68 protein-coding genes and 2 pseudogenes are annotated in these 56,561 nt (G+C 36.5%); 26 read left to right on the forward strand and 44 right to left on the reverse strand.

From position 1 onward, the window contains the following. Positions 1-78 precede the first annotated feature (78 nt). Positions 79-726, reverse strand: a pseudogene (locus tag AC1Q59_RS20610) (SpoVR family protein); the annotation flags it as partial. A gap of 105 nt (positions 727-831) precedes the next feature. Here AC1Q59_RS20610 and AC1Q59_RS20615 point away from each other — a divergent pair. Then, positions 832-1,647, forward strand: a complete 816-nt coding sequence (locus AC1Q59_RS20615; RefSeq protein ID WP_492367742.1) for a DUF3888 domain-containing protein — start codon at positions 832-834, stop codon at positions 1,645-1,647. 354 nt (positions 1,648-2,001) lie between these two features. On the opposite strand, the gene spoIIP is transcribed toward AC1Q59_RS20615, so the two are convergent. Then, positions 2,002-2,904 carry a stage II sporulation protein P gene (gene spoIIP, locus AC1Q59_RS20620; protein WP_492367743.1) on the reverse strand — a complete coding sequence of 301 codons (903 nt, stop codon included), beginning with the start codon at positions 2,902-2,904 and terminating at the stop codon, positions 2,002-2,004. Further along, complete coding sequence (locus AC1Q59_RS20625) at positions 2,894-3,430, reverse strand: RNA polymerase sigma factor (RefSeq protein WP_492367744.1); 537 nt, start codon at positions 3,428-3,430, stop codon at positions 2,894-2,896. The genes spoIIP and AC1Q59_RS20625 overlap by 11 nt, the downstream gene beginning before the upstream one ends. 1,150 nt (positions 3,431-4,580) lie before the next feature. Here AC1Q59_RS20625 and AC1Q59_RS20630 point away from each other — a divergent pair. Together AC1Q59_RS20630 and AC1Q59_RS20635 are read left to right on the forward strand one after the other, a co-directional pair. Continuing rightward, positions 4,581-5,129, forward strand: a complete 549-nt coding sequence (locus tag AC1Q59_RS20630) for a hypothetical protein (protein ID WP_492367745.1) — start codon at positions 4,581-4,583, stop codon at positions 5,127-5,129. A gap of 64 nt (positions 5,130-5,193) precedes the next feature. Continuing rightward, positions 5,194-5,466 carry a cold shock domain-containing protein gene (locus tag AC1Q59_RS20635; protein ID WP_492367746.1) on the forward strand — a complete coding sequence of 91 codons (273 nt, stop codon included), beginning with the start codon at positions 5,194-5,196 and terminating at the stop codon, positions 5,464-5,466. Positions 5,467-5,632: 166 nt separating this feature from the next. Here AC1Q59_RS20635 and AC1Q59_RS20640 read toward each other — a convergent pair whose 3' ends face one another. The 4 genes from AC1Q59_RS20640 to AC1Q59_RS20655 all read right to left on the reverse strand — a co-directional run bounded on the left by AC1Q59_RS20640 (position 5,633) and on the right by AC1Q59_RS20655 (position 8,316). After that, positions 5,633-5,890, reverse strand: coding sequence for a hypothetical protein (locus tag AC1Q59_RS20640; protein ID WP_492367747.1), 258 nt, complete (start codon positions 5,888-5,890; stop codon positions 5,633-5,635). A 138-nt stretch (positions 5,891-6,028) separates the two neighbouring features. After that, entirely contained in the window at positions 6,029-6,295 is a 267-nt protein-coding gene (locus tag AC1Q59_RS20645) for a hypothetical protein (protein ID WP_492367748.1), read from the reverse strand. A gap of 306 nt (positions 6,296-6,601) precedes the next feature. Beyond that, positions 6,602-7,753 carry a DUF4179 domain-containing protein gene (locus AC1Q59_RS20650; protein WP_492367749.1) on the reverse strand — a complete coding sequence of 384 codons (1,152 nt, stop codon included), beginning with the start codon at positions 7,751-7,753 and terminating at the stop codon, positions 6,602-6,604. Continuing rightward, entirely contained in the window at positions 7,750-8,316 is a 567-nt protein-coding gene (locus tag AC1Q59_RS20655) for a sigma-70 family RNA polymerase sigma factor (RefSeq protein ID WP_492367750.1), read from the reverse strand. Before AC1Q59_RS20655 ends, AC1Q59_RS20650 begins: the two co-directional genes overlap by 4 nt. A 344-nt stretch (positions 8,317-8,660) precedes the next feature. On the opposite strand from AC1Q59_RS20655, the gene AC1Q59_RS20660 reads away from it, so the two are divergent. Beyond that, positions 8,661-9,224, forward strand: a complete 564-nt coding sequence (locus tag AC1Q59_RS20660) for a hypothetical protein (protein WP_492367751.1) — start codon at positions 8,661-8,663, stop codon at positions 9,222-9,224. Between the two features lie 64 nt (positions 9,225-9,288). Here AC1Q59_RS20660 and AC1Q59_RS20665 read toward each other — a convergent pair whose 3' ends face one another. The 5 genes from AC1Q59_RS20665 to AC1Q59_RS20685 form a co-directional block, all read right to left on the reverse strand. After that, complete coding sequence (locus AC1Q59_RS20665) at positions 9,289-9,732, reverse strand: NUDIX hydrolase (RefSeq protein ID WP_492367752.1); 444 nt, start codon at positions 9,730-9,732, stop codon at positions 9,289-9,291. A gap of 105 nt (positions 9,733-9,837) precedes the next feature. Further along, positions 9,838-10,353 (reverse strand): hypothetical protein, encoded by a 516-nt coding sequence (locus AC1Q59_RS20670; protein WP_492367753.1) that lies wholly within the window; start codon positions 10,351-10,353, stop codon positions 9,838-9,840. A 106-nt stretch (positions 10,354-10,459) separates the two neighbouring features. Then, positions 10,460-10,783, reverse strand: a complete 324-nt coding sequence (locus AC1Q59_RS20675; RefSeq protein ID WP_492367754.1) for a hypothetical protein — start codon at positions 10,781-10,783, stop codon at positions 10,460-10,462. Positions 10,784-10,810: 27 nt separating this feature from the next. Further along, positions 10,811-11,008, reverse strand: coding sequence for a hypothetical protein (locus AC1Q59_RS20680; RefSeq protein ID WP_492367755.1), 198 nt, complete (start codon positions 11,006-11,008; stop codon positions 10,811-10,813). 87 nt (positions 11,009-11,095) lie between these two features. Beyond that, a complete protein-coding gene (locus AC1Q59_RS20685; protein WP_492367756.1) occupies positions 11,096-11,464 on the reverse strand; it encodes a hypothetical protein in 369 nt (122 codons plus the stop codon). A gap of 150 nt (positions 11,465-11,614) precedes the next feature. Here AC1Q59_RS20685 and AC1Q59_RS20690 point away from each other — a divergent pair, with 150 nt between their 5' ends. The 3 genes from AC1Q59_RS20690 to AC1Q59_RS20700 all read left to right on the forward strand — a co-directional run bounded on the left by AC1Q59_RS20690 (position 11,615) and on the right by AC1Q59_RS20700 (position 12,645). Beyond that, the gene (locus tag AC1Q59_RS20690; protein ID WP_492367757.1) at positions 11,615-11,869 is read left to right on the forward strand and encodes a hypothetical protein; all 255 of its coding nucleotides are present in this window, start codon (positions 11,615-11,617) and stop codon (positions 11,867-11,869) included. A 206-nt stretch (positions 11,870-12,075) separates the two neighbouring features. Then, on the forward strand, positions 12,076-12,393 hold the full coding sequence (locus AC1Q59_RS20695; protein ID WP_492367758.1) for a hypothetical protein: 318 nt from the start codon (positions 12,076-12,078) through the stop codon (positions 12,391-12,393). Positions 12,394-12,450: 57 nt separating this feature from the next. Further along, positions 12,451-12,645, forward strand: a complete 195-nt coding sequence (locus AC1Q59_RS20700; RefSeq protein WP_492367759.1) for a DUF4367 domain-containing protein — start codon at positions 12,451-12,453, stop codon at positions 12,643-12,645. Between the two features lie 359 nt (positions 12,646-13,004). Here the strand turns inward: AC1Q59_RS20700 and AC1Q59_RS20705 are convergent, their stop codons facing one another. Genes AC1Q59_RS20705 through AC1Q59_RS20720 form a run of 4 tightly spaced genes read right to left on the reverse strand, consistent with a single transcriptional unit; the run spans position 13,005 to position 16,568 of the window. Next, positions 13,005-13,280 carry a hypothetical protein gene (locus tag AC1Q59_RS20705; protein ID WP_492367760.1) on the reverse strand — a complete coding sequence of 92 codons (276 nt, stop codon included), beginning with the start codon at positions 13,278-13,280 and terminating at the stop codon, positions 13,005-13,007. Positions 13,281-13,325: 45 nt separating this feature from the next. Then, positions 13,326-14,942, reverse strand: coding sequence for a recombinase family protein (locus AC1Q59_RS20710; protein WP_492367761.1), 1,617 nt, complete (start codon positions 14,940-14,942; stop codon positions 13,326-13,328). Then, a complete protein-coding gene (locus AC1Q59_RS20715) occupies positions 14,939-16,390 on the reverse strand; it encodes a recombinase family protein (protein WP_492367762.1) in 1,452 nt (483 codons plus the stop codon). Before AC1Q59_RS20715 ends, AC1Q59_RS20710 begins: the two co-directional genes overlap by 4 nt. 31 nt (positions 16,391-16,421) lie before the next feature. Further along, the gene (locus AC1Q59_RS20720; RefSeq protein WP_492367763.1) at positions 16,422-16,568 is read right to left on the reverse strand and encodes a hypothetical protein; all 147 of its coding nucleotides are present in this window, start codon (positions 16,566-16,568) and stop codon (positions 16,422-16,424) included. A 104-nt stretch (positions 16,569-16,672) separates the two neighbouring features. Between AC1Q59_RS20720 and AC1Q59_RS20725 the strand changes: the two genes are divergently transcribed. Continuing rightward, the gene (locus AC1Q59_RS20725) at positions 16,673-17,002 is read left to right on the forward strand and encodes a helix-turn-helix domain-containing protein (RefSeq protein WP_492367764.1); all 330 of its coding nucleotides are present in this window, start codon (positions 16,673-16,675) and stop codon (positions 17,000-17,002) included. Between the two features lie 94 nt (positions 17,003-17,096). On the opposite strand, the gene AC1Q59_RS20730 is transcribed toward AC1Q59_RS20725, so the two are convergent. Further along, positions 17,097-17,324, reverse strand: a complete 228-nt coding sequence (locus AC1Q59_RS20730; RefSeq protein ID WP_492367765.1) for a hypothetical protein — start codon at positions 17,322-17,324, stop codon at positions 17,097-17,099. 117 nt (positions 17,325-17,441) lie between these two features. On the opposite strand from AC1Q59_RS20730, the gene AC1Q59_RS20735 reads away from it, so the two are divergent. Beyond that, a complete protein-coding gene (locus tag AC1Q59_RS20735; RefSeq protein ID WP_492367766.1) occupies positions 17,442-18,911 on the forward strand; it encodes a recombinase family protein in 1,470 nt (489 codons plus the stop codon). Between the two features lie 145 nt (positions 18,912-19,056). Here the strand turns inward: AC1Q59_RS20735 and AC1Q59_RS20740 are convergent, their stop codons facing one another. The 12 genes from AC1Q59_RS20740 to AC1Q59_RS20795 all read right to left on the reverse strand — a co-directional run bounded on the left by AC1Q59_RS20740 (position 19,057) and on the right by AC1Q59_RS20795 (position 27,467). Further along, positions 19,057-19,449, reverse strand: coding sequence for a hypothetical protein (locus AC1Q59_RS20740; protein WP_492367767.1), 393 nt, complete (start codon positions 19,447-19,449; stop codon positions 19,057-19,059). A gap of 43 nt (positions 19,450-19,492) precedes the next feature. Next, positions 19,493-20,365: a helix-turn-helix domain-containing protein gene (locus AC1Q59_RS20745; RefSeq protein WP_492367768.1), complete on the reverse strand. Its 873-nt coding sequence runs from the start codon at positions 20,363-20,365 to the stop codon at positions 19,493-19,495. 100 nt (positions 20,366-20,465) lie between these two features. Beyond that, the gene (locus AC1Q59_RS20750; RefSeq protein WP_492367769.1) at positions 20,466-20,798 is read right to left on the reverse strand and encodes a hypothetical protein; all 333 of its coding nucleotides are present in this window, start codon (positions 20,796-20,798) and stop codon (positions 20,466-20,468) included. A 125-nt stretch (positions 20,799-20,923) separates the two neighbouring features. After that, positions 20,924-21,247 carry a TIGR04104 family putative zinc finger protein gene (locus AC1Q59_RS20755; protein ID WP_492367770.1) on the reverse strand — a complete coding sequence of 108 codons (324 nt, stop codon included), beginning with the start codon at positions 21,245-21,247 and terminating at the stop codon, positions 20,924-20,926. A 7-nt stretch (positions 21,248-21,254) separates the two neighbouring features. Continuing rightward, positions 21,255-21,749 carry a hypothetical protein gene (locus tag AC1Q59_RS20760; protein ID WP_492367771.1) on the reverse strand — a complete coding sequence of 165 codons (495 nt, stop codon included), beginning with the start codon at positions 21,747-21,749 and terminating at the stop codon, positions 21,255-21,257. A gap of 130 nt (positions 21,750-21,879) precedes the next feature. Next, positions 21,880-22,197: a hypothetical protein gene (locus AC1Q59_RS20765; RefSeq protein WP_492367772.1), complete on the reverse strand. Its 318-nt coding sequence runs from the start codon at positions 22,195-22,197 to the stop codon at positions 21,880-21,882. Between the two features lie 448 nt (positions 22,198-22,645). Further along, positions 22,646-23,743, reverse strand: coding sequence for a 3'-5' exonuclease (locus AC1Q59_RS20770; protein WP_492367773.1), 1,098 nt, complete (start codon positions 23,741-23,743; stop codon positions 22,646-22,648). An 11-nt stretch (positions 23,744-23,754) separates the two neighbouring features. Next, positions 23,755-24,186, reverse strand: a complete 432-nt coding sequence (locus tag AC1Q59_RS20775; protein WP_492367774.1) for a hypothetical protein — start codon at positions 24,184-24,186, stop codon at positions 23,755-23,757. Positions 24,187-24,448: 262 nt separating this feature from the next. Continuing rightward, a complete protein-coding gene (locus tag AC1Q59_RS20780; RefSeq protein ID WP_492367775.1) occupies positions 24,449-24,619 on the reverse strand; it encodes a hypothetical protein in 171 nt (56 codons plus the stop codon). Positions 24,620-24,745: 126 nt separating this feature from the next. Beyond that, entirely contained in the window at positions 24,746-25,885 is a 1,140-nt protein-coding gene (locus AC1Q59_RS20785) for an SAVED domain-containing protein (protein WP_492367776.1), read from the reverse strand. Positions 25,886-25,897: 12 nt separating this feature from the next. Further along, positions 25,898-26,350, reverse strand: a complete 453-nt coding sequence (locus tag AC1Q59_RS20790) for a type II CBASS E2 protein (protein WP_492367777.1) — start codon at positions 26,348-26,350, stop codon at positions 25,898-25,900. Next, on the reverse strand, positions 26,340-27,467 hold the full coding sequence (locus AC1Q59_RS20795; RefSeq protein WP_492367778.1) for an SMODS domain-containing nucleotidyltransferase: 1,128 nt from the start codon (positions 27,465-27,467) through the stop codon (positions 26,340-26,342). The genes AC1Q59_RS20790 and AC1Q59_RS20795 overlap by 11 nt, the downstream gene beginning before the upstream one ends. A gap of 315 nt (positions 27,468-27,782) precedes the next feature. Here AC1Q59_RS20795 and AC1Q59_RS20800 point away from each other — a divergent pair, with 315 nt between their 5' ends. From AC1Q59_RS20800 to AC1Q59_RS20810, 3 genes are all read left to right on the forward strand, one after another. Next, the gene (locus AC1Q59_RS20800; protein ID WP_492367779.1) at positions 27,783-28,373 is read left to right on the forward strand and encodes a helix-turn-helix domain-containing protein; all 591 of its coding nucleotides are present in this window, start codon (positions 27,783-27,785) and stop codon (positions 28,371-28,373) included. Beyond that, a complete protein-coding gene (locus AC1Q59_RS20805; protein WP_492367780.1) occupies positions 28,363-28,692 on the forward strand; it encodes a hypothetical protein in 330 nt (109 codons plus the stop codon). Before AC1Q59_RS20800 ends, AC1Q59_RS20805 begins: the two co-directional genes overlap by 11 nt. A 257-nt stretch (positions 28,693-28,949) precedes the next feature. Then, positions 28,950-29,447, forward strand: coding sequence for a hypothetical protein (locus AC1Q59_RS20810; RefSeq protein WP_492367781.1), 498 nt, complete (start codon positions 28,950-28,952; stop codon positions 29,445-29,447). 46 nt (positions 29,448-29,493) lie between these two features. Here the strand turns inward: AC1Q59_RS20810 and AC1Q59_RS20815 are convergent, their stop codons facing one another. Further along, positions 29,494-29,766, reverse strand: a complete 273-nt coding sequence (locus tag AC1Q59_RS20815; protein WP_492367782.1) for a hypothetical protein — start codon at positions 29,764-29,766, stop codon at positions 29,494-29,496. A gap of 340 nt (positions 29,767-30,106) precedes the next feature. On the opposite strand from AC1Q59_RS20815, the gene AC1Q59_RS20820 reads away from it, so the two are divergent. Both AC1Q59_RS20820 and AC1Q59_RS20825 read left to right on the forward strand, forming a co-directional pair. Next, positions 30,107-31,126 carry a site-2 protease family protein gene (locus AC1Q59_RS20820; protein ID WP_492367783.1) on the forward strand — a complete coding sequence of 340 codons (1,020 nt, stop codon included), beginning with the start codon at positions 30,107-30,109 and terminating at the stop codon, positions 31,124-31,126. A gap of 81 nt (positions 31,127-31,207) precedes the next feature. After that, a complete protein-coding gene (locus AC1Q59_RS20825) occupies positions 31,208-31,714 on the forward strand; it encodes a hypothetical protein (protein WP_492367784.1) in 507 nt (168 codons plus the stop codon). A gap of 690 nt (positions 31,715-32,404) precedes the next feature. Here the strand turns inward: AC1Q59_RS20825 and AC1Q59_RS20830 are convergent. Together AC1Q59_RS20830 and AC1Q59_RS20835 are read right to left on the reverse strand one after the other, a co-directional pair. Continuing rightward, on the reverse strand, positions 32,405-32,629 hold the full coding sequence (locus AC1Q59_RS20830; protein WP_492367785.1) for a hypothetical protein: 225 nt from the start codon (positions 32,627-32,629) through the stop codon (positions 32,405-32,407). A 192-nt stretch (positions 32,630-32,821) separates the two neighbouring features. Next, positions 32,822-33,148 carry a hypothetical protein gene (locus AC1Q59_RS20835; RefSeq protein WP_492367786.1) on the reverse strand — a complete coding sequence of 109 codons (327 nt, stop codon included), beginning with the start codon at positions 33,146-33,148 and terminating at the stop codon, positions 32,822-32,824. Between the two features lie 778 nt (positions 33,149-33,926). Between AC1Q59_RS20835 and AC1Q59_RS20840 the strand changes: the two genes are divergently transcribed. Both AC1Q59_RS20840 and AC1Q59_RS20845 read left to right on the forward strand, forming a co-directional pair. After that, the gene (locus AC1Q59_RS20840; RefSeq protein WP_492367787.1) at positions 33,927-34,406 is read left to right on the forward strand and encodes a DUF1643 domain-containing protein; all 480 of its coding nucleotides are present in this window, start codon (positions 33,927-33,929) and stop codon (positions 34,404-34,406) included. Between the two features lie 345 nt (positions 34,407-34,751). Then, positions 34,752-35,045 (forward strand): hypothetical protein, encoded by a 294-nt coding sequence (locus tag AC1Q59_RS20845; RefSeq protein WP_492367788.1) that lies wholly within the window; start codon positions 34,752-34,754, stop codon positions 35,043-35,045. A gap of 195 nt (positions 35,046-35,240) precedes the next feature. Here AC1Q59_RS20845 and AC1Q59_RS20850 read toward each other — a convergent pair whose 3' ends face one another. The 3 genes from AC1Q59_RS20850 to AC1Q59_RS20860 form a co-directional block, all read right to left on the reverse strand. Then, complete coding sequence (locus AC1Q59_RS20850; RefSeq protein ID WP_492367789.1) at positions 35,241-36,647, reverse strand: DUF4179 domain-containing protein; 1,407 nt, start codon at positions 36,645-36,647, stop codon at positions 35,241-35,243. Further along, positions 36,640-37,182: a sigma-70 family RNA polymerase sigma factor gene (locus AC1Q59_RS20855; protein WP_492367790.1), complete on the reverse strand. Its 543-nt coding sequence runs from the start codon at positions 37,180-37,182 to the stop codon at positions 36,640-36,642. The genes AC1Q59_RS20850 and AC1Q59_RS20855 overlap by 8 nt, the downstream gene beginning before the upstream one ends. Before the next feature lie 276 nt (positions 37,183-37,458). Next, positions 37,459-38,046, reverse strand: a complete 588-nt coding sequence (locus AC1Q59_RS20860) for a hypothetical protein (protein WP_492367791.1) — start codon at positions 38,044-38,046, stop codon at positions 37,459-37,461. A 204-nt stretch (positions 38,047-38,250) separates the two neighbouring features. On the opposite strand from AC1Q59_RS20860, the gene AC1Q59_RS20865 reads away from it, so the two are divergent. After that, positions 38,251-38,736 (forward strand): peptide ABC transporter substrate-binding protein, encoded by a 486-nt coding sequence (locus AC1Q59_RS20865; protein ID WP_492367792.1) that lies wholly within the window; start codon positions 38,251-38,253, stop codon positions 38,734-38,736. 25 nt (positions 38,737-38,761) lie between these two features. Here the strand turns inward: AC1Q59_RS20865 and AC1Q59_RS20870 are convergent. Further along, a pseudogene (locus AC1Q59_RS20870) lies at positions 38,762-39,562 on the reverse strand (SpoVR family protein); the annotation flags it as partial. Positions 39,563-39,853: 291 nt separating this feature from the next. Between AC1Q59_RS20870 and AC1Q59_RS20875 the strand changes: the two are divergent. Beyond that, complete coding sequence (locus AC1Q59_RS20875) at positions 39,854-40,102, forward strand: YhdB family protein (RefSeq protein ID WP_492367793.1); 249 nt, start codon at positions 39,854-39,856, stop codon at positions 40,100-40,102. A gap of 39 nt (positions 40,103-40,141) precedes the next feature. Here AC1Q59_RS20875 and AC1Q59_RS20880 read toward each other — a convergent pair whose 3' ends face one another. Beyond that, the gene (locus AC1Q59_RS20880) at positions 40,142-41,884 is read right to left on the reverse strand and encodes a phospho-sugar mutase (RefSeq protein ID WP_492367794.1); all 1,743 of its coding nucleotides are present in this window, start codon (positions 41,882-41,884) and stop codon (positions 40,142-40,144) included. 221 nt (positions 41,885-42,105) lie between these two features. Between AC1Q59_RS20880 and AC1Q59_RS20885 the strand changes: the two genes are divergently transcribed. Both AC1Q59_RS20885 and AC1Q59_RS20890 read left to right on the forward strand, forming a co-directional pair. Next, positions 42,106-42,543 (forward strand): disulfide oxidoreductase, encoded by a 438-nt coding sequence (locus AC1Q59_RS20885; protein WP_492367795.1) that lies wholly within the window; start codon positions 42,106-42,108, stop codon positions 42,541-42,543. Then, the gene (locus AC1Q59_RS20890; protein ID WP_492367796.1) at positions 42,543-43,013 is read left to right on the forward strand and encodes a thioredoxin family protein; all 471 of its coding nucleotides are present in this window, start codon (positions 42,543-42,545) and stop codon (positions 43,011-43,013) included. The genes AC1Q59_RS20885 and AC1Q59_RS20890 overlap by 1 nt, the downstream gene beginning before the upstream one ends. Before the next feature lie 43 nt (positions 43,014-43,056). On the opposite strand, the gene AC1Q59_RS20895 is transcribed toward AC1Q59_RS20890, so the two are convergent. After that, positions 43,057-43,455 (reverse strand): YhcU family protein, encoded by a 399-nt coding sequence (locus AC1Q59_RS20895; protein WP_492367797.1) that lies wholly within the window; start codon positions 43,453-43,455, stop codon positions 43,057-43,059. Positions 43,456-43,588: 133 nt separating this feature from the next. Between AC1Q59_RS20895 and AC1Q59_RS20900 the strand changes: the two genes are divergently transcribed. Then, positions 43,589-44,497 carry an RluA family pseudouridine synthase gene (locus AC1Q59_RS20900; RefSeq protein WP_492367798.1) on the forward strand — a complete coding sequence of 303 codons (909 nt, stop codon included), beginning with the start codon at positions 43,589-43,591 and terminating at the stop codon, positions 44,495-44,497. Between the two features lie 100 nt (positions 44,498-44,597). Here AC1Q59_RS20900 and AC1Q59_RS20905 read toward each other — a convergent pair whose 3' ends face one another. Beyond that, positions 44,598-44,858 (reverse strand): GlsB/YeaQ/YmgE family stress response membrane protein, encoded by a 261-nt coding sequence (locus AC1Q59_RS20905; protein WP_492367799.1) that lies wholly within the window; start codon positions 44,856-44,858, stop codon positions 44,598-44,600. 204 nt (positions 44,859-45,062) lie between these two features. Further along, a complete protein-coding gene (locus AC1Q59_RS20910; RefSeq protein ID WP_492367827.1) occupies positions 45,063-45,872 on the reverse strand; it encodes an aldo/keto reductase in 810 nt (269 codons plus the stop codon). Between the two features lie 411 nt (positions 45,873-46,283). On the opposite strand from AC1Q59_RS20910, the gene AC1Q59_RS20915 reads away from it, so the two are divergent. The 4 genes from AC1Q59_RS20915 to AC1Q59_RS20930 all read left to right on the forward strand — a co-directional run bounded on the left by AC1Q59_RS20915 (position 46,284) and on the right by AC1Q59_RS20930 (position 49,701). Beyond that, positions 46,284-46,901: a DUF47 domain-containing protein gene (locus tag AC1Q59_RS20915; protein ID WP_492367800.1), complete on the forward strand. Its 618-nt coding sequence runs from the start codon at positions 46,284-46,286 to the stop codon at positions 46,899-46,901. Between the two features lie 16 nt (positions 46,902-46,917). Continuing rightward, positions 46,918-47,916, forward strand: coding sequence for an inorganic phosphate transporter (locus tag AC1Q59_RS20920; RefSeq protein WP_492367801.1), 999 nt, complete (start codon positions 46,918-46,920; stop codon positions 47,914-47,916). Between the two features lie 110 nt (positions 47,917-48,026). Next, positions 48,027-49,328 (forward strand): NCS2 family permease, encoded by a 1,302-nt coding sequence (locus AC1Q59_RS20925; protein WP_492367802.1) that lies wholly within the window; start codon positions 48,027-48,029, stop codon positions 49,326-49,328. Positions 49,329-49,512: 184 nt separating this feature from the next. After that, positions 49,513-49,701, forward strand: a complete 189-nt coding sequence (locus AC1Q59_RS20930) for a hypothetical protein (protein WP_492367803.1) — start codon at positions 49,513-49,515, stop codon at positions 49,699-49,701. A 42-nt stretch (positions 49,702-49,743) separates the two neighbouring features. Here AC1Q59_RS20930 and AC1Q59_RS20935 read toward each other — a convergent pair whose 3' ends face one another. Together AC1Q59_RS20935 and AC1Q59_RS20940 are read right to left on the reverse strand one after the other, a co-directional pair. Further along, positions 49,744-50,355: an NUDIX hydrolase gene (locus AC1Q59_RS20935; protein ID WP_492367828.1), complete on the reverse strand. Its 612-nt coding sequence runs from the start codon at positions 50,353-50,355 to the stop codon at positions 49,744-49,746. 110 nt (positions 50,356-50,465) lie between these two features. After that, positions 50,466-51,422, reverse strand: a complete 957-nt coding sequence (locus AC1Q59_RS20940) for an MBL fold metallo-hydrolase (protein ID WP_492367804.1) — start codon at positions 51,420-51,422, stop codon at positions 50,466-50,468. Positions 51,423-51,585: 163 nt separating this feature from the next. Between AC1Q59_RS20940 and AC1Q59_RS20945 the strand changes: the two genes are divergently transcribed. Beyond that, positions 51,586-52,488 (forward strand): nuclease-related domain-containing protein, encoded by a 903-nt coding sequence (locus AC1Q59_RS20945; RefSeq protein ID WP_492367805.1) that lies wholly within the window; start codon positions 51,586-51,588, stop codon positions 52,486-52,488. Between the two features lie 465 nt (positions 52,489-52,953). On the opposite strand, the gene yhbH is transcribed toward AC1Q59_RS20945, so the two are convergent. Both yhbH and AC1Q59_RS20955 read right to left on the reverse strand, forming a co-directional pair. After that, entirely contained in the window at positions 52,954-54,123 is a 1,170-nt protein-coding gene (yhbH, locus tag AC1Q59_RS20950; protein ID WP_492367806.1) for a sporulation protein YhbH, read from the reverse strand. Positions 54,124-54,492: 369 nt separating this feature from the next. Further along, complete coding sequence (locus AC1Q59_RS20955; protein ID WP_492367807.1) at positions 54,493-56,388, reverse strand: PrkA family serine protein kinase; 1,896 nt, start codon at positions 56,386-56,388, stop codon at positions 54,493-54,495. Positions 56,389-56,561 lie beyond the last annotated feature (173 nt).

Below are 56,561 nucleotides of genomic sequence, written 5' to 3' on the forward strand. Positions count from 1 at the left end.
ATAAAATTAAGGGTGGAGAAAATTTGTTGATTTTCTTCCACCCTTATTTAATTTAGGGACTTATCAGACAGCCCCTTGTTAGATATATTTTCTATGAATACTCTTTCCATCGTAAGTAAAGAGCATATTTTTCCCCTCAACAATGGTTTCCATATGGACATTTCGTCCCCAAAGCTGCTGGATATATGGGAGGACTTTTTCAAGATATTTAAGGTCCAGCTCGATGCCTTCAAACCAGTGCTTTAAATACAATTCTCCATTTTTCATATAGTCTCCATCATTTACTGTCAGATATGGAAAACCGCCATTTACACGCATATTGACAAGCTGGTCACGAACATGTTCCCATTGCTTGTCGACAACCTTATAATCCTTGCCCTGCTTCTGGAATAAATACATATCCTCACGCATGACCAAATCTTTTGTCAGGTAATTGCGCAGGAAAGAGATATCTGATTCGATTTCACGCACTTCAAATATTTTCTCACGGCCAGATCCGGGTTTGATCCCATGAGCCTTCATTTCTTCTGTCGGACTGTTATATCTCTCTTCAATATCTTCAAAAATCTTTAATCCGAGGTAATATGGATTAATACTTGTTCTTGACGGCTGGACAACACCTGCATTCAGCTTAGCAAATTCAAGGGCTTCTGCGCTTGTTAAATCCATTTCCCGCAGTATACGCTGATGCCAATATGATGCCCAGCCTTCGTTTCGCATAGGTGTTTAATCGTTTTTTTGCTTAATTACAAAAGAATGGCAATCATTAAGATCTTCATTGGAGGGAAAATAATAAAAAAAATTTGACGCTGCAATGGGGATGAGAAATTAATGAAAAAGTTAGCCATATTAATCATGGTCTTTAATGGAATTTCCCTTCCGGTTCAACAAGTAAAGGCAGATTCTTTAATGAAATGGGAAGATGTTGCATCTATGCAAATTAACCGCACGTCCGGGGGGACACGAACTTTCAATGAAAATGATGGTATTGAAGCATTCGTCATCCAAAAGGTGATTGAATGGATTAACACAGCAAGCCATGTAAAAGAAACATTAGAATTAATTAGTAAAAAAACTCCGATTGCCGTATTAAAAATTAAAATGAAAAACGGTGATATTGCTATAATAGAACCTGCTTATGACTGCCATGTTCAAAATCAAACAAAATTTTGTACGCTGGCAGATGGTGATGTCATACTTACCCAAAAGAATCAAAAGCTTCGATTGAGATCAATTGAGCTTTTTGATTGGCTTCTGACAGGATGGAAACATGAAAGTACAACGCCACCTCAAGATACCAAAGAAATGATGGTCAATGATATATTAATGCTTTTATTAGGTCCAGAAATTGATAAAGCGGTAAGTAATTATTACTCTGACTATTTAACTTATTCGCCATCGGTCTATCCTTACCAAGTTGAAATCGTAAATGTAAAAAGAATTGGTGGGTTCCGTACCTTTCATTTTTTAATAACATTAGAAACTACACCAGTAGTTGGAGCACATAACCCAGTAGGAAAGGACAGGTTAACGTTTGAAATAGCACCAACAATACCTGATCAAATTAAGTTAAAGACTTTTCAGCATCTCGAATCATATGAACTTCCTCCGCACTTGCAAAACTTAATAAAACGGAAAGCTCAGTAAACAAGTTACTGCTTGGAGATATTCAAGCAAAAAACTCACCGTTTCTGGGGAGTATTTTATTTGTTTTTTTATTTCCTTATTTATTTTAACCATTATTATATATATTTGTGATCATTATGGCTAATCCAATTAAATTTGTCCTTTGGAAAAAATAGCGTTCATTTCATTAGCCCCTCCCTTGAGCATGTATACTTTGCCATGAAAATCCACTATTTTTGCTGAAGAAAGAAAAAGATGGGATTACGGATAATTATCTAATCCTAAATTGCTCAGTCCAAAATGGACTGAGCAATTGCTGTTTTATTTCACGCTAATTGAAATAGCATTCATTAGTTGGAAAGGTACGACAGTTTTTTATTTATTTGTCCTTAGAATGTCACTAATAATCTCCGCAAGGATATCTGCGGTTCTGTATTCTTCTTCCAACGTGTTTTCAAAGCCTCCAATTTCTAACAGAACGGAGTTATCTAAAAGGTCTTGATTATAGGTATTTTGATTAGGGTTGTTTTTAACTATGACTCCTTTTGATAAGCCAGGATATTTTAGTTCAAGTTTATTATGGAGGAGCTCTGCATTCTTAAAATTTTCTTCAAAATTGCTGCTTGACCGAGATACGATAAACGCAACTGTTGGGTAATCTTTTCCGTTTAAGTTAATCGTTGTGTCGCTTCTTTTTTCGGCACCCCGGTGTATATCAAATACCATTTTAATACTTTTGTTCTTCTCTAAGGCGGTATTTATTACGTTTCTTGATACCTCATAGGACTTAGTAAAGGATAAACCTCTCTCTTTTAGAATTCCCATGATATTGGTTTTATCGTGGATGGAATTAATATTCTTCTTCTTTAACGATTCGCTTAATCTTTCTCCGACTAAAGATATATTTTTATTTTCATGAAATGCTTCGCTAGGTTCGTTTGTTTTTGATTCAGTTGCAAATGATTCTTTATTGTGAGTCTGATATATATAAACTAAAGGATCTTGGCTATTTATTGAAGATGGTGAATTTACTTCTCCAAGGGAGTATAGATTATTGGATATTGTATCTTTTCCCCCATAAAAGAAAAACCAGGAAATTGCTAAAGCGCATATTATAAAACTGGTTGAAGCAAAAGAAAATTGTATCATTCTTCTTTTTCTTTTTTGTTTCCTGGCAATTTGTCTCAGTTTCTTTGAAGTTTCTGATACAAAGTCTTCTCTGGGGTCGAGCGGAAAAGATTCTTTAATTAGGTCAAACAAATCCTTATCAGTTTGCATTCCCAATAACCTCCTCTGCATTCATCCTTAGTTTCTTTTTAAGTTCTTTTAAGGCTCTGTGATAATCCACTTTAACCTTAGATTCACTGCATTGAAGAATTTCAGCTGTCTCCTTTATTGAAAATTCATTAATGCCTCTGAGGATCACTACTGCCCGATAATTCGGTTTTAATTTTGAAATAGCGGTATGAACAAGCCTTTTAATCTCATTTTGTTCAATTAATTCATTAGGTTCTTTTTCAGTTGAAGCCATTTTTTTAAAAAAACCTTCCTTAAATATTGAATAGAATTTTTTCTTTCTATAATGGTCAATGGCTGCGTGTTTTGCTATTGAAAAAATCCAGGTCTTTAAGCTGCCAGTGGTAAAATTAGATAAATTATTAAGTACGCGAATAAATACTTCTTGTGTTAAGTCTTCTGCATCATTTTGATTTCCAGTAAAACAAATAAGAAACCTGTACACATCTAAATAATGTTGCCGATAGATTTCAATAATTTTATCTTCTAAGTCCTCGAAATTATGCAATACTTCGCCTCCTCATTTATGTTTTCATTTATTAATCGTTCGAGCATTGTGAAAAGTTACAACATTTTAGTTCATTGTTAATGTTGATGACAAAAAGCTTTTGAAATGGAGTTTTTATAAAAGACCCGTATAATTGGTTGTATCCTTTCCTATAATTACCAGATACGTTACTAAATTCTGTGTTGATCACTTGTTTAACCTTCAACAGGTATCCTGGTAAAATTAAAGTGCAATGATTGCTTTATTAAAGTAAAATTTGGTTTAATTAAAAAGACAAAAATAAGTACATATTTTTAACTATGTAAATTTACAGGTGTTACTTTATTTATGTAAAGCGATTAAAGATTTTAAACAACAGTAAATAGAGATTTAAAAACCCCTCTCTTTTCAAAAAGGAAATTTTATTAGAGTTTTATAACAAAGGTAATATTACAATTAATAGATTAGTTGATTAATATTACTTGGGCAATATTACTTCAACCACTCAATGTTTTGGCATTCCATAAGCGGATTTTGTTATTGTTCTTGCACAAGTAATTTTACTAGAGTATATACCCCTATGCCGAACTCTAATTAAACATTACTACCCCTGCGCCGAACCAATTTCATCACCGAACGTTTTCCTTTGATATCAATCGATGGAAAAGCCTTGATACGTATGGGACAAGCCGTTTTTTTATTCAATCTTAGTCCGGCAAAGGGATAGGGCTGGGATCCCAGCCCTATCCCTTTGCCGGGCTAAAAAAAATGCACTAAAGCCTACTCCTACCCCTATGCCGAACTTTTAAGCCTGTCCAAATAAAATTGATTGTAAGCATTTAGTAGCTTAATAAATTTACAGAGTTAATTTTGATCAAATAGTTTTATATCTGCTTGCCCATGAAAGCTCTTTTTTAAATATTAATAATTATTTCCCTGAAATGAAAAATAGTGTACTGTACGCAAAGCCTAATTTAATTGATTTATGGCTCAACGATATTAACACAGAGATACCGGTTCTTTATCTAATGTCCAATTTCTCTATAAAAAATCACATACATATGGAGATTTTTTACAGGGTTATGGAAATGAAATGTTAAAATAAAGATATAGTTGAAACACTCCGACATACAGAATCATTGCAATTACAAAAATCCAAGGAGGGGTAGAGATGAAAAAATTATTATCAGTTTCAGGACTTATTTTACTTTTACTTGTTGGTTGTCAGGGCGCTGAAAGAGGAACCCTTGATACATCCAAATTAAAAGAAATAGAAATGAGCGATGTAACGGAGGAACAAAAGAAAAATATGCCGATAACTTATGAAGCAGCATCATTAGAAGATGGACTCGCTGCACTTCCGTTTGATATGACTCTGCCTGATGAATTACCATTTAATGCGATGCCTTTTCAACCTCCAGTTATAAATGACTTAACACATGATGGCAAGAAGCTAATGGCGGAGTTTAGAACTTTTTCAGAAAACAAAGATGAAAATATTATTTTAATGATAAAAGCAAACTATCCTGTTTCCGACAGTCAAATGCCTAATTCTGAAGAAGTCGAATTAAAAAATAGTGTAGCCGGCGAATATCTTGGAAATGCGTTGTCTTTCCGGCGGGGTGATGTAAGTTATGATGTTGTTTATGTTAATAAGAACATTCCCGTAGAACAACATAAAGAAGAAATCATGCAGATTGCTAATCAGATCATCGATTAAAAAATGCTGGGATAATCAAAAAAGTACTGAATAGGTTAAAACCATAATGTCGGAGGTCGTTAAAATGAGGTATAACATTAAAGGAGTATGTAAAATTTATCATGATGACGAGGGATGGGGATGGCTTTCCGTTGACGGAGAAGATGACGTTTGGGTACACTTCAGTAGTATTCAAGTTGATGGATATAAATCACTAGTCGTAGGTGAAGAAGTAATTTTTGACCTCAAAGAAAAACCAAACTTAAAAGAACAATCGCGTCAAGCTTTAAATGTTAAGAAAATCAAAAATAAAGCCGGCAAGTATCAAATCAAGCTAACTGAATGTCTGTATAAATAGTTTAGTATTGTTACTGCAATAATTTACCTAATACATCGTAATTTTTCGGATAACAGATTGCTCCATCTCACCGGAAAATTGCGCGCGGTCTAAAACCCAAGGGATAACGCACCTTTTTCCGCTGCGTTACAAATAAGCCTCATTAGTAAAAGGAGGCTAAATGCGGTCACGAAGTTAACTTATCGAATACGATACCAACGATAAAACCTAATAGAATGATAAGTATTCCTACACCCAATGCAACTCTTTTTGCAGGAATATTAAATTTTCCTAAAAGCCAGGATATGAAAGAAACGGAAACTCCGATAATAATATACTTCCAAAACCCAAATTTATTAAAAAGAGGGGATGTTCCAACAACGATAACTATAAATAATACGCTGAAATATAATGGAAACCCTAGTCTAATTTTCGTTTTTTGCACATTGATCTCCCCCTATGCTTCTTTACTTTACCGTAAAAATCCACTTTATTGAAGAACGCCATCTATATTACAGAATAAAAAACACAACCCAGTGAAAATGAATCGTGTTTCGTTAGCTCTCTATATTTCCTGATTACGCTAGTCTTCAATATTAGCCTGAACGAACCTAATTGACTTTGCGACAAAGTTTTTTCCGAACCAGCCATAAATAATTTTAAGATGACCGAAATAGCCGCCCTGAACGCTATTGTCACGATACACATATACACCCACAATCCCTACAAAGGACCCATCTTCGATAAGATACTCAGTTCTTTCGATGCTGTAATGCAGTAACCGGGGATTGACAAAATTATACTTAGAAAGGTCAATTTTATATTGCTTCTTGCCAGCATAAATCTTCACAAAGCTGCCATTTTGGCTTATTTTCGTGGGGCGCTTAAAGGTTGCATCAATCTGTTCCGGAAGCTATATATGAATTTGAAAAATACTTTGATCAAAGATTTAAATTGCCGCTAAGATTCCTATGATTAATTCGAACACCGATCACCTAAACCTCGAGTAATTTTAAAGATACTCCCTTTTTCCTTAGATCAACTTCCACTTTTCATCTAGATCTAAGTGACATTTACTTAGTTATTTTGCTCTGACGCTAAAAAAACTAAAAGAACTGTCCCTTTAACAAAAGACAATCCTTTTCAGTGATTTACGTTATTTTTTTAATTCAATAATAATATTTTCTAAAACAAATTCTTCTTTGCCTTTACCAGATTTGTCAGGCAATAGAACTTTCTTTGGTCCATCATTTGTTATTTCAACAGAACCATAATTATCAGAATTGTAATCTCTTAAGGTAATATGAGGAATGACAATAAGTTTCGTTGCATTTTCGTCTAATTTTTCGAATGTTTTGCTCCAACTTATATCATAGGAATCTGCACCTTTTCCTCCATTGCCTTCACCCGAGTAGACGTTTCCTAAGTCATCCTTTATTTCTAATTCAACATCCACTCCATCCCATTTGCTTCTTACCTTTTCAGAAACCATTTGGTCGTAATAGATAATAAAAGACATCGGGGTGATCGAAATTTTACCTATATTTACTTTTACTCCGTTTTGTTCGGAACTACTGTCACTTATTTGCATTGTATTGTCAGTAGCATTTAAACTAAAAGCAAATTTCCAATCTCCTTTTATCCAAGTCTGATTATCTGGGTTCCGAATGCCCGTAATATCCCATTTAATGTTAGCAACATCTAATTTACTTTCTCCCAAATTACTTGCTGTTAGTATGCCTACATATTTGTTTTCATCTACCTTAGATGTTCCGTTTGTACCCGCTGTACCTTCCATCCCTGTTATTTCAGGACCAGGAAAAATACCTGCATGTTCACCTAAATCTTGTTCACTTTCAATAGAATATGTGATCGTTACCGTTTTCCCATCAAAAACTGCATCATTAACAGTAAATTTAACTCCATTACTTTCCTTAGTTATATTTAATTCATTGGAGTATTCCTTATAATCATAATACAATCCAGTTTCTTCCTTAGTAATATCGCTTTCATTGGAATTCGCTTTATTACCTTCGTTTTTGTTGTCGAAAAAACGGAATATATCTTCAATCACAGGGATGTTTCCAGCATAGGCAGGGAATGTTAATCCAAATGTTGCAGCTGATAAACCTACTATAATTGATGCCACCGCAACATTCTTTTTCCAACTCTTCGCTTTGTTCCTTTTACCTATTGATTTCTTCAGAGCTTTTTTTACTTTTGTTTTTTCGAAGTCACTTACTTCAATTTCTTCAAATCCACTTTCGTCAATGTTTATATCATTTAATAATTCATAAATGTCTTTCATATCCCATTCTCCCCTAACTTAAGATTCGTAGCTTTTTTATTAAGTTTCTTTTTGCCTCGATAAATTCGATTATCTATTGAGGCTTTGGTCAAGCCAAGCTTTAATGAAATTTCCGCAGTATTTAATCCTAAAAAGAACTTCATAATAAAAATTTCTCTTTCAATGGGATCTAAATTATTGATTAACTTGATTAGTTCAGTTCTGTCTTCCTGTATAAGCAATTCATCTTCAACAGATTTTTCTGCATTCAAATGTACATCATTTGAGGGAATTTCTGTTTTTTTACTGAGCTTTCTGTAATAATCAATCGATTTAAACTTAGCAATAGCACAAATCCATTTCTTAAAATCATTTGAATCGCCATGAAATTTATCCGAATTATCCCAGATTGATAGAAAAATATCATTAATACATTCTTCCATGACACCATTGTTATTAAGGGGGCTAAGAACTTTATATGTAATCCCCTTAACTAATGGCAAATATTTATCAACTATGAATTCTATCGCGTCTTCTTCTTGTTGTTGCAATCGCTGTATAAAATTTGTTTCATTTGACGTCATTTAACAATTCCCCTTATTTTTGTTGTAAAAGCCTTTACACCCTATACAACGTATTAAAAAAGATTTTTTCTCACATTTACAATAAACTTCTTTATTTTAATCTATCATAGTACCAAAGAGACCCGACCGCCATTTGAGCTTGATACGATTGATTACCTATTTTGCCAGTAAGTGCGTTAGGGACCAAAAATAAAGATAACAAAGCTTGGGAGGATTTTCTGCGATAAGCGGAAGTGCTCTTTATTTTCAACCGTCCGGGGTGCAAGTTGTAAGTGCTTAACTTGCATGGATGGTTTTGATTATTCAGGGCAAACTATCCCTAAATATCATTTAAGGTGATGAAAATGAATAAAGACGCCCTTATTTTATTACTTTTATCCGGCGCATTATTTTTAGGCACAGAAACCGGAGCAGCATATACAGTTCCCAGTGACACACCTCCGCCGCTTGAGGAAGTGTTCACCGAAATTGGATATAATACGGTTCCCGAAGCTGTAAATGAATTAGAAAAGCATTTCGAACAAAGCCTTAAACTTCCTCTGAGAGTTCCTCCAATCGAATTTACACACTGTGTTGGAAGATTTAGCAATTTAGAAGGGGAAGTAAATGATTCATTTGAAATGAAATATATTAGCGATAAACACCCCGAAAATCATTATAAAATCAATGTGCGACCAGTTAAGCATAAGATCCCAATAAAAGATAGGTACGTTCTGGAAACATTTGAATTAAGGAATAAAAATAAAGCCATATATATGACTATTTCCGGTTTTAATGTGTTGGTTTTTGAAAAGGACAATTGGCAATATATGATCAGCATTGATAAAAGAGTATCCGACAAGGTTACGCCCGAAATATTAGTTGAAATTGCTGATTCGATTGGTTATGTGCCTCAAAGAAAAAAATAAAGGAAACCCATCTATTTGGGTTTCCTGTGTTCTTATTGAAACAATGTTCATCAAATAAAATAACCTAAATAAAATATTTTTCAATAATAAGCCTAGCTCTTTCATCAAGTTGAGTAGGTAATTCTTCAGCGGAGAAATATTTTAAATCCAAACTTTCGCCATCATTCATAGCTAGCTTACCACTTATACCTTCTGCTAAATAAACACATATAACGTTATAGACTTCGTCGCCATTAGGATATTTAAAATAAAGATTTTCCCCCGACAAGATATCAATAAACTTTAAACTCTTTGCTTTTAATCCTGTCTCTTCAAACAGTTCGCGCTCAGCAGTTTGCTCTAAGCTTTCACCAAGTTCCATTGAGCCTCCTGGTAAACCCCATTCTAAAGTATCTGATCGATGTTGAAGTAAAATTTCCCTTTTTTTATTTACCACTATAACCGTTGATCCAACACTTATAATTGGTTGGCTACCGATTAACTTCCGTAATCCATTAATATACCCCATTTTTCTCCCCCATCTATTGTCCATTTATAAGAACTAATACATTAATTAAAAGCATTCCTGCTATTGCTGTATAAACAGACCCGTTAACATAATATCAATTAGATGTTAATTTAAGGGGGATTTAATCTTTTCATTTAGCTCCTCCGCTTGGTTCATAAAGGAATCCATATTTTTACTAATAGTAATATTCAATCCTAAGCCTACTTCACGAAGAATTTCTCTTAACTGTTCAAAATCCTTTTTATCCTCTTCGGTCAATTTAGCGAAACTGTATAGCCTATCATTCGAATATTGACTCAATTTAATATATAAATGCTCCAAGGTTTTCTTATCGCTTTTAGAAAGCGTTCCTATTTGTTCACCAGTAGTCATGCTAAGCCAAATTCCGTTTAATACATCCCCCAATTCAGTTGTTACCAAATTTGGCTCTGACCAATCATTATCAACTTGATGCGCAATCAAACCTTCCAATTCCACCAAATTATTCTGCACCTCTGTGACAAGCACTTGCTCCTTAACAAAATTCATCTTTAGAATCACCCAAGCTAAAATTGCGATAAATAATATGTTCAAACCTATTGATATTCTGAACAGCCATTTTCTCTTTTTACTGATTTTCATTCCCCCCCTTACTAAAGAACATGTACAAATAAAAATTCTCCGGTACTAAACGAGGTTTCATTGCCTTTGTCTAATAAAACTTCTCGTGCATTAGAATGATAGAAAACTATTGTTTATTTCCTGAATTAATTTTCGCCATTCCAACCAATAAACAAATAATACTAATAGCCCAGAGAATCCCTGCTGAACCTATCCATAAAGAAGCGATCTCGGAAGCCATTGTTTGATAGGTGTTCGAATTTATTCTCATCGCCTTTAAAAGTGCAATCCCCGCGAAAATAAAGATAATGAAATGTGCAATAAATAAATTATAAGCACTTTTATTGTTTTTATTTCTTATCCTCAAAGCAATAATTGAAATTAATGAAATTAACATAAGAATTGAAAATCCCCAAACTAACATTGGATAAACCTCTTGTTCCATAGGCAAGTAAATCATCCCCTTAGCTGAATTAAGTTATTTATTGTTTATTACGGATTCAATTGGCGGCTTTATTTCCCCATCATCGAACCTATAATCTAAAATATATATTTTGAAGAGGAAATTACCTATCATAAAGATAATGAGTAAAACTACAGCAATAGAACTCCAAAAGACTCCTTTTATAATAGCCCCAAAGACTTTGGATTCGACTAACATATCTCCCCAATTCATAATTTCCTTCCCACCTATTTCACAGTTTTCCTGACTTCATTTTAAGCTCTTCTTTCACTAACTTTTATCGTTTAGTTTAGGCTAATGTCATTCAGTCCTTTCCTTAACATTATTAATATAAAAAGTGCGAGCTTTTTCAAGATCAGAAGTTTCATAAGCAATTCCTTTGTAATCTAGAAATATATAATAAGGCGCTTTTTCGATATTTAATTTTGGGTACACATCATCAATTCCCTCATAATAAACCTGATTTATTTTATATATGTTCTTATCAACATGATCGGATAGAAATTCCGGTTTTTCCATTTTATCGTCATTAGCATGAATGATGATTATTGAAAGCCACCCTTTTTTAGGCAAATCTTCCGGATAGGGATAACTCATATTTGAACAACCTGCGAATGTAAGTAAAAACGAAAATAATATAATAACACCAAATGAATTAATTTTTTTCATGAACTCCCCCCTACACACATTCAATTTAATTATAACTAATTTACAGAAAAATGGGAAAAGACCTCTTGATGCTTTGATTTATTTAAGGTAAGTAGTGAATCCTTGGCATATGCATAATGATAAGAACATTGGTGATTGGGGGATTTATAATTGGTTAACTGGGGGGAAATCAGAAAAAAGGGAAAAAGCCGATTTGTTCTGACATCCGGTTTGGTATTATCCATTCCGTTGGTTCTTGATTACTATACAATCAGGTTTCTTCTAGGTTCATTTAAAATAGAAATTATTGTTATTGAGTTATTAACTGTTTGGATTGCATGTTTATTATTGGGGTTTTCATTCGCTCTATACGGTTGGGGCAGAATGGAAAAAGATTGGCTTAATAAAAATTCTTTATTCAAGTAAGGCTCGGTTTTAAACTGATGTCTTGACAATATGTTACTCTCGTCTGAAATAAGTGACAAGCCCATGCAAAGTCTGACGCGAAAAAGAATAACTCAGGGGGGTTAGGGGTTTTTCAGTTATTACCGCCGGTAATCATCCACGTGCTAAGGCAGCAATTTTGACCATTCTGGGCAAACTATACCTAAATATCATTTAGGGTGATGAAATTGAAGAAAATCGTTCTTTTTCTATTGCTTTTATCCAGCGCCTTAGTTTGCGGGACAAATAATGGAGCAGCATATGCAGGTCCGCTCGAGAAAATGTCTGCGCAAATTGGATATAAAGCTAATTCTTTGTCAGAAGATCTAAAACAAAAGACTGAATTCAAACTTTTTTTACCTAACAAAATTTCATTTGATTCATTTGAAATTAAAAGTCCCTTCCCTCTAGACCTATCCAAAACAGTACCAGAAGTCAGATTACATTATTTTGATGGTGAGAGGTTAAAATTTGCAATTACCGAACATAAAGCAGCTGGTTATTAAATTGAGAAAGAAGAAATAATACTCGACTGGTCAACCAAAAAAAAGCAAGTTAAAAAGGTGATTGAAGAATTCAAGCCCAATTATCATATTGGTGATACCGTGTTAATAAATGGTCATGAGGGCAGGTATATCTCATGGGAAAATTCACCCGGAGGATTATTATGGTGGATACAAGATGATACTTTTATTGAAATAGATTCCGGAACATTAACGAAGAGTGAAATGATCGAATTGGCAAAAACAATGAAATAATTAATGAATAGGCGCAGACTTTTGTAGCCGCCGACCGAAATGGAAGTAAAAAGTGCCTAAAGCATTTTTACTTCCATTTGAATCATTTAAAATTAAATCCAGCCGTTTTGACCGGATCGTTTTCTTTATCGTCTTCCGAACCCATCCCTCGTCTGGATAGAGGTGCAAGCTATTATAATAAATCATTTGTAAATCCTTATCAGAATTTATATGAAATGATTTATCGGTCACAGCAAAGAAAACAAACATGGGCGCATTTAGTATGCGTACCGTTCCACTTATACAATATTCTCCATTATCTCTTTCTATACAATGTTTAAATTCAATTTTGATTGTCATATTTACATATTCCACACCCGTCAAACAAAAAGAAAATGCAACCTGAACTGATTATGGCTAATAATTTTCTCGACAAGTTCCCTTCGTTTTTGTACTGGTAAATGATAATACCCCATGCTTTTTTCATCCTTCATTAAAATATCAAGAAACCCGATACACCACTCATCATCCTTTCCGGATTTTTGCAGCATGACTTGATACCAGCAGTTGTCTTCCATCTTTATTTGAACAACAGCAAAGGCAAAGTTCATTGCTTGAATCGTACATTCACCAAGAGGGTTCTTTGACGGTTCCAATAAAAAATACCCCTCTAAAATATCACCTTTCATATCCTTTCCTTTCTATGAAATTTCGCTTGGATGGGATCCGAATTCAATGATCCCTCTTTCATCAAGATCCACCTTTGCAGTAAGTTCATATTGGTATTCCTCTCCTTGACCTCTGACGGTGACTTTATCCAGCAAAAATAGAATTAATCGTCTAAATTCCGGCTCGCTAAAATTATATTCAAAATTAGTCAGCGTGCTGGTAAAGGTTTTGAAATTCTCAACATCTCCATATGCCAAGTTAAGCTGCTGCATTTCTTTTTCCTTTTGTTCAATTAGTTTTTCGTAATAGTTCATTTTCTTGCGCAGGCTAATTCTCACTTGTACCAAGGCATGCTGAAGTTCATCTGGTTCAGGATTTTTTTGCATCAATGATTTTTGCTTTGTTTCCACATCCCTTAACCGATCCGTTAAAGAAAACAGTTCCTTTTTCAATGACTGTATATGAGCTTTTATTTCATTAATGTCTTTTTGCACTTCCTCCATAACCTCAGCTTGAAGTTCCTTTTTCTTTTTGGAAAAAAACTGATAATGCCAGCCGGTTAAGAACTCCTTGATGAGTTCCTCATTTACCTTTTCCACGCCCCATTTCTGTTTACACGATGAACAAATATAATACTTCCCTCCGTAATGTTCACCATTTTTGTCCTTCTTTCCTGATGTGTAGTTTTTTCCGATTGCCTTTTCATCGCAATCCTTGCAGTAGAGGACATCAATGAAAAGGTAAGGTGTAAGAAGGCTATTTTGTGATACCTGTCCTCCCTTTTTCTTTTCATAAATTTCCATGCAATGATTCCATTCTTCTTCCGTAATAACGGATGGAATTTTTTTGCATTGCCCCACTGTCCATTGGCTTCTATCCTGAATAGAATTTCCCGCCCCAGGTACAACTCTCTCTGCTGTGTTGTACCCTGCATAAAACGGATTGGTTATAATGGATTTAATGCTTGCTGCTACCCACTTCCCATATCCGGTTTCATTTCTTTTTGGAGACTGTTCATTCATTATGTTTGAAATCCGCTTAAACCCGTAGCCCCTTCTGTATAAATTGAAGATTTCTTTCACATGTTCAATCCGATCAGGAATGGATACGATAATGCTGTCACCATTTTCATCTACATCATATTTGTATCCATATGGCAGATTACCACCAAGCCAATCTCCTTTGGCTGTAAAAGATTTGTAATTGTCCCGGGTGCGGATGCGCGTGTTTTCCGATTCAAGTGAACTTAGACCAATTTCAACCATGATTTCAGTTGGGCTGTCCGTTGTATAAAGCTTCTCTGATTCTGTCAATATAATCGGAATGCCTAATTCCCGAAATTCTCCCCAGAGCTGCATGTGCTGGTCTATTCTTCTTGCAAGCCTGTCCGCCTTATAAACCAGTACACAATCAAAATGCCTTTCTCTTGCTTTTTTTCGAAGCAGATCTAGCTGCTGCCTTTTATCAAGGGATTTTTTAAAAGCGGAAACGCCCTCATCCACAAATTCTTCCATAATCGTAATGCCATATTTGCTGGCAAATTCGTAACAGATATGGCGCTGTGTATCTACATTCTGATCATTGGTTGAATGCCTGCCATAAAACACCCCTTTTAACCCTTCCTTATTTAAAAACTCGGATAGTATCACAGAATCACCTCATTTGCCTCCATAAATGGATGCTTAAATACAATACGAATAGAATCATCGTCCACAAAAATGCCCTGGATTAGATCCTTTATTAATTCTTGTTTCCTTTGAAAAGGAAGCAAATCCCATGTATCCTTTTTTAACACCTCATTCTTTATTTCATCCACAGAATCAGGCACTTCTGTATATTTCAGCCGTTTCGTCTCCAGATCAAAAATCTTTTCTTTTATTCTTTTCACATCATTTGAACAGGTTAGAACCTTTTCCCTATTCGATTCGCTTCCCTTTTTGATCCATCTGTTGGTTGCTTGGACTAATTTTTCCTCAGCAGCTTCCAGCTTTTTCTCCAGCACTGTTTGCCGTTTTGTTAATTTGACTAGATTTGTTTTAAGATGGGCAGCGTATAACTGATCGAAGCTCGTCTCGATTAACTCACCGAAAAATTCTTTTGTTCTTATATAAACGATATTCTCAATTTCCGCTTGTTCCAATATAATGCTGTGGTCCTTGCACTCGTATGCTGCGTATACCGTCCCATTTCTGATTCTTTCGCTGGCTATCAGTATCTTTTTCTCTTTACACAAATCACAGCAAATAATTTCTGACAGCAGGTAATGAAATTTTTTTCTTGCCTGAATTGGCTTTTTCCGTTTATCGATCAATTGCTGTGCACGCTCAAATGCTTCTGGCGTAATAATGGATAGCTCCTCAACTGAGCGGGACACTTGCTGGTTACCAAAGGTGGCTACTCGAAGCCCCATATAAATGGGATTAGTCAGCACATCAGAAATATTATTCCTTGTCCAGTATTTGCTGTGCCGTTTAATCCCATCTTCTTTTAATTTCTGAGCCAATTTCTCCATATTTATATATTCATCTGTATTCCATTCCGTAAAGATGGTCTTTACAATCTGCAGCTCATCTTCATTCCGGATAATTTTTGTTTTCTTTTTGTCAGATGAGTAGCCGTAAGGAAGATTACCGATACTGCTTCCCCTTAAAAAATTGTTCAATTTGGTATCGGCAATTCTTAAATTGATTTGTTCTCCTTCTCGCTGATTCATAACGCTAATAAATAACTCCATCATTTCGCCGAAAATATCAAATCTCATTGGCGGCTCATTTTCTGCAATAAAATGAACCTCGACCCCATGGGTTTTAAATAGGTTGTATAGCTCAAGATGCTCCTCCACCTTCCGCGCCAAACGGTCCCTTTTATAGACAAGTAACTTGCCGATTTTTCCGTTACGAATGTCCGTCATTAATTTTTTCATCTGCGGTCTTTCGTTCAGCTTATTTAATCTTGCTGAAACGGACGGCTCTGGATATTCCTTATCAATCAGGATCCCTTTTTTTAAGGCATATTGACTGATATTGTATCGCTGTGATGGTACGGATTCTTCCTGGAGCTTTGTTGAACTTCGATAATAAGCAGCTGTCTGTTTCATCCTTCACCCTCAAAATGAATATTTTTTGCTTCTACTTATCTGTATTCGAAGCATTTTCTAAAAATTTCTTTTTTGTAATTTCCATGAATAATTCCATCCATTCCTTTGCTGCATCCGGATCATGGATATATTGGATCGAAGTAATTCTCCTCTTCGGCTTCTTTGTTTTCGACATCATTCATCCCCCTTTCATAAACGTTGAAGGAATTTTCTGGCTGCTTATCGAATAGGACAAGTATCTTATTTCTTATATTTAATTATCAAGGAACGGAGGTACCCCAAATGCTGCAGGAGATCGGACAACGTATTCGCACTTTACGAACTAGCAAAGGAATCGGTTTAAATGCATTTGCCGAAAAGATTAGCGTTTCACCTGGCTACCTGAGTAACTTAGAGACAGGGAAAACGGACACCATTCAGTTATCCCTTTTAGAGAAACTTCAATCTGAGCTTCACTTGCTGCCGCTTGAATTGGAAAGCGCAAGCGAGCTCGATTCCCGTCTTAATCACGCAAAAATGCGGTTAAAAGAGTTGGAACAAAGTCATCCGGAAGCAGCTGAGTATCTGCTAACCACTTTTGAAAAAGGACTGGAGCTTCTTTTGAAAAAGTAGCTTACATCCTAATTATTTCCACAATTCGATTTTTTATTCATATATACGAACACAGTATTTACTATAATGAATAAACATCTAAAAAAAGGAGAGCCTAACCAGTATTGGTGAGGCTCTCTTCTGTTTCGACCGAAACCTGAATGATTTTGCTGGAGTCTGTTTGCAGTTCTTGATTTAAGGAGTGGAGCGCTGAAAAATGCCTTACCTTCTTCTCCCAAAGCTGAAAGAATTGTTTCGCTTTTTCCTGGTGTGTTTCATTTAAGTCAGAGAATTCATCAAAGCCGATGTTGCCGATTCTGAAATGAACCCTAAGGTCGTCCATTCAATCCCTCCTTATTCATGTCTATGCAGAAGAACGAATGGGACAACCCTTGAAATGATATTTTCATGATTTTCTCTTTTTCTACATATATATGGACAAACAGGCATGGAGGAGTAAATGATGAGCAGCCAAACGATTGAAGCCAGCAGATCTATTGCACTTTACTGTCGCGTATCCACAGATGAACAGGCGAGGGAAGGTGTTTCTCTAGATGAACAGCAGGAGCGGTTAACATCGTATTGCCGAGCCATGGGGTGGAGTGAAAACCCGTTAGTATTTGTCGAGGATGGCTATTCCGCCAAGAATATGGATCGTCCCCATTTAATAAAGCTTATTGAAAAGGTTAAAAAAGGGCTCATTTCGAAAGTATTAGTAACAAAGCTTGACCGGATGAGCCGGCGCCTAAAACATTTGCTCGAAATCATCGATTTATTCGAAGAACATAAAGTTTCATTTATATCCATCAGCGAGTCATTTGACACCAATACACCTTCAGGACGGTTAACTCTTCAAGTTTTAGGTGCCGTAGCAGAATTTGAACGAGAACGTATACGCGAACGCGTATTTGAAAATATGCTTCACGGAGCAAATCACGGGAAGTGGCTGACGCAAAGCCCCTATGGCTATGACCTAATCAACAAGGAATTAATAATAAATGATGAGGAGTCGAAAGTGGTTAAAAGAGTCTTTGATCTTTATTTGAACAATGGTCTTGGTTTTTATTCCATTGCTAAAAAGCTGAATGAGGAAGGCATTCCATCCAAACAAAAAAAGCAATGGTCGATACGTTCCGTCAAACTAATGCTGACAAATCCCGTATACAAAGGAACGCTTGTATGGAACCGGGTAGACAGAACGAAAAAAAAGCAGGTCGAAAAAGATAAAGACGATTGGGTTATTGTCGAAAATGCCCATCCAGCCATTATTGATGAAATCACTTGGGGTGCGGTCCAAAAGATGATGGATAAGAAGCCGGTGCACCCGCGCTCAAAAACCAGTCCTCACTTATTAGGGGGATTTTTAAAATGCGGTCGCTGCGGCGCTGGAATGAGCATAAGCTGGTCTGGTCCGCAAACAAACAGGATACGTGTGTATCGCTGTTCAGCAAATAAGAATAAAGGTACTTGTACGAGCAAGCCGTACAATGCAACCGATGTAGAGACCTGGTTTAAACAAGGACTGTTGCAGCTATCTCAGTCGATGAATCAATCCTATATATATAAAGTAGCTAAACAAATCCAAGATGATGAGGATCATGCATCAATGCAGCAGATTCATTCTGCCAAGAATCGTTATAAGAGAAAAGTGGATGCCTATGCTGCCGGACTGATTGAAATCGAAGATCTCCAGGAGGAAAAGGAAAGGATGGATAGGATCATTCAGGAAGCAACCAACAGAACCGCATCCAAAACCCAGATCGACACATCAGAACTGGAAGATAAATTAAATAAAAAAATGGCTTCCATTATAGACGCCATTGATAACCTGCCGGTTGTTGAAGCAAAATCTCTTGTCAAAACACTGGTGGATAAAGTGATTTTATATGAAGAGAAAAATATTGAGATTGTTTTATCCATACCTTCATGATCCGTCACCAATGGCAGCACTTAATCGTTTGCCATTGGTTTTTCGTCATCTTTTCCGGCTAGGCTTCTTCAGTGAAAAAACAACCTTCTACTACAGGTAGGGTTGTTTTCAAAAAAATTCATTTATCTGGCGGCTGGAGGGCATTTTACTTATCACTGGCATGTAAAAGTATAATTTCTGTATGGTCACCCCATTCGACCGTAAACTTCATTTCGGTGTCCTCTGTAACAAAAGCACAGCCACTGCAAGCGCTAGTTCCTTCGCTTTCTATAGCTCCATTGCTTTTTAGCGGTTGGGCTCCGCTTGAAGAACCGGTATTGTCTTCAATTTTGTATCCTATTTCGCTGCCTTCAACGCTTTTAATATCTTCTCCCTTATACCTGAGCATAAAGCCTTGTTCTTGCTTATCCTCTGTTTGCGTTACTGTTACCGTTGCGGACCAATTTTCACTTTCACCATTAAATATCAATGTTTTTGATTGACAAGCGGAAAGAGTGAATAGAGCAATAATGTATAGAATCAGATAATTTCTTCGCATTCAAGAACACCTTCCTAGAATATTATCAATCTTCTAAACTATGTTATCCGTTTGCCATATTTAATTCTAATTGCTCGTGATCATGTATTTGTTCATCCATATTGTCAAAGTAGTATTCGATTGCATTGTCGATAAAGCGCTTTTTCTGCTTATATTTTTTTTGGGTAAATGGGCATGTAATGTTGTTGTCAGCATCCAACAAATGGGGCTTTATTAAACCATCATTAAAGATTTCCTTATAAATGGAACTGAGGTGGGTTTCGAAAGTAGCTTCGTCAAATTTTTGTTCAAATTTTTTAATTGATTTGTTTCCAATTGACTTAAACCCCTCCATTGTAATCGTCAGGTCATTCTCAGCTGCTTTTTTTCTTTCTTTTTTATTTTCATCCTTTTTCGGCTTAGCAGCTGCTTGTTTGAATTGCCTGTTTTCCTCATCAATTATTTCATACAATTGAGTAAGGAGTTCCACTTCACCTTTCAGATCATTATTTTCTTTAATCAGCTTGCTGTTTTCTTCCATCTTTGTAATGACATTCATTTCAACGATCTGTTTTTCCTGTTCCATGTCATTTAGCTGATCTTCAAGCTCTTGAACCCTGTTGCGCAATTCAAATATTTCATTTTTCTTTTCATCCTCTTTATGATCCTCGATATTATCTTGGGTTTCTCCTTTATCGAGATTAAGGTTCTTAACGTATTCATCGTAAACATTCATTATTGAAGGTAATCCCGGGCGCTGTTCTTCAATAAATTCAAACAGATCTTCTTCGGAAACCCTATAGCCTTCTTTCCGATTTTCACTCCGGACTCCATGGATTTTACCATCGCGAATCCACCTGGATACCATCTGGGGCGAATCAGTTATATAGTACCTTTGTAAAATAGCTAAAACTTCGTGAACGTTGTATTCTCTCATCAAATATCCTCCCCATAATATTACTTACGTAACTATATGAAAGGAAACTTAAATAAGAACTGGATTCAGAAAGAAAAATAATGTTGTTACTAATGCAATATTATAGGCTCTTCTTCAATAAATGTAACTTCACACTTCCATGTAGCACCTTATCAAATAGGATCGTTTTAAACTTTTTTTCGGTCTTTTTATTTAATTTAAGAAGTCCGACATGAAGAGTCTTACTTTCCTCATCCGCCCATATAGAAGATAGTTCTATTCCATTTTGTTTAAATAAATTTTCTTTTTTTACAATTTCCTCATACAGTTTATCGTGGACGGTATTAACATCAATAGTAGTTTTATTTTCTCTTTCTTCCTTGGAACATCCCACGGTAAAAATAAGATTAATAATAATCAAAGCAACCATAAATTTTATTTTATTATTTTTCATTTACACCCTCCAATTTCAACTCACTTCCCTTTGTAAGAATTAAATATTGAGCTATCCTGCTACACCCTCTAATGTGCCTTATAATTACGTATAATGCGTGCCACTGTTGCTTTAGGTGCATTAGTTCACAAGAATTTTTTATAAGTAACAAAAAAAGGTGTAAACAAAGATCCGATCATACCAACAAAAAGAGCAATGCCAATTGTCATAAAAATATTGTAAATATTGTAATAATTGATCAGCAGATGACCGACAAGGAGCATTGGAATAGTGGTTAAAGAAGTAAAAATAATTCTTCCAGGCATTGTTATCTTATGTATAGTGCCACATTCGTTACATTCAATAGGTTTATAAGTCCACCAGAATGATTTGTAAATTTTACTCCAGCTAAATTTTGCGGTGCATTTCCCGCATTTTTGCAAAGCATAATCACCTCCATTAATAAACACACCTTCCCTAAATGGATGTCAAATCAAATTCATATTGTCCAAGAATATCTTCATACCCTTTTACCCTTAGCAAAAGTTTACCCTTATTATCAGTTCCGGTTATTTCCAAAATAACTACTAGCTTACCTGGTCTATAAGCCGGTAAATAAGCAAGGCTTTGAACATATGTCCCAGTCTTGCTAAGGGGATATTGTAAATATAAACTTCGATCACTACCAACGCCATTTATTTGACGACTATATATACTGGTGGTTTCCCCAGGTTCCAATTTGTTAATAGCACCTAAATCCTGATGTATAGCATAATCACTCATAAATGAAAAAAAGAAGTTTAAATCCGTTATTTCTTGTTTACTTGAATTATAGATTTCAATTGTCACACCATTATCGTACTTAAAAAATTCTCCTTGCCAAACCCACATAATATAGTAGTAAACTCCAAACAAAATAAGAAAAAAGGAAGAAATCCCGATTACTGTGTATTTAATTATCTTCTTTTTCACTCTTTTCTCTCCTATCATTGAACTAGCCTGTTCGTTTTAAAACCTTGGCTCATCAATGGGCTCATGAGTCGCGCAAAGTAAAATTATTTGAAAGAGGTAACCGATTTCTTTGCCAAATAGCTGAATAAAATTAATCTATATACTCAATCAACTTCCCCGGAACTGTTTCAAAAATCAAAATTTCCGGATTCTTGTATGGCTTGTGTTTCAAATACTCATCGAGTGTATTCATACTTTCCCAATACTGTTTTATTAAATCTTCTTTTGACGGCAATCCCACAGTAAAGCAGCCTTTGCCACCATCATATTGATCTTCTTTATAGGCAAATAAATCACTGGATATATCCTTATTAAAAACTAAAATTTTATCGCTAAACATAGGAAATCTAAGATGAGATTCAGCAGGTTGCTTTAATTCTGCACCGAATGCAATGTTAAATTGATCCATTTTGGTGAATTTATCGGTTTAAAGTGGTCAGTTAGTTCTTGAAATAATGTACCGCCGTTTGTATACCACCTTGTGACCGTTTTACGATTTAACCCCTCATCCAAAACATTTTGAGGAATACTTGTATATATATCATCATCTTTTTCAGTTACCATATGGTATAAATACAAATAATTTTTAACCATTCAATTTCTCCCCCTAAAAAAACATGCTTAGTTCATTTTAACATAAATTTCCATACACCTTTGAAATATTCTATTTTTTAAGGAGGACTTACTATAGGTTCCAAACACATGGTGCTGATGGATGACATATAAAATAAGGAAATTTTGTTTTGGGATTTAACTCATCTTGTGGAATTTGTTGAGCAAATTGGATGTTAGCTCAACATGGAAACCCTGTAAATGCTAAAAGCGCCTGGAGGCGCTTTTACTTCTTTTCTTAATTATCAATTCAGTATCATTCGATTAAATTCAGATAATGGAATCGCTTTTATTTTCAAATCGTTTGCTTTTTTCACCAGCTCATATTGGTTATTGTCGTTATAAATAATTACATCAACCTTATAGCCGTTCGTGCCCTTATTCAATCCAGCGACCTCCATATGAGATAAAAGAATTTCTTCAATTTTATTTTGTACCCTAAAAGGAAGCAACGCGATATTGACGAGTTTTCCCTTAAGCTCAGGAATTTTCCTGTAGGGATCCTCGGCAGCCGCTGCAGTAACGGAACTGCTCCGTACAACTTTAGCCGTTTCTAAATTTAAATACTTTGAAACAGCATCGATAAACCATTCATCCGGCTGAACTTCTATTTCCAGCTCTTTTGCCTTATCCAGTTTGCTTCCTGGATTTTCTCCACAAACCAGAAGATCCGTTTTGGCTGATACGCTCCCGGTAACTACTGCTCCGCATTTAGTGGCTATTTCTTTCATGAGAACCCTAGGGAAAGGGCTGGCGCCTGTGAAAACAATTCTTTTTCCCTCAAAAATCGTACTTTGCCCTTCTACACTAGCCGTAGCTTCAACAAAGCTTTTAAACTTATTCGGAGCAACTCTGTATAAAGGCACCCATGTATCTGGATTTGCCTTCAAAATCACTTCATAAAGCGCTTTAACATCGTCTATGGCAATATGAGTAGCCGGACGGTCAATCTCGTAAAATCGCATTAAATAATCTAATGAATAAGAAAATAAATGAGGGTTAGCATATTTAATGGCGCGGACCGAATCGTAACACTCGTAATCTTCATCTAACCAGCCATAATGGACAAGAAATTTACGATCAAAAGCAACATTATGTGCGACAACCGGATATTTATATGTATTGATTATCTCTTGAAAACGGCTTCTTCTGATTTCATCATCACAGATATTTTCATAGCCTTCCCCCATACCTAAATGAATTAAGGATTCATCTTCCACCTCAGCAATATGCTCCGTTAAAATGATTTCCCCATTTTCTATAACTAGCAGCGCGACTTCATATATACCAGCATCAACACTGAAATCCATTGTTTCAATGTCCAGTAATATCATATTTTTCATTTAACTACCCCTCAAACAGCCAGTTTAATGCTAAATTTTTCTTGAAGAAAAGCATCCAATTCCTCTTCGCTGTTAAATAACTCAGATGATCTTTCTGATGAAAAATGATATTGATCGCTGTATGTACTTTTTCTGACTGTAAATGTTAGAGAAAAGGTTTTCCCCTCCTCATCCTTGTATTGAATCGTTTCTTTTTGGATTGGCTTATATTGATGTCTGCCGAGCTCTTTTCCATTTTTCATGATAATAATCAGAGCATTGCTCTTAATATTGTGGAATTCTAATTCCTGATAATCATACAGTCCTTTTGAACTAAAGCATTGTGTGCCATGATCAAGGTATCTTTGCAGCATCTCTTCACGCGTAAAGCCGGTAATATAAATCTTGTTATCTTTAATCTCTAAAATAGCACTATTTAATTCATTGACTCTATCCTGTAACATTGTTACCTTAACCCCCTTCTATCCCCTAAATTCAATACATTAACTTCAAATACATCTAATTTAATACTACAGAACTGAGAACAACTTATAAATGAAAATTTTTACATTTCCATGCTAACGGATTTGATATCAGAGTTAAAATTCATAATTTTAGCCACGAAAATAAAAGTGCTGCTTAAAGATGATAAATGATCCGTTCCGTTGACATTATTTAAGGCGCCCTTTTGGACGCCTTAAAATGCTTCGAGTAGGGCTCATATTCCTACTTTTCCTTACGTACACCTTTAAATGGTGTAGAATTACTTGTCTTCTGATCCATAAATCTTCCGGTATTCGCATCCCTTTTTATCCAGTTGCCGTTAGGTCCTTTAAATTGAGATCTATCTTTTACTGCTCCAATGCGACCATTTCCCGGCTTACCATTTTTAGCCACCGTTATTCCTCCTTATTGATAAGATTTTAAATTGTAAAATAAGATTTTTATATTTATGTTTTGCAGACGCACTGCTTATTCGGGTATTCCCTATGTTCGTTTAAACCGATTAACGTACCATAGCGGCTATAACTGAACCTGTAGCTTCTTTTCTCCAATAGTAAAGGCATAATGGAAACCACCTTTTTCATCAAATATAGAAAGAGGCAAATCTGCTTTAGGCATCCAAACACGCCCTAATTCAACGGCTGCTGCAACAGGAACAGCAGGAAACACATGGATAATATTATCGTGACCATGTATCATTTTTATTTTATTTAAAAGATCTCTAATTACTTTTCTGAACTTACTTAATTGATCACTGCTCTTTAAGAAGTCGTTATTCGGTCTTGGTATTGTTACAGTCCAGATTGAAGTTTCATTTCCCATAATTTTAAATATCCGCTGGTTATCGATCGTGGCGCTTAACGATAGATTAAGAGCTATTTTATTATGAATCTTCTGGGGCTTTTCGACAATATATTCAAAGCCTTCGGGGTCATCTTGCCATTTCCAGTCGGCTGGCTCCCGATGCAATTGATACACATCGGCTTGGGAAATATCAGATATTAATACGCCTAGCTCAACCAATAGTGGCTGTGGCGCCAATGCGAAGATAGACAAATGCTGAATATCTCCTAACTCCAATCTTCTTTTCACTTTATCCATAAATTTCCTTCTTAAATTCTCTCTCTCCAGCGTCCAAAACATTTCTTGATGATCGCGAAAAGGGCTATTTATTAAACTTAACTCAATGGCGGGATTCTCAGCTGGATACCGATTAGGCAACATAGCTGGAGTTGTCTTTTCAAAATGTACTGGTGAACTGTGCTCCCCGATATTAGCACCATATAACAAAACATGACTTTTGCTATCTTGACCAATCGATGTAACCATTTCAATGCGCAACTCATGCTTTTTCTTCATTTCCATTAATTTCTCGACAGAATGTCCGTCAATATCCTCTTTATCTATCAATCTGTGGTGTTTATCGCACATTAGCATTAAATTTGAAATGTCCTTTGCAAGCTTGTCAGAAAGTGTTTTGTGCCCTCTAGGACCATTAGGACTATCAGCGATAATATGGGCAATATATGCAGCGTTAAATTCCGATTGCGTTAAAGAGTCCTTCCAAAGCGGTTCATTACATCCATCATACTGGCATCTGCCCCCAGCTTTCCCCCACAGCCGCACCTTAACTTTTTCTGGAATATGAGTTTTTGACATCGTTATGCTCCCTTAACTTACAAATTTTTTCTTTTTGTTTTTGATGACTGGGTGTTCTCCCCCGCCAAGCCACTTCCCCGTTGCGTGCCAAATTTCATAATAATACAACCAAAGAGACGTCCAAGGAACAATTGTTTCAGCGATTAACATCTCTTTTGTCCATTCTTTCTTTTTTGGACGAAAAAGGCATAGCTTATTCCCTGGGTAAAAATGGGGAATTTTTTCCTCTCCTCTTATCTTCAATGAGGGAGCAAGGACATGAACTTCCGGCTGCCTCATGTCCAATGAATAAGTGATTTCAACTGTATATTTCATGCTTAGTGAGGTTGGCTGCAGCACTCCTGTCCAAATAACCGTATTCTTTTTCCACTCCGCATCGAATTCAGGAAAAGAAAGATTCATAGCAATAATCTGCTGTGAGATTGGCTGATTGTATTTTTTAAATTGAATTTTCTTATTCGCCATAAAACGTATTTTCCCTCATTGGAATAACATTTTCTTCTTTTGTTGCTGCTACTAGCATTCCGGTTGCAAATACACCGAGCTGATTAGACTTTCTTGCCTTTTCCATATACTCCGCATGTTCTTGTATTGAGTCGTTAATGACATTTTCGCCAAACAGCGCTTTAAGTTCTTCGGCAATTTCATGAATGCCGCGCATTTCATTTAATTGATCCCATTTTTCTTTAAAACGCTGAATAAACGTTACAAATGACTTATACAACTCTGGATGTCCTTCCCATCGTTCACTTAAATCTTCCTTTTTGTTAGTTGGATTGAGAACGACGAGCCTTGTCCCGTTTTTTGGCAGACGAAGAAGAATTCCATCCAAAATAGATGAAATCGCTTCATAAACAGAAGCTTGTCCTTCGTATATTTGACCTGCTAACGTTGTTAGCACAATACTGATAGGTGCAGACTCAGGCTCATTTTCAAAAAAGATGTCTCGATAACGTTTTATGAGCTGTACCGCACGTTTTAACGGCGGCTTCCTTTCAAAATCTTCATCATATGGCAGCGGCTCAATATCAGCTCTTTTTTCAAGAAGCGCTTTATATTGAAATGAGCGCTCATTAAACCAGCCGGTATATCCTTTCGGGTTGCTATCTTTCCAGTCTTTTGCTTTTCGGTCAGGAACCTTAACACTTGTTGAGGTATTATCAGCAGGATGCGCTGGTAATATGTCCATGTGGAATTCATTTGCATAGTTTAGTCGTATGCAGCGGTTTTTCCGTTCAACCATGCCCTCATATTTTTTATTGTCTTTGAGGCGTTTTTCAATGGAGTCTAAAAGTTTTAGTGGATTTTTTCCCCGCCATGTTTGGTTAATTTGGCACACTAGATCAAGATCATACTCCTGTTTAGAAAGTGGCTTAACCGTTGTGCTGATGCTTAACGAGCCTTGAGGGTAGATTTCAATATCTGCCCCATTACACAGCGCTTCATCTTTTGAAAGCCATGTGCCAACAGCAAGATACCTTTCTTCGGCGAGTGTTCTTTGTGTTTTACTGATTTGAAGTTTTGAACCAACACGTTGAAGCAGATCGTCAAGTTGGTTTGAAGCTGAAAAAATATCGTTCATTTGGTCTCCTCTCTAAAATGCGAATATTCGTTCTGGGTTATTACACAGTTAATATATACTTATTGGATAATTTTGGTCAAGAAATAAATCAATATATAGAAAACTTTTATCGAAAGCGACACTATATGTAGTGTTAATTAACAAACAATAGGTTGACAAGGAATTAATGATCTTTATAAAACTGATCTATTAATCCTCCTTTTTAATTGCAAAAAAGGGGTTGACAAAACTTAATAAAAAATTAGATTAATTAAGGTTCGTTTATTTCGTATATTTCGAATCTATTCATCATATGATATAATGGAGGTGGAAGGAGTGAGAAAATTGAATATTGAAGGTACGATTCAAGAAATTAAAACATTAGAAGCTGCTGCAAACAATGCAAATGGTAAAATGGCAATACTGTTTGATTCCTTAAAAAGAGCTAGCGAAATACTTCATTCTCTTTCAAATGATGAATTTGAACAGTTAAAAAGAGACAGCGAAAAGCATCCAATTCTTTCTTCAATCCTCTCAAGTGGTGCTGTTATTCGAAAATCTGAAATTTTAACAGACACAAATGATAATCTCCCGGGGTTTTTAACGGTCAGTGATGTCTCCGAAATGTTAGCCATTAGCCCACAAAGCGTAAGGAAGCATTGTGCTGCAGGTAAAATTAGTGCATGGCGCACTTTGGGTGAGTCCGGAGAATGGAGAATTGATATCGATCAATACAAATCGCATCCTAATTTTAATGTTGTCGTCAAAAAATACCGAAAGAGAAATCGAGAAATGTCGGAAATGGTAGCGAATAACCCGGAGCTAGTTCGGCAATTTGAGCAAGCTGAAGAAAGAAGAAATGATCCGGGTTACTACCATAACGATATAGAACGGTTCAACAAAATGGTTGACGAATATGAGGGATAGTGAAAGATATTCTGTCGTTTGGTCAGATGATGCTGAATTGGCGCTTTTGCGTCATAAAAAATTCATTAATGTTAAGCTTGCATACAGGAATTCTTTCAGCCAATTGGATCGTGACCCATATAAACAAAAGGAAGGCGTAATTGATTATCCAGGATTTAAATTTAACGGATATTATTGGACGAATATCAATAATGCGATTGTATTTTACCGTGTCGATGATATTTTAAGAACGGTTTATATTGATGGCTGCGATAGCGCCTTAACTCTTGAGGCACTTAAAAAATATTACGGAGAATATGATCCTTGGGATGAAGAATAAAAAGCGACGAAATGCCCTGTAAATGATATTCATTAGGGCATTTTTTTATTGAATAAGATGATGTATAGTTGAAAATTCTGTTCTAAGAAAAAAGCGATCCTATCCTTAGGACATCTTAAAACATTCCATCCAGTACATTCTCCTGTTTATAGGATGCCCCGCATTTAATAACGGAAATCCCCCTATTTAATGGAAGGAGATTCCAGTTTATCGTATAATTAAACTAAAAAATGTACTTCATAAAAGGGGAGAATATTATGAAAAAAATACTCAGTCTTTTATTCGTTTTGGTTATAGGAGTAATTATGGCAGCTTGTAGCAATGAAACGATGGAAAATGATCATGAAATCGAAAAACTTGTTAAGGATTATAAAACTGAACAATATTACATTTTAGACCCTGCCAATCCTCCTTCTGGAATTGAGGTTGGAGAAAAGGTTAAACAACACCTCTCAGAAGAAGCATTTGATAAATTAAATGCAAACCGGGTTTATCAAATTGCGCCTGATTTCGCAAAGAAAAGCAACAAAACTATTGAACTAGAAGATGTTGTTCTTGAAAAAATAAAGGAACATGAAGACGGCAGAATCGACTATAAATATACACTTAAATTAAAGGTGTCCTATGAACAACCAAATGAGTCATTTGAAATATTTGATAAAGAAGGACAATTATCCGTTTCAAATACTGATGATGGCTTAAAGATCACTCGTGACTGGGAACAGCCAACTGAAATTCAAGATATACCAATATAAAAAAATTAAAAAGGAGTACAAAATGTACTCCTTTTTTGTCGGGAAATCATTCGCCGGCATCATCGCCGTCACCGCCAATGTCTGAATCATCACCCTCATCATTATTCTCATTATTATCCTTAAAGAAATCATTAATTGATTCAACTAATGATTTCTTTTGTTCATCCGGTTCATTTTCTAGTACGCTATAGGCGCTGCCACTAAAAAAGGTTTGTATAGAATATACTTGGATTGCCTCTTTTCTTTTTTTAATCAAAACGATAATAAGAATGGTAATGAATAATAATAGTAGAAAAGTTAAGAGCAATGTTTTAAACAACACACACCAGCACCTTATCACATCCCCGTATATTATAATGCGAATTGATACAAAATATTCCAATTTACTGTTTGTGTTTTGCAAATGTACTATTTGTTCATAGTCTTTTTGCTCATCGATTTATTTTGTTTCATTGGCAATAATAATTTCGCTTTAACATTGGATCTCTGTTCTTCAAAAATATTTTCACATCCAAAACGGACTTATTATAAAGAAGTGCTAAAAAATAAAAATCACCACAGGTAATAAGTTATAGCTTAGATGTCGTCTCCTCCATCCTTTTTCAATTGAATATATTCATATTGTTGAACATAAAATAGGACAAAGGAGGGAGAGTCTTTTGTATATATTTTTTCTTACATGTTTAGCTATTAGTACTATTGTTTTTTTGTTGTTAGCAATTATTCATATGTTCTTAGACATTTTTAAACGTAAGGATCACAAGGGCAGTAAAACCATAACGTATGCTATTTACGCTGTTTTTATCGGATCCTTGACAACTTATTTATCTAATGCTCCTGCTCTTACACCGGGACAGGTATTATTAATATTCAAAACAATTGGTATTGTTACGTTGATTATCACACTGCACGAATTAGGTCATTATACAGCAGCCAAAATATTTAGGGTTCCAGTCTCGCAGTTTTCAGTCGGTATCGGACCAAAGCTTATTAAATTTATGCGGGGCAAAACCATTTTTGAATGGAGATTGTTCCCTTTAAAAGGGCACGTATTAGTTGAGATAAACAAATTAGAAAAATTATCTTTTATGAAAAAATGTATATTTTTCCTCGCCGGTATATTTGTTAATCTACTTTCTTTTATTGTTGGAATGTCCATTTATTTAATTCAAAATGGTACTTCTTTATTGGAAGCGATTAATTTAGCTGTTAACAAATTAATTACTGCTATTCCAAATTTTTATGATTTGTTAATGAATATAAGACTATCAGATATTTATACACCAGAGAGAGATCTTGAAAACTCTATCGGGGGATATTTCGTGCTTTCGGAGATTTCACAGGATTTTTGGTTTGGATTTGCAGCGCTAAGCCTGCTTCTTGCCTTGTTCAACCTTGTTCCAATTCCGATTTTAGATGGCGGACGAGTTGTATTAGAATTATTTTCAAAGTTCTTTACGTTATTGAAGGTTCCTGTCATCTATGTCAAAAAAGTTTATAATGGATTGTTGATTGGGGGATTCATATTTTATTTAAGCCCAATAATTATAAATAATATTTGGTCATCCAGCATTTCAATGGGAATTTCAGTTCTTGAATACATCCTGTGGACTTTATTAGCAATTTCTATCCTTATGAATATTCAGGTTTTTATCGATAACAAAAAATTTAATCAATAATTTATAATGGCATGGGATGTCTTCTGTTAAAATTAACCTCGTTTTGGCTATAATATTAATAAATTAATATCGGAGGTGCTCATGAGCGAGTATTTAATTACGGCGAAAATGGAATACTCCACCCGTGGGATAGCAAACACTGAAAATGAGGTGTTTGGCAGGCTCAAAACATTTAATATGGATGGAATAGACAGAGAAAGCCATTACGATTTAATCCGCGGAGCGGAGACAACGGAAGAACTGCCTGAAGATTTTCCTTTTGGGCTATGTGATGAACAGCCGCTGGCAACGATTGAACTCATCGAATCCGCCTATAACGATCTAAAAAATAATCTGTCTGTTCCTCATATAGGAAAACTCAGAGGGGATGAAAAATGTGCGCTCATTACCCAGATTAAATGTGATGATTCTGTCACAAAAGATGTCATGGAATACTTAGAGGAAATTCTGAGGGAAAATTGCATCCGGTATGCCTTTATAAATCTGAACATGCTGGTGTATGACTCAGAACGGGCAATGGCGAAAATATTAAGATTCGGCGGATATAAACCGGTATCGGGATATAAACATTTTCTCTTGAAAGAATAACGGACCCTGGAAAGAAGAATTGGGAAATAACAAATAAGAGTAGTAAAAAGGGGACTGACTTAGTTGGTTTAGGTTTCTTAGAAAGTGCAAATTAGTACAATAACAGGGTGTATGCAAAAGTTTACTCCTTGTTATTGTACAACCATCGTAGCGACGTTCTTATTAATCCTTAAATTTAAAACTTGTTCCATTACCTTTTACTATTTGGTTAGAGGTTTCTGCATCCAAAATTATATATTTATATTTCAGGAACTTATCAGTGTTTACGTCAATGTTTGGTTTCACTTTCTTCTCCTTTTACCTAACATTTTGCTTGTCATCACCAATGCTTTTAGCATAAATGAAGCCGGCTTCCATTCATTTACCTCGCTCGTGCATCCTTGTTTTCTTCTGTGCTTCTACCTTGCAATCGTATCCGCTTTACGGATCTTATCCAATCTGTGCGTACATCGTACCATTTAACCTTCTCATTTTCATCAAAAAAGCTAATTGAAAACAAAGAAAAAATAAAAAAGGTAATATAATGACTGAAACACTTACAGAGCTAAATGAGGTATGCATGGATTCGATGATAATGAGGGAACCAAGATACAGCAATATATAAAATATGGCGTATAATCCAAACAAGCTTCATAATACATTTTTCAATGATTCACCTCCTAATTCGAATGACATAATCCGCTGTTCTTACTAACATTTATCTGTTTTTTGCGGTTTCTCCTCAGCTATGACTATACTAAAAGAGATATTAAGCTTATCCCAAACCCAAGCCTGAAAAATTCTATCTATTTCCACTTTGATCGCTTTATCATTCATATTCTCGCGAATGCCTAATTCTTCAAAAGTAAATGTCTCTTTCTTCGCAACGCCTTCAAATTTAGTACTTCTAAATGAAAAAGTAACTGATTTACCCACTTATTTCCTCCCATTTTAAGTCTGTATGTATACACCCTTAATAATCAGCTTACGGTATTCCTGAGTTTTTAACAAACCTGCTAAATTTGTTTTATAAAATTTTTATACCTCAAATGCGCTTAACGATCAAATGTTAATATACGAAAAAAAAGACCATCCTTAGATAGTCCCATCCGCGAATTAAAACGCCTGCTAGTTCAGCAATGGAAATAAGGGATAGAATAACAAGTTACCGACATAAATAACCATGAAAACTCCAATTAAAACACCTAAACAAAGAAAAATTGCGCTGTGTATTTTGCTTTTAATCCAACCAAAAGAATGTCCCATTGCCATAGTTATTGGTATAAAAATTAAACCAACTGTCATTTGTCCTATTGAAAAACCGGCTAAAAAGCTGAAAATATAGATTCCAAAGGCGCAAACCCAGTAAAATTGATACTTGCCTCTGATAGCGAAAATTATTGACACGATCGCAATAATTAAAGCTGAAAATGCGATTACAGAAAAAATCGGCATTTTTTCCCCTCCCTCATTATTATATTACCGTCACATATTCATATCCCTTGTTGGTTTTGAATCTAATGACTTAAAAATACCAGTTATTGACAGTTCTGTTTGGAATTAAAGTACCAGGTTTTTGTATACAAAACTACGCGATATACTGAAGAATTAACCGATATAATGCTATGCAAAGTCCTAAAATGCTCGCTTTCATTTTAGATGGATGGTTTCTTTTACTACGGAACAAGAAAAAGAAAACAGTAAAGCGCCGTGTCTCTAATTGCTTGCTCCACCTTACTAAAAAGACAATAATTATTATTGCGATAATCGTAATGTATAAAGGGGGTGGAACAATAGCACTGTTCAATTGCCCCCCATTCTTATAGTATATCAGCCTTCTGTCGCAGAGTACCAAACTTACATAAAAATAGAAATTGGTCAAAATAGAAATATACATTAAATATATTGAAATAATCTAAATGCGGATTTACATTCTAAATTTAAGCAAATAAATGCAGTGTTGTATCAAATATATGAGATGGTGTCCTCTTTTGACTTTGTTTTGACCTGGTTTGCAAATAGCGATCAAATCTTTAAGTTAAATTCAATCGATGCAATAAAAAGCGAAATCTAGCTACAATTTGAAAACGCCCCATTAGCTCAGTACTAACCAAACAGAAGCAGCATTGGATAAAACCGGTTCTGCTTCTGTTTGGCTGTATGTTTTTCATTTTTCCAAACCCTATTAAAACTGGGTTATAATGGTTTTAATAATCATTTAGGAGTATAAAGAATGAAAATGTTAGTTAAATACGAAAATCTCCATGCGCACAACGTTTTAGATCGTGACAAAGGATGCAGGTACTCGATGGTCAGATGCTGGGATAAAGAAAAACAAAAGGCAACAATCATTATGTTTAACCCCCGGCAGCTTGACCCGAATCCGTATATATTGGGGCAATCGCTAAGCCGATGCGTTAAGCCGATTATTGAGGACGACGATTTTGGAACTATTGAAGTCGTAAATTTGTTTTCAAAAACGAGCGATCGTCAGGACAATCTTCCAAAGGAATTTCAAGTTTTTGAGGAACAAAACTTCGAATACATTAGAAAAGCAGTTGTAGAGTCTTCAATGATAGTACTAGCTTGGGGAAGAAAAGGTGCGATCGTTAGCAGGAATCAGAAATTCATTGATTTAATCACGAATTTTCAAGGAAAAATTAAATGCTACGATATTTTAATAAACAAGCAGCCAAAGTATCCCCGTAATTAACAACAGAAACTATTTTAAAAGATTGTTATATGGATAAACGAAGGAGCATTTATTTTGCGAAATAAATTTGGGAACGATTAACATCTGAAAAGACCGCAGTTAAACTCAATTCTGGATTGAGCCGTCATTGGAGTTTATTTCCACGAAGGACAAACAAAAGATATATCAAACAATCCCAAGAACAACAGAGTTCAAAAAAGGAGTGATATTTTTGAAGAAAATAGGAATCGTAATCACAGTAATATTAATTTTAGCAATTGTTGCTGCATTCATTTTCAGCAAAACAAGAGGACGAATTTCGAAGACATCGTTTTAACAAACACCGAGGAAATCGCTCACATTGAAGTGACAAAAGATGTATTTGATGGCAATATGGAACGAGTAAATTTAAACGAAAAAGAAGAAATTAAGGCATTTCTTAATGAATTTTCAGGCTTGAAATTAAAGAAAAGCAAAGATATGGGCACTTTCAGTAAGCAATACACCATTCAAATTATGTCAGATGACGTTCATCTAGAATATGTTTTATTGGTTTTTGATAATAATCATATATCCATTCATCACTATAGCCGAAACTCTAGCCTGGTGGTTTATGAAATAATAAATGATGATGTAAATTTAGAAAAGTTTTTTCAATAAACAAGAAATAAGATACCAAAATTAAGTTGCGTACGAATCAATCGATGTTCATGATTTTCTGATCAAATAGAGGCATTGAAAGAGGCAGATGCAAAAGTGACCGAAGCGAAGTAGCCTATGATTGAAAAAAGGGCTTGGAGAAGATCCAAGCCCTTTTTTGATCATTCAGAACCATACGGTTTCAGTCATTCTGTTTTACTCTAAATTTTTCAGTTCTTTTTTATCAATAGGAATTTTTATTTTCAATTCTTCGGTAAGTTCTGGAACATCAAATTCATCTGAAACAAAGTTTAAATTTTCGCTGTATGGCGTTTTAAATTTGATGATTTGATCTTTCGATTCATCACTGCTCAAATCATCCCCTTCTTTGTCGATAAAACTTTCTTGTTTGAATGCTTCTTTGCCATAGATTAACCCAAATTGATGTTTCCTTTCCCGAATATAATTATCTGCCTTTACATCAAAATGAACCCAGACTTCTTCCTGTTTCTTTTCAATGCTTTTAATAACTATTCCGCTATTATTCCCTTGTGGGAGAAAAATAGGCAGTTTTTCAGTAACATTTTTAATATGCACTAACGGACCTAAAGGTACATTTTCATATGGTTCTATTGTAATAAATTCTGGAATTTCTTTTAAAGGTCGTAAAATGATACTGGTATTTGCAGTCTGATTCCCATTTTTATATCGGTAGGAAGTATGTTGACCCTCGCTTACTGCTTCAATTTCTTTATTGTTTGGATCAAGAACTCTAAAAAATATTTCTGCATGGTTTTGGACTTGCTCCATTGGTCGTTTGTATTCAAAATCGATCTGTGTTCCGCTAGGCGCAAATACTATTTTCTTTACACTAAACACTCCAAATTCCGATTTTTCCGAAACAGCCGGCGTGTATACATATGTTTCTCCTGCTTTTTTAACTGGTAAAGAAAAAGCCCAATTTCCCTTGATTGTTTCGTTGCTTTTGAGATCGTCTGGTATTAATTCATTAATCGTAAGGTTTAACGTGAATTCATCTGGTAGCGCCTGATCAATATCAATATTTTGTATTTTTAAATATCCGTTTCCAATTTTTTCATCACTTTGGTTTCCTGAAAAACCGTGGTCGGTGTTAATTTCTTGACCGTTTACCTTCATATCGAAAAATAAGATATTCAAATTCTTCCCTTTAAATTTACCGTCAGTTGCTTCAATTGAATAAGCAACAGATATTCTTGCTCCATCATATAAAATTTCATTAAAGGTTATTTCTACACCATTATCCTCGACAACGTGATTTACAGGCTTAGCAATATTTTTTTGCGCAGCTTCCTTCTGTCCCTCATCCCCAAACTCCAAGAATAGAGAATTAAGAATTGGGATCGCTGCCAACACATGTTTTTTCATCGGTGTTTGTAAAAGTACCGAAAAAATAAATAAGATTATTGCAACTGGCATCAAGGTTCTCAAAACTACGGTCTTTACACGAACCCTATTTCTTCCCGTCTGACTATTAGATTCCTGTATTTTTCTAAAAACAGCTTCCTTATCCGCATCAGTAAATTTAAGTTTTTGCTTTTCATCTTCCGATAACATATTTTTGATATTTTTTGGCTCATTCATATGTAAACACCACCTGTTCAAGTATAGGTTTTAATTGCTTCCTTGCCCTTTGCAACCTTGTTCGTATTGTTGCTTCGGGAACATTAAGAATGGTAGCAATCTCCCTTATTTCAAAATCCTGATAATAAGCCATAAATATGACCTCGCGATACTTTACCTTTAGTTTCAATACCTCATCTTTAACTGAGCGAGATAATTCTTTTTCCAGCAAATTTTTATCCGCAGCTTGACCAGTTTGTTTTGAGTCAATATCTGTACCAAAAGAGATAATGCGCTTAAAATGAAAACTTTTTAGAAAGTCTTTGCATTTATTTATCGTAATTCTGTACAACCATGTCTTAATCTTGCTTTCTCCCCGAAATTTTTCGTATTGTAAATAGGCTGTTACGAATACGTTTTGCACAATGTCCTTTGCGTCCTCTATATTCTTTACATACGAGTATGCCAAGATTGTCAGCTCATCTCCGTAGGTGTTCATTAAGTCCTCAATATTTTGCCTCAGCTGATATTGGGAGTCATCTTTTTCTGTGCTCATAACGGATGAATCCTCCTTTCAAACATTAGACGAGCAAGTAACAATTTTTTATTCAAACTTACAATTGGTATTTATCCCCAGCCCACTTAAATACATCCTGTACAATATCTTGCGCAACATTACATTCCTTAGCGTAAAGTGAATTTTATTTTACCTTCAAAAGAGCATAAAAAAAGACCGTCCACTTGACAGTCCTGAAGATCGGGAACACCTTGAATCAACTTGCGCGACAAGACAAACCATCTTCTGCTTAAAATATCTCCTTTTTTTATCCATTTAATTATTGCCGAACGCACCTGTTAACCCCAATACCATTTCTTTATATTTTACAAAAAAATCCCTTACCGGAAGAACTGCGAAATAGAAAGAGATCGTTGCGTTGGCTAATTGACATTCATCATAAATTAAGCTGATATTCAATGGTTTTTCGGGGGTTATCCCTTTTTCCTTTAGCAAATTTGCAAGATCTATATATAAATTGTCTCCCATCCCATCAACAGACCTTTCTACTGAAAAGCGCCCTGCAAAGCTATCCCACCATACCTGAAAAGATTTATAAATTTCGTTATACTTTTTTAAACCATCAGAACTGATCACGAACAATCTTTGATAAAATAAATCCTTTTCCTCATAAAATATTTTCATGTCGATATTATGAGGATTGGATATTTTTTGTAAAATCTCATCCCATAGCTCTTTATACTTTATTTCAAATTCTTCTTTAAATACAAATTTTGAAGGGAGGTACGGGAATTTGCCTGTTTCCTCTATACGATTTTGATTGAGATAAATGTTTTGTATATAAATTAAAAAATTTAAAGTATATGTTGCATCTGTTTTCATCAATAATGAATTTTTCATCATTTCACCTCAGAGTGACTTTTACAACATTTTACCATGCATTCAGCATTTCCTCTTCAACAAATAGTTTATTTGTTGATAATTGAGGGTGTTGCTCCAAATGATGCCAGTAAATAAGTGGGTTTTACCAAGGTATTTAATGATAAAATATTTATTATGCAATTTTTTCCAATGACTTTCGTCTAATATACAAAGGGAGGAATTAATTTGAAAATCAAGTTTTTTTCTATTCTGTTTATCATTTCAATGCTTCTCGCTGCTTGTATTATTGGAGAAAATCCAAGGGAACAATTGTCTGAAATATATATAATTGCATTGGATTCCATAATGGAAAAAGATAAGGCGTTAAATAAGAATATGGAATTTATCGCTATTGATATGAGTAATTTTCAAGATATAAATAAAATGCAGAAAGAAGAAATTTTAAATTTTTTCAATGATAAATACGATATTGACGTAATGGATGCTACTTTCGAGGAACTTGAGGAAAAAGGATATTATGATCCGAATACCTTAGCATTGGATGGCGTACTTCTAAGGATTGAAAAAGTCGACTTTAAATTTAATAACGACGTTCTCTTTAAAGGGTCTAAATTTAGGTCAGGGAAAGGCGCTATCGGCGTGGAAATTATAATTCATTACAAAAACGGGGAGTGGAAAATCAAGGAGTCAGAGGAAACATGGGTTAGCTAATTAATTTTTTCTGAACACCTATGCGAAACGATGCCCAGCCTTCGTTCATAATTTTTGTCTCCAGCTGCGGCCAGAAATATAGCATTTCTTCACGCATCATCGTAAGAATATCCCGCTGCCAGTCTGTTAACTCCCTGCTGTAGCTTTCAATGAACAGGAGAATATCCTTTTCAGGCTGTGGAGGAAATCTTTTTTTCCTTTTTGGCTTTTTAGATTTGTTCTTATTTCGGTCATCAAGATTCCATAAATCATCATAAGGGGTAACAGCAGGTGTATCCTCATCTTCGTATTCATCTTCTTCTAAATTCCATGAAAGCTTTGGTCTCATTAAGGAAGGATCAATATGTTCTTCAATGGCCAGCACAGCATCGAGAAATGTCTCAACCTCTTTTTTCCCATGTTCAATTTCATATTGGCGAATTCTTTCTGCCGTCGCAGCCATACTCTCAACCATATCGCGTTTTGTATTTTGAAAACGGACATTATTTTTAAAGAAATCACAGTGGGCCAAGACGTGGGCAACGATTAGTTTGTTCTGAATTAATGAATTTGAATCAAGCAAAAAGGCATAACATGGGTCAGAGTTAATCACCAGCTCGTAAATTTTTGACAATCCAAGATCATAATGCAGCTTCATTTTATAAAATTGTTTGCCAAAGCTCCAATGGGAAAATCTCGTTGGCATCCCATAGGCACCAAAGGTATAAATGATATCGGCAGGGCAAATCTCATAGCGCATAGGATAAAAATCAAGTCCAAATCCTTTGGCAATTTCCGTTATCTCTTCAATGGCATAATGCAAATTTTTCTGATCGTCAACTCTCATTCGCCATCCCCCTTTTCCCTCTTAAAACAATCTATGAAAAAAATGGGTGAAAGATGAATTTTGGAAGAAATTTATACAAAACAGCGGGACCCTGCATAACAGCTATGATCCATTCCCGCCATAAAATACTAAATTTTAAAAAAATTGAACTTATATGAACGTACTGTTTTTTATATTTATACTGGAAAAAGCCAAAATCTCGCTAATACCAGCATGTCCAACATTTACAGAGGAACATTTCAGCCGTTGGTCATATACTAAATTCAACTCCTTAAAGAGGAGGTACAAGAAATGAATAAAATGGATTATGACCGAGCATTATATTATACTCACCGCTCCGAATGGGATAATTTACTCATTTTAATGGTGAGAACTGATGATCAATTTCTGTCGAAAAAAATTGAACACTTTCTCCATGCCTATAATTTTGAAAATGATTACTCAATTATTGAGAAAAACCTTTATTCTTTATTGAGATACATCGATCATGCAAATGAAGTGAATAGCGAAGGAATCGCCGATGCTGTATTATCGTTCTAAAAAAAAACACGGTTCAATATACGAACCGTGTTTTTTCTTTTATTTAACTGCGGCTGATTTCATTCGCTGATCAACAATGGCCATAAATTCATTTTCAATGGCCGAAAGCTTCTGGGTGCTTTCTTCCTGTGATGTCCCAGTTACACCAAAATAAAATTTCACTTTTGGCTCTGTTCCGGAAGGCCTTAAGCAAATCCATGTGCCATCCTCTAAATAATATTTAATCACATTGGATTTTGGCAATTTGATTTCTTGTTCATTTCCATTATGATCCTTACGGGTACCCGCTAAAAAGTCTTCTACAGCGACAACCTTTTTTGCATAGATTTCTTTTAACGGCTGTGTTCTAAAGGAAGCAAGTGTCTGCTGGATTAATTCAGCACCGTCTTTTCCTTTTAAGGTTAACGACTTCAAACCTTCAAGAAAATAACCGTATTCCTTATAGATTCCCTGTAGTGCGTCATTCAGGGTCATGCCTTTTTTCTTATAGTAAGCAGCCACTTCTGCACATAGAAGCGCAGCCTGCACGGCATCCTTGTCACGGGCAAAGTCCCCAATTAAATAGCCATAGCTTTCCTCGTAGCCAAAGAGGAATTTATATTGGCCTGAAACATCAAATTCCTTCATTTTCTCTGCAATAAATTTAAAACCCGTTAATACATCCATGGTTTCAATGCCAAAGGAAGAAGCAATTTCTCTTCCCAGCTCAGAGGTAACAATCGTTTTTAGCATGATTCCATTATCAGGTATGCTGTTCTTGGCTTTTTTCTGCGTTAAAAGATAGTGAAGAAGCAATGCCCCAGTTTGATTTCCTGTTAGCAGGACATATTCCTCTGCCTGATTCTTGACCGCGATGCCAAGACGATCCGCATCCGGGTCTGTTGCGATTAATAAATCTGCACCAGATTCCTTTCCAGCATTAATCGCTAATTCAAAGGCTGACTTTTCCTCAGGATTTGGACTTTTTACAGTTGAAAACTCTGGATCCGGCAGCTCTTGCGCTTTTACTACTTCTACTTGATAATTTAAGGCCTCTAGAGCGGACCTTACTGGTTTATTTCCTGTACCATGTAAGGGAGTATAGATAATTTTTAAATCCGCCTCGCTGCCAAGAGTTGGGTGTTCACTGATTGTTAAAAGGTGTTCTAAATAATTTTTGTCAATCTCTTCCCCAATCATATTTATTAATCCCTGTTCTTTCAGCTCGTCCTCATGCTTAACCTCAATGGTAAGTTCATTCAATATTTCATTTACTTTAGCGATCACCATGTCCGCACTCGCCGGCGGCATCTGTCCCCCATCGGATCCATATACCTTGTAGCCATTATATTCAGGGGGATTATGGCTTGCTGTAACGACAATCCCTGCAAATGCCTTTAAAAAGCGGACAGCAAAAGACAGTTCCGGTGTTGGCCGCAATTGTTCAAATACATATGTTTTAATGCCTTTTGAGGCAAGCGTTTTTGCTGCCTCCATTGCAAATTCAGGCGATTTATGGCGGGAATCATAGGCAATAACAACTCCCTGTTTCTTTGCTTCTTCCCCATTTTCTTCTATGTACGCCCCCAGGCCGGCTGATGCTTTCCTTACCGTATACATATTCATGCGATTCGTTCCGACACCAATTTCCCCGCGCATACCGCCTGTGCCAAACTCTAAATTTTTATAAAAGGCATCCTCTAAGCCTTTTTCATTTCCTTGCAGTCCTTTGAGTTCATTTAGCAACTCCGGATCTAATGTTTCGTAGTTCAGCCATTGTTCTGCTTTTGTTTTCCAGTCCACGTCTTTCCCTCCAGCAAATTACTTCACATTCTTATGTTCGATAGAAAAAGAAATACTCCTTTTTATGTAAAGCGAAAAAAACTGCATGACTACTATATGTTCCCATAACCAACATTAGTATACAATTCTATCCCTTTCATGCCAAATCCGATCATTTTAATTTACATGGACGGTCAAGCAGGCTTATAATTTCTACGTATGACTATTAAAAGGAGATCAATATGGAGCAAACAACAAAAGATCAGCGAGAAACCCTTCTCTTTGTTTCATGGGCGGCATCTGTCATCGCCATGTTTGGGAGTTTGTATTTTTCCGAAATTCGCCAATACGAACCATGCACGCTATGCTGGTATCAGAGAATTTTAATGTATCCTTTGGTTGTTATCCTTGGTATGGCTGTTATCCGAAAAGATTATAAAATTAGCCTTTACACTATGGTAATATCAGCCATTGGGAGTTGCATTTCCCTTTACCATTATCTCATTCAAAAGGTTGCCATTCTTGGTGAGCATGCAGCATCGTGCGGAAGAGTTCCATGTACAGGTCAGTATATCAACTGGCTTGGATTTATTACCATTCCATTTTTAGCGTTAATTGCCTTTATCATTATTTTTGTTTGCAGTTATTCTCTTTGGAAAAGATCAAAGGAGGCGGCATAGTGAAGAAAGTCTTTATTTTTCTTGCTGTCATAATTGTCTTATTTGCGGCAGTAGGTTTTCTAACGAAAATGCAAAACGAAGAAAAGGTTGCAGGGAATAATCCATATGGAAAAGATACTTTGCACCCAGAGACAGTTAAGCAGCTAGATGATCCAAATTACCAAAACTTAATTTTGCCTGATGAGCTGGATGAAAAATTAGCAAACGGGGAAGATTTGACGGTTTATTTTTACAGCCCAACTTGTCCGCATTGTCAAAGAACCACTCCGGTTGTCGCACCTTTAACAGAGGAGATGGGGATTAATCTGCTTCAGTTCAATTTACTTGAATTTGAAAACGGCTGGGATAAATATCTTATTACTGAAACACCGACGATCGTCCAATATAAAGACGGCAAAGAGGCTGCCCGTATTACAGGCTATCAGGAAAAGGAAGTATTCCAGGATTGGTTTAATGAAAACACGAAATAACAAAAATAACGCCTGTCTCATTGGACAGGCGTTATTTTCTGTATTAAATTAGCAATTCATTTGCAGCTTTAGTGTATACACTTAACATTTCATTTCTCATCATTCTTCCGCTGCAAAAATGGCTGTATTCAAATGGAAAGAATAAACCATATTCCTGTAGCGTCCGGACATTTTTATCAAAAATAAACTCATATTTTTCTTCTAGATTATTTGATTCCAATATGGAAATAATGGTTTGTAAACTGACTATGACTTGATAAGCTTCTTTTAATGTACCAAAATATTCAAAATGCCTCGTTGTAGTATGTAAAACCTGCAGACGCTCAAATTCCTTTATGTCTTCATCAGGAAAATAACGCGGGAAAACTTTTGAATAGATACTGTCCACAAGCTCCATTATTTTATTCTCTTGTTCTGGAGTTGATGCGAATACGACTTTCACAGAAATACCACCTCTATAATCCTCTGTAACAATTCGTTAAAATATATGTCTAGAATATCATATAAACCATGCATTTTAGCGTGGTAATTAAATCCATAGTGTATGGATTTTCATTGTATTTGGAGGGATCAATGTGATAACAACAAGAAGATTTGGTGACTGGTTTGAACTAACACTTCCGCCTGCATGGGAGGGATTTTCAATTGAACAAATTTTAAAAGATTTATGGCATTCTCCGAAAAAACAGGTCCATACAATGAGAATGGAAAAAGGTGTAAAGGTAAACGGAGAAATTATTCCTTGGACAAAGCCGCTAAAGGCTGGAGATAAAATGCAGATCCAATTTTTTAATGATGAGGAATTCGGTGTGATCCCTGCTTTTATTGATGTTGAAGTTTTATATGAGGATGACCATCTTATTGTATTAAATAAACCAGCAGGCATGGACACCCATCCAAATACCCCTGAGCAAGCAAATACGCTTGCTAATGCCCTTGCTTTTTATTTGCAGAGTAAAGGGGAATTTCGAAAAGTAAAGCATGTACATAGATTGGATCGCGATACAACCGGGGCTGTCCTGTTTGCCAAACATTCGTTAGCGGGAGCGATATTAGACAAAATGCTTGAGGAAAGACAAATCAAACGGACATACGCTGCTATTGTTCATGGGAAACTTAAAACGAAAAAGGGCACCATTAAGGACCCAATCGGACGAGACCGTCATCACCCGACAAGAAGACGAGTATCGCCCGCTGGCCAGCCAGCTGTTACACACTATGAGCTGCTTAAAATCTTCGCAAAAGAAAACCTGTCTTTTGTGAAATGCAGCTTAGATACGGGGAGAACTCACCAAATCCGCGTGCATCTTAGCTCTATTGGCCACCCAATAGCCGGTGATACCCTGTATGGCGGGAAACCTATATTCAAGCGCCAAGCCCTCCATGCAGCCAAACTCGAAATCCCGCACCCCTTCACGGGAGAAACAATCACCTGCATAGCCAAAGAAAACAGTATTTCACACTTCAACGATTTAACACTTTAATCCATCGGGGGCCTGTCCCCCAGCGCTTTAGTGCATTAAAAAGGGGCCTGCCCCGTGCGGTAAAGGCACGAGGGCAGGCCCCTTTTTTTGCTTTTTATATTTAGTCTGTTGTTTTTCTGAATGCTCGCATGACTAGGCTTAGCAGGAATACAAGCAGAACCGAACCAATTAGTGCAGGGATGATGGCAAATCCGGCTATATCAGGACCCCAGTTGCCAAAGATGGCCGTACCAATCCATGCTCCGATGAAACCGGCTATAATATTTCCAAAGACCCCGCCTGGAATGTCCTTGCCGATAATCATTCCGGCAATCCATCCAATTATACCGCCTATTATTAATGCCCATAAGAAACTAAACATGATATCACTCCTTATCAAATTTAATTATATTTTTTACTGTTAAACCATTTTCATTCAAAAACTGTCTGGGAATTTGATTGCTCAATATTTGGTTGCTGCTTGGAATTAACTTGCCCATATCAAAGAATAAAAAACAGTTATTTTTATCCAATAAAAAAAGCTGCCCAAGCAATGGACAGCTTTACTAACACATTTATCATTAAATTAAAAATCAAAATTATCAGGATCTGCACCAAAACGCTGGTTAACGTTTAATGCATTGATTTCAGCCATGTCTTGAGCAGACAGCTCAAAATCGAAGATGTTTGCATTTTCCTCAATCCGATTTCGGTTGATTGATTTCGGAATAATAATAACATCATTCTGCAAATGCCATCGCAGCATAACCTGCGAGGCAGATTTATGATATTTTCCGCCAATTTTATTAATGACAGGATCATCCAAATAACGGGCTCTGGCGATTGGAGACCACGCTTCTACCTTAATATTGTGATCCTGGCAGAATGAACGCAAATCCTCCTGTGAAAGCCGTGGATGAAGCTCAACCTGGTTAACCATCGGTTTAATCTCAGACTGTGCAAAAATATCCTCTAAATGATGTATTTTAAAGTTGCTGACACCGATTGCTCTTACTCTGCCTTCCTTATACAGCTTTTCAAGAGCTCTCCATGTATCAATATATTTTTCTTTAACAGGCCAATGGATGAGATATAAATCCAGATAATCCAATCCAAGCTTCTCCAAGCTTTTTTCAAAGGCGCTCAGCGTTTCATGATACCCCTGATCTGAGTTCCAAACCTTGGTGGTTATAAACAGCTCTTCCCTCGGAACACCGCTCTCCCTGAGCGCTTTTCCTACTCCGCTTTCATTCTCATAAAATGCAGCTGTATCGATTAGCCTGTAGCCAGCTTCAATGGCATCTTGAACGGTCCGCTCGACCTGCTGTCCTTCCTCGACTTTGTAGACCCCCAATCCAAATTGAGGCATCTTTACGCCGTTATGTAATGTAACCATATCATGTATTGTTCTCACGAATACCCCTCCATTTCCAAATCCTTCTATATGTAATATAGTTGATATTTTACAGCAAATCCAATGATTGAATAACTAAAGCGATTGCCACAAGGAGCAATCGCCAAATTTATATAAACGGCATATAGCCGGGATTTGCATTGGTATTCTTGTTCTACCCGGCAGAAATCTGTCCTAAACTGCCGGAATCCGCCCAATTTCATATGAAGGAAAAACAGATCCTCCATTTCTTAAAGTGAACATAATCTGCCCGTTTGGTCACATACTAAAAATCAATATCCCTTTAAAAAATGAATTATTTTCAACTTTTTTCAGCATAAATCTATCTTATTCGCGCATTTTCGTATAAAATTATTTTCGTTTGATGATATTTTTTCCATTGGGGGTAAAAAAATGGTTTTCAAAAAGAAGGACAAGTTCCATATACTTTTAACGAATATTGCTTTAAACCTTAAAGAAGGGGCTATTTTTTTTGCTGATTATAAATTAAATAATGTTAGTGATTTAAAACCTTTTTCTGAAAAAATGAAGGAATTAGAATCAAAAGGCGATTCCTATGTTCATGAAGTGATTAAAGATTTAAATCATGCCTTTATTACACCAATTGAACGAGAGGACATCCTTCTTCTTACTATGAGCATGGATGATGTCATTGATGGAATTGAACATTGCGCTGCTTTATTTGAAATGTATTCCATCACACAGGCCGATGATTTCATGCTGAGTTTTGTTGACGCGATTAAAAATTGCGCATTTGAAATTGAAAAATGTGTTGAACTCCTATCAACGAAAAAACTTTTGCAAATTCGCGAACATGCCATCAAAATCAAAGATTACGAATCAAAATGTGATACCGTTCTTCGACAATCCATTAAAAACCTATTTACTGTAGAGAAGGATCCAATCAGAATCATTCAATATAAGGAGATTTACGAAAACTTGGAGGATATTGCAGACAGCTGCCAAAGCGTCGCGAACAATTTGGAAACAATCATTATGAAAAATGCATAAGGGGAGCCGTAATTAAATGGATGGAATATTTATAACAACAGCCTTAATTGTGGTTTTTGCCTTAGCATTTGATTTTATAAATGGTTTCCATGATACAGCAAATGCAATCGCTACATCGGTTTCCACTAAGGCACTCAAACCACGGCATGCCATTCTTATGGCAGCTATCATGAACTTTTTGGGTGCGATGACCTTTACAGGCGTCGCAAAAACAATTACAAAAGACATTGTCGATCCTTTCACGCTGGAAAACGGATCTATCGTCATTCTAGCTGCACTTATTGCCGCTATTACCTGGAATCTTGTCACATGGTATTACGGCATTCCCAGCAGTTCGTCTCATGCAATTATCGGATCTATTGCCGGTGCTGCCATCGCTTCTTCTGGGTTTGCGGTTATCCATTATAATGGCTTTTTAAAAATCTTAGAAGCACTTATTTTCTCGCCTCTTATTGCCTTTGTACTTGGTTTTATCGTTTATAGTATTTTTAAGGTCGTCTTTAAAAATAATAATTTAACGAAAACCAATCGGAACTTCCGTTTAATCCAAATCTTTACCGCTGCACTTCAGTCCTACTCACATGGAACAAACGATGCACAAAAGGCAATGGGGATTATCACCATGGCACTTATTGCCAATAATTATGTCACAACAACTGACATCCCGTTTTGGGTCCAATTGGCCTGTGCCACCGCCATGGGACTAGGAACCTCTGTGGGGGGCTGGAAGATCATTAAAACGGTCGGCGGTAAGATCATGAAGATTCGTCCTGTTAATGGGGTCGCAGCAGATATTACAGGAGCACTGATTATCTTTGGAGCTACCTATATTCATTTGCCAGTAAGTACCACGCATGTCATTTCCTCTTCCATTTTGGGGGTTGGTACTTCCCATAGGCTAAAAGGGGTAAAATGGGGTACAGCACAAAGGATGCTCATTACATGGGTTATCACTCTGCCGATTTCAGCAGGAGTTGCTGCACTTGCTTATTTTATACTTAATCTTTTTTTCTAAAAGAAGGCCTGCTTTTGCCTTCTTTTTTGATGGTTTTTTTCAAATAAGAATGAAAAAAATCGTTATATAAATACTAAGAATATTAGCTTTCCTATCTGGAGGACCTTTTCATGTTTAAATTAAAAGAAAACAACACGAATGCTAAAACAGAGGTACTTGCAGGAGTAACTACCTTTTTAACAATGGCATATATCATTGTTGTCAACCCCATTATTCTTTCTGATGCGGGTGTGCCTTTTGAACAGGTATTTATGGCGACTATTATTGCTTCTGTAGTCGGTACATTATGGATGGCCCTTTTCGCTAATTACCCAATTGCTATTGCACCCGGTATGGGGCTTAACGCTTATTTTGCCTATTCCGTTGTTGGCACACATGGAAATATTGATTATCGGACAGCGTTTGCTGCCGTATTTGTTGCAGGTATCATTTTTATCATCTTATCATTAACACCTTTTCGCCAAAAATTAATTGAAGCCATCCCAGAAAATTTAAAGCATGGAATCACCGCAGGGATTGGTCTATTCATCGCCTTTATTGGATTGAGGCTAACTGGTATTATTACTAGTCATCCGACAAACCTTGTGGCTCTAGGTAATCTTCATGAGCCCTCTGCTTTGCTAGCACTTATTGGACTGGCTATTACTTTAATTTTATTGGTTCTGAATATTAATGGAGCTTTATTTATCGGAATGATTTTCACAGCGTTAATCGCCCTTTTTACAGGTCAGCTTTCGTTTGATCAGGGATTTGTTTCCTTGCCGTCATTGCCGGACGGACTCATTATTTCCAACCCAATAGCAGCATTTACTGATGTGATTCAGCACAGCCTATATGCGGTTGTTTTTTCCTTTTTGCTTGTTACGATTTTTGACACGACAGGAACGATGATTGGTGTGGCTGAACAAGCAGGATTAATGAAAGGGAATACCCTTCCTAGAGCTAGAGAAGCTCTTCTTTCAGATTCAATCGCCACTACGATCGGCGCTGCATTTGGGACGAGTCCTACCTCTGCGTTTATTGAATCCTCCTCAGGTGTTGCTGCAGGGGGAAGAACAGGACTAACTACTTTAACAGTTTCAGGCTTATTTATCCTTTCTGCATTCTTTGGACCATTAGTCAGCGCTGTGTCTGGACTTTCCGCGATTACAGCACCAGCACTAATCATCGTCGGAAGTCTAATGATTGGGAGCATTTCCCACATCAATTGGGGAGAACTTGATGAAGCCTTTCCTGCTTTCCTTATTATCCTAAGCATGCCGCTGACATCCAGCATTGCAACAGGGATCGCACTTGGGTTCATCTCGTACCCTTTAATGAAAGTCGTCAAAGGGAAATGGCGTGAAGTTCACCCGCTTGTCTACCTTTTTGCCGTACTATTCTTTTATCAGCTCGCATATCTGCCTCATTAAAAGCAAACAGGGATACTTCCCTGTTTGTTTTTTTTACCTTTCTTTGCTGAAACCATCCATCAATTATAAAGAAATATGTCGATGAAAAATATTTATATTTTTCTTAAAAAAAATAGTTTATTTTACAACTAAAAGGAAATATGTCTTATAATGTATAGTAATAAAACGACGATTGGATGGTGGGATGATGGCTGTTGGCAAAGATCAAAAGAGTACAAAAAAAGATGTTAATATTGGCATGAACGTTTCCTTAAATGGACTTGTAACGGCCATTTTTGACAATATGGTTCACGTACAAATCGGTGCTAAGATTATCCCAGTTCCGATTAAAGATTTAAGCGCAAATCTAAATCGTTCTTTATTAAAAAATTAGAAGGAATCGCCCCGGCGATTCCTTCTGCTGTGCGGACCTATTTTATTTAGTAATAGACATAAAATGTTTTAGGATTTTCGCTGTAAGCCCCCAGATCGCCTTATCCTCAAAGTAATAAAAGTTTTCCTCAAGTTTCCTGATACGCCACTTATAATTCTCTCCGCCGGCAATTTGGCTATATGGAAAATCCTTTCCCGGCTCGATTTTGAATTCCACATGATGAATCTCGGGCCCTTTTTCGCGCAAGTAAGAAAGCGGCACAGTAAAAATCTCTTCAACCTCATCTGTATTCGGCTTTATTTCCTCTAGGTTATTAATAAACCCGGCAAAAGGATATACGATTCTTCCAAATGAAATCATATAATCAAGGGGTACCACGTCTGTAATGCTTTTTTCACTTATGCCAAGCTCCTCCGTGGTTTCCCTGATGGCAGTTTGCCGCTCATCCTTGTCACTTTGTTCAATTCTGCCTCCTGGAAAACAAATCTCCCCCGGCTGCCTTCTTAATTTTTTTGATCTGACCTCGAACAGCACATGGATTTCATCATTTACGATAACCAATGGCAATAACACGGCAAATTTCGCATATTCTTCACTGCCTAAAATGGACGGCGTTCGGTTTTGAAGCCTTGCTAATATCTTTTTAGCTTCTATTTTTCTCTCCTCCCTTTGTGAGTCTGTTTTTTAGACTTGCTTTTTATAGTAAAATGCCCAGACAAATCCATGTCTGGACAATTTGGAGCCAAGTTTGCTTAATGCAGGTTTTATTTTTTCTTCGCTAAGTAATCAATAATTCCCATTGAACAAACACTAACATCTAATTGTAAAATTTCAGCAATCTCGCCTTCAGGATGGATATTTTCCCCTGCTAGGAAATCCTGTATTTCTTTTCCTAAAGCCTTTGTCAATTCTTCATGCTTTTTCTCAAAAGAGTCACTTTCAAACCGGCTCCAAACCTTCTCCCCTGCTTCTACATACTTTGGCAGCCAGGAGCGAATTTGCTCATATACGCTGCTGGGGTTTTCGCTCACTCCATAATGACCAAAATAAATACGGTCTACCTGCAAACCTTCTATTTTTTTAAGTGAGTTCAGCATAGCGTCAGGATCAAATTGGTTTGGAGAGGTCGACGGCAAATACAGCTCAAAACCTTGTTCTAATAATTGCGGGTAGGCAACACCGATTGTGTCTCCAGTAAACATCCCATTGCTTAGTGAATCATGAATAGAAAAATGATGCTTGGCATGTCCGGGTGAATCATAAAAAGTCAGCACTCGATTTTCGCTAATTTTTAGCGTTTCCCCGTCATTCATAACCACAAGCCTGTCCTCTGGAATAGGCAGTATTGGATCAAACAGCTGATCAAACTCATCCCCGTAAACAGTTCTTGCACTCAAGATTAGTTTGGATGGATCCGCAAGATGTCTTTGACCTCTAGGATGAACATACACTTTTGCGTTCGGACAGCTTCTTAGCAGCAGCCCCGCTCCGCCCGCATGATCAAGATGAATATGAGTCACAATAATATTTTTAATCTCTGCAGGATCAATCCCAAGTTCCTTCAGCCCTTCTAGAATATAGGGAACTGACGGGCTTGCACTTGTTTCAATGATCGTTAAATCATCCCCGTGAAGAACATAAGACCCGGTCCGCTGCTCCTTACCCAAATCATGTGCATCAATTAGCGTTATTTCGAAACCTAAATCTGTAGTCAATGGCATTTCCAACTCAACCGCCTTTTTTAGCCTATTTTAGTATGTATATTATAGCAATCATTTACCTGATAAATCCATTCTGAGGCTGTTTTGTATTTTGAAAATTTCGATTTCGGAGTATAATGAATTTGCCAATCTTGTCCACAAAATCTAGAAAAGGAAGTGGATCATGTTAGTTAAGCCTCGCACTGAATCTGATAAATTAAAAATCTATCGGTCTTTACATGCAAGAATGAATTTGTGTGATCATCACAAACAGTATTTTTATAACCTGCAAAAAGGCTATGAAGGAGAAGTAATCTTCGACTCATTAACCGAAAAACTCGAGTGCGAATCGCTCATATTAAATGATTTGCAGCTGCGTTCAAACAACTCCTCCTTTCAGATCGATTCATCTCTCATCCAAGAAACCTTTTACCTTTTTGAAATCAAACACTTTGGAGGTGACTATTATTATCAGGCAGACAATTTTTATACCATGAATGGCGTTAAAATTCAAAACCCGCTTCACCAGCTTAACCGCTGTGAATCCCTGCTGAGCCAACTCCTTTTAAAAAATGGCTACAATATCCCCATCCAACCATGGGTTGTATTTGTGAACCCGCACTTTACTCTCTACCAGGCACCTAAAGACAAACCAATCCTTTTTCCAAGCCAGATTGACCAATTTATGAAAAAACTAAATACCTTTTCGGGAAAGCCAAATGGCAGAGCGTTTAAATTGGCAGAACTGCTAGTCTCACTGCATAGCAGTGAAGATCCCTATGCCGAGTTGCCCAAATATGAGTTTGGGCAATTAAAAAAGGGGATTATGTGCAAGGCATGTGGAGCTTTACTGACGTCTATCTCTGAAGAAAATCTTTCTTGCAGCCGCTGCAGTGCTACAGAAAGCGTGGAGCCTGCTGTCTTGCGTAGCATCTATGAGCTTAAATTACTTTTTCCTGATGAAAAAATTACAACTAATCTGGTGCAGGAATGGTGCCATGTGATTAACAGCCAAAAGAGAATTAATAGAATTCTTATTAAAAACTTTAAAGCTGTTGGGGATAAGCGCTGGCGGTATTATGAGTAGTTTTGGTGCAATTTTTGGATTTTTTGATATGACTTGTCTGTGAGAGGCGGGCTCATGGACATCTCGACCCTTTTTTCTTTGAGTCTTGTCCGTTAGAGCCAGTCTCATAGACATCTCTGCGCTTTTTTCAGCTGGGCTTGTCCATGAGAGGCAGTCTCATGGACATCTCTGCGCTTTTTTCGGCGGGGCCTGTCCATGAGAGCCAGTCTCATGGACATCTCTGCGCTTTTTTCGGCGGGGCTTGTCCATGAGAGCCAGTCTCATGGACATCTCTGCGCTTTTTTCAGCGTGCCTTGTCCATGAGAGCCAGGCTCATGGACATCTTAGCGCTTTTTTCGTCGAGCTTTGTCCATGAGAGCCGTACTCATCGACAAAATCCACACTATTAACAAAATCCGATATCCATTAAAAACCCATCTCACCTAAAAATAGGGATTCGGATTACTGATCCGAATCCCTTGACTATTATGCGTACATTTTATCCTCTTCTTTTTTAAAGAAGCTCTTCATGGCGTGGAAGACGTCTGCCTTTTGTTTGAGAATGTAATAGCGGAAGTTTTCGTTTTTGATATTTTTATAGGCGGACATTAAGGTTGAATGCCTGTTGTACTGGTTGACTTCGCCATAGCCAAACATATTGGAGACCTTCATGAGGTCTTCGACTAGCTTGACGCAGCGGGCGTTATCTGACGTAAGATTATCACCGTCGGAGAAATGGAATGGGTAAATGTTAAATCGTTGTGGATTATATTTTAAATCAATAAGCTCAAGTGCTTTGCGGTAGGCTGATGAACAAATGGTTCCGCCGCTTTCGCCCTTGGAGAAAAAGTCTTCTTCTGAAACAACCTTTGCTTCCGTATGATGGGCAATAAATTCGATTTCAACAGTTTCATACTTGGTCCTCAAAAATCTGGTCATCCAGAAAAAGAAGCTTCTAGCCATATATTTTTCCCAGATACCCATAGATCCGCTCGTATCCATCATCGCTAGGACAACAGCTTTTGATTCTGGCTTGATGACTTCATTCCAGGTCTTGAACTTCAAATCCTCTTTATAAATTGGATGGAAGCTTGGTTTGCCTGTCATCGCATTTCGCTTAAAAGCTGTCATCATTGTCCGTTTTTTATCAATGTTCCCCATTAGACCGGTTTTGCGAATATCATTAAACTCAATGTTCTCAATCATAATTTCATCTTGTTCTTTTCTCTTCAAATTCGGCAGTTCCAATTGCTTAAATAGCGCAGCTTCTATTTCCATTAAAGAAACTTCTGCTTCAAAATAATCCTCTCCTGGCTGATCCCCTGCGCCTTGACCCTTTCCTGGCCCTTTTTGGCTTGCTGATCCATCACGTGCCACGACATCACCAATTTGGCTGTCACCATCACCCTGGCCCACATGTTTGTTTTTATCATAATTATAACGAATTTTATATTCGTCCAAAGAACGAATGGGGATCTTTACTACTTCTCGACCATTCGACATCACGATGCTTTCTTCTGTTATTAAATCTGGCAGGTTATTTCTTATCGCATCCTGTACTTTTTCCTGATGCCGCTGCTGATCATCATGGCCTTTGCGATGGAGGGACCAATCTTCTTGAGAAATCACAAACTGATGGTTATCATTATTTGACAAAATAAGCCCTCCTTTAATTAAGTTTTTTTTGCACACTTTTCACTTATTCGCATACTATATCGAGAGTGTAAAACTGGATTAGGTTAGGCACCCATGAAATCCAGTTTATCTTCAGCCTTCGTTAAAAACCTTAAATCCTTTATACCTGTTTGTCATTTTTGGCAATGAAGGTCATGAAATGTTTATTACTTTATCCTATGCAAAATGAGCAAATAATTTACAAAAAATTTCAACAATAGGTCCATTTTAGTCAAAATTGGGACAATACTCCATTTTCTTTTTGGTATTCTGATTCTGATAGAGTTCCCATGAATGGTTATAAAAAAGGACTGACAAAAAGATGTCAGTCCCTCTTTTGTTGTATTCTGATTATCGATTCAGCAGGCTTCCTACATAACGCAGCAACTCGTTTGCTGATGTAGAATTATATCCATGTTCATCAATTAATCGGGCAACAACCTCATTGACTTTCTTCAGCTGCTGTTCATCAGGTGTTTTGGTAGATGTTGTAATTTTAACAACGTCTTTAAGGTCAGCAAATAGCTTCTTCTGAATCGCTTCACGCAGACGATCATGGGATCGGTAATCAAAGCGCTTCCCTTTGCGGGCATAGGCGGAAATACGGATCAAAATTTCTTCGCGGAACGCTTTCTTCGCATTTTCCGAAATGCCTATTTGTTCTTCAATAGAACGCATCAGCTTTTCATCCGGGCTGATTTCTTCGCCTGTTAATGGATCGCGAAGCTTTGATTTATTGCAGTAAGCTTCCACATTATCAAGATAGTTATCCATTAACGTTTTCGCAGACTCCTCATAAGAATAAACAAACGCCTTCTGAACTTCTTTCTTCGCAATTTCATCGTATTCCCTGCGGGCAAGAGCAATATAGTTTAAATAGCGCTCTTTAAGCTCTGGTGTAATGGATGGATGCTGATCTAATCCTTCTTTTAATGAGCGAAGGACATCTAATGCATTAATCGATGTAATTTCTTTCCGAATAATGGTTGAAGAAATCCGGTTAATAACATAGCGCGGGTCAATTCCGCTCATTCCTTCATCTGCATACTCTTTTTTCAATTCATCTACATCGGCACGATTATATCCTTCTACACTTTCGCCGTCATATAGGCGCATTTTCTTAATTAAGTCGATATCGCCTTTCTTCGGCTCTTTTAAGCGCGTTAAAATAGTAAACATGGCAGCAACCTTCAATGTGTGCGGTGCAATATGAACATCGTACACATCACTATCGCGAATCATTTTTTGGTAGATTTTTTCCTCTTCCGATACCTTTAAGTTATACGGAACCGGCATAACTATGATGCGCGAATGAAGGGCTTCATTTTTCTTATTAGAAATAAACGAACGGTATTCTGTTTCATTTGTATGGGCAACAATCAATTCATCAGCGGAAATTAAAGCAAATCTTCCTGCCTTAAAATTCCCTTCTTGTGTTAAGGATAACAGGTGCCACAAGAATTTCTCGTCACACTTTAACATCTCCTGGAACTCCATCATTCCGCGGTTGGCTTTATTTAATTCACCGTCAAACCGATAGGCTCTTGGATCAGATTCTGATCCAAATTCAGCAATGGTTGAAAAATCAATGCTTCCTGTTAAATCGGCTATATCCTGAGATTTCGGATCTGATGGACTAAAGGTACCAATCCCTACTCTTCTATCTTCAGAGAAAATAATTCTTTCTACTATAACATCTTCAATTCTGCCGCCATACTCCTGTTCAAGGCGCATCATATTTAACGGGGATAAATTCCCTTCAATTCTTATGCCATATTCATCGTGGAAATCCTGACGGAGATGATGTGGAATAAGATGCAGCGGGTCCTCATGCATTGGACAGCCCTTAATCGCATAGACGGCGCCCCTGTCTTGATGGGAATAGGCTTCTAAGCCTCTTTTTAACATCGTCACTAATGTTGATTTTCCTCCGCTGACTGGGCCCATTAACAATAGAATTCTTTTGCGGACATCTAATCTTTTAGCCGATGGATGGAAGTATTCTTCCACAAGTCTTTCAAGTGCTTCCTCGAGACCAAAGAGCTCATTGCTGAAAAAGCTGTATCTTTTATGACCATTGACCTCTTCGATTCCAGCATCTTTAATCATATTGTATACACGTGAATGTGCCGATTGGGCAACCCAAGGCTTCTCTTTAATAATTTCCAAATACTCAGCAAAAGTCCCTTCCCACTTAAGCTTCTCTTCTTCGTGTCGATACATCTCAATTTTTTTTAGTATATCCATATGGACCTCCCCCTGTCGCTTAATCAGAGACGATTAATATACTGTATGCACTTGTTCAAATGAACATGCTAATTGGGTCTTAGTTTTTGCCCGTCCGATTTGCTGGTAAAATAAAGGAGTTCTATAAAATGGCTTAATAAAAAAGGGTTTTTAAGAGAAATAATAAGGTATAG

Source organism: Cytobacillus sp. MT66 (assembly GCF_058792595.1).

Bases quoted from the DNA above. Each gene is read 5' to 3' on its own strand.
- AC1Q59_RS20615 (WP_492367742.1), top strand. From the start codon at position 832: ATGAAAAAGTTAGCCATATTAATCATGGTCTTTAATGGAATTTCCCTT.
- spoIIP (WP_492367743.1), bottom strand. From the start codon at position 2,904: ATGCAAACTGATAAGGATTTGTTTGACCTAATTAAAGAATCTTTTCCG.
- AC1Q59_RS20630 (WP_492367745.1), top strand. From the start codon at position 4,581: ATGAAAAAATTATTATCAGTTTCAGGACTTATTTTACTTTTACTTGTT.
- AC1Q59_RS20635 (WP_492367746.1), top strand. From the start codon at position 5,194: ATGAGGTATAACATTAAAGGAGTATGTAAAATTTATCATGATGACGAG.
- AC1Q59_RS20650 (WP_492367749.1), bottom strand. From the start codon at position 7,753: ATGAAAGACATTTATGAATTATTAAATGATATAAACATTGACGAAAGT.
- AC1Q59_RS20655 (WP_492367750.1), bottom strand. From the start codon at position 8,316: ATGACGTCAAATGAAACAAATTTTATACAGCGATTGCAACAACAAGAA.
- AC1Q59_RS20660 (WP_492367751.1), top strand. From the start codon at position 8,661: ATGAATAAAGACGCCCTTATTTTATTACTTTTATCCGGCGCATTATTT.
- AC1Q59_RS20665 (WP_492367752.1), bottom strand. From the start codon at position 9,732: ATGGGGTATATTAATGGATTACGGAAGTTAATCGGTAGCCAACCAATT.
- AC1Q59_RS20670 (WP_492367753.1), bottom strand. From the start codon at position 10,353: ATGAAAATCAGTAAAAAGAGAAAATGGCTGTTCAGAATATCAATAGGT.
- AC1Q59_RS20680 (WP_492367755.1), bottom strand. From the start codon at position 11,008: ATGAATTGGGGAGATATGTTAGTCGAATCCAAAGTCTTTGGGGCTATT.
- AC1Q59_RS20685 (WP_492367756.1), bottom strand. From the start codon at position 11,464: ATGAAAAAAATTAATTCATTTGGTGTTATTATATTATTTTCGTTTTTA.
- AC1Q59_RS20715 (WP_492367762.1), bottom strand. From the start codon at position 16,390: ATGAAACAGACAGCTGCTTATTATCGAAGTTCAACAAAGCTCCAGGAA.
- AC1Q59_RS20720 (WP_492367763.1), bottom strand. From the start codon at position 16,568: ATGATGTCGAAAACAAAGAAGCCGAAGAGGAGAATTACTTCGATCCAA.
- AC1Q59_RS20725 (WP_492367764.1), top strand. From the start codon at position 16,673: ATGCTGCAGGAGATCGGACAACGTATTCGCACTTTACGAACTAGCAAA.
- AC1Q59_RS20730 (WP_492367765.1), bottom strand. From the start codon at position 17,324: ATGGACGACCTTAGGGTTCATTTCAGAATCGGCAACATCGGCTTTGAT.
- AC1Q59_RS20735 (WP_492367766.1), top strand. From the start codon at position 17,442: ATGATGAGCAGCCAAACGATTGAAGCCAGCAGATCTATTGCACTTTAC.
- AC1Q59_RS20740 (WP_492367767.1), bottom strand. From the start codon at position 19,449: ATGCGAAGAAATTATCTGATTCTATACATTATTGCTCTATTCACTCTT.
- AC1Q59_RS20745 (WP_492367768.1), bottom strand. From the start codon at position 20,365: ATGAGAGAATACAACGTTCACGAAGTTTTAGCTATTTTACAAAGGTAC.
- AC1Q59_RS20750 (WP_492367769.1), bottom strand. From the start codon at position 20,798: ATGAAAAATAATAAAATAAAATTTATGGTTGCTTTGATTATTATTAAT.
- AC1Q59_RS20765 (WP_492367772.1), bottom strand. From the start codon at position 22,197: ATGGATCAATTTAACATTGCATTCGGTGCAGAATTAAAGCAACCTGCT.
- AC1Q59_RS20770 (WP_492367773.1), bottom strand. From the start codon at position 23,743: ATGAAAAATATGATATTACTGGACATTGAAACAATGGATTTCAGTGTT.
- AC1Q59_RS20775 (WP_492367774.1), bottom strand. From the start codon at position 24,186: ATGTTACAGGATAGAGTCAATGAATTAAATAGTGCTATTTTAGAGATT.
- AC1Q59_RS20785 (WP_492367776.1), bottom strand. From the start codon at position 25,885: ATGTCAAAAACTCATATTCCAGAAAAAGTTAAGGTGCGGCTGTGGGGG.
- AC1Q59_RS20790 (WP_492367777.1), bottom strand. From the start codon at position 26,350: ATGGCGAATAAGAAAATTCAATTTAAAAAATACAATCAGCCAATCTCA.
- AC1Q59_RS20795 (WP_492367778.1), bottom strand. From the start codon at position 27,467: ATGAACGATATTTTTTCAGCTTCAAACCAACTTGACGATCTGCTTCAA.
- AC1Q59_RS20805 (WP_492367780.1), top strand. From the start codon at position 28,363: ATGAGGGATAGTGAAAGATATTCTGTCGTTTGGTCAGATGATGCTGAA.
- AC1Q59_RS20810 (WP_492367781.1), top strand. From the start codon at position 28,950: ATGAAAAAAATACTCAGTCTTTTATTCGTTTTGGTTATAGGAGTAATT.
- AC1Q59_RS20825 (WP_492367784.1), top strand. From the start codon at position 31,208: ATGAGCGAGTATTTAATTACGGCGAAAATGGAATACTCCACCCGTGGG.
- AC1Q59_RS20835 (WP_492367786.1), bottom strand. From the start codon at position 33,148: ATGCCGATTTTTTCTGTAATCGCATTTTCAGCTTTAATTATTGCGATC.
- AC1Q59_RS20840 (WP_492367787.1), top strand. From the start codon at position 33,927: ATGAAAATGTTAGTTAAATACGAAAATCTCCATGCGCACAACGTTTTA.
- AC1Q59_RS20850 (WP_492367789.1), bottom strand. From the start codon at position 36,647: ATGAATGAGCCAAAAAATATCAAAAATATGTTATCGGAAGATGAAAAG.
- AC1Q59_RS20855 (WP_492367790.1), bottom strand. From the start codon at position 37,182: ATGAGCACAGAAAAAGATGACTCCCAATATCAGCTGAGGCAAAATATT.
- AC1Q59_RS20860 (WP_492367791.1), bottom strand. From the start codon at position 38,046: ATGATGAAAAATTCATTATTGATGAAAACAGATGCAACATATACTTTA.
- AC1Q59_RS20875 (WP_492367793.1), top strand. From the start codon at position 39,854: ATGAATAAAATGGATTATGACCGAGCATTATATTATACTCACCGCTCC.
- AC1Q59_RS20885 (WP_492367795.1), top strand. From the start codon at position 42,106: ATGGAGCAAACAACAAAAGATCAGCGAGAAACCCTTCTCTTTGTTTCA.
- AC1Q59_RS20905 (WP_492367799.1), bottom strand. From the start codon at position 44,858: ATGTTTAGTTTCTTATGGGCATTAATAATAGGCGGTATAATTGGATGG.
- AC1Q59_RS20910 (WP_492367827.1), bottom strand. From the start codon at position 45,872: ATGGTTACATTACATAACGGCGTAAAGATGCCTCAATTTGGATTGGGG.
- AC1Q59_RS20915 (WP_492367800.1), top strand. From the start codon at position 46,284: ATGGTTTTCAAAAAGAAGGACAAGTTCCATATACTTTTAACGAATATT.
- AC1Q59_RS20920 (WP_492367801.1), top strand. From the start codon at position 46,918: ATGGATGGAATATTTATAACAACAGCCTTAATTGTGGTTTTTGCCTTA.
- AC1Q59_RS20925 (WP_492367802.1), top strand. From the start codon at position 48,027: ATGTTTAAATTAAAAGAAAACAACACGAATGCTAAAACAGAGGTACTT.
- AC1Q59_RS20930 (WP_492367803.1), top strand. From the start codon at position 49,513: ATGATGGCTGTTGGCAAAGATCAAAAGAGTACAAAAAAAGATGTTAAT.
- AC1Q59_RS20940 (WP_492367804.1), bottom strand. From the start codon at position 51,422: ATGCCATTGACTACAGATTTAGGTTTCGAAATAACGCTAATTGATGCA.
- AC1Q59_RS20945 (WP_492367805.1), top strand. From the start codon at position 51,586: ATGTTAGTTAAGCCTCGCACTGAATCTGATAAATTAAAAATCTATCGG.
- AC1Q59_RS20955 (WP_492367807.1), bottom strand. From the start codon at position 56,388: ATGGATATACTAAAAAAAATTGAGATGTATCGACACGAAGAAGAGAAG.